45 protein-coding genes and 6 pseudogenes (2 of these 51 cut by a window edge) are annotated in these 57,671 nt (G+C 36.7%); 12 read left to right on the forward strand and 39 right to left on the reverse strand.

The features are described 5' to 3' along the window. From addA to H280_RS22990, 6 genes and pseudogenes are all read right to left on the reverse strand, one after another. Positions 1-2,804, reverse strand: the 5' portion of a protein-coding gene (gene addA, locus H280_RS0104175; protein WP_020059859.1) for a helicase-exonuclease AddAB subunit AddA. Its footprint begins 919 nt before the window's first position; the window shows 2,804 of its 3,723 coding nt (coding positions 1-2,804); the start codon lies at positions 2,802-2,804; its stop codon lies off the left edge, out of view. Beyond that, positions 2,801-6,310: a helicase-exonuclease AddAB subunit AddB gene (addB, locus tag H280_RS0104180; RefSeq protein ID WP_020059860.1), complete on the reverse strand. Its 3,510-nt coding sequence runs from the start codon at positions 6,308-6,310 to the stop codon at positions 2,801-2,803. Before addB ends, addA begins: the two co-directional genes overlap by 4 nt. Positions 6,311-6,541: 231 nt before the next feature. Beyond that, complete coding sequence (gene lepB / locus H280_RS0104185; protein WP_028411095.1) at positions 6,542-7,105, reverse strand: signal peptidase I; 564 nt, start codon at positions 7,103-7,105, stop codon at positions 6,542-6,544. A gap of 53 nt (positions 7,106-7,158) precedes the next feature. After that, positions 7,159-7,758, reverse strand: coding sequence for a TVP38/TMEM64 family protein (locus H280_RS0104190; protein WP_020059862.1), 600 nt, complete (start codon positions 7,756-7,758; stop codon positions 7,159-7,161). A 288-nt stretch (positions 7,759-8,046) separates the two neighbouring features. Next, complete coding sequence (locus H280_RS0104195; RefSeq protein ID WP_020059863.1) at positions 8,047-8,247, reverse strand: cold-shock protein; 201 nt, start codon at positions 8,245-8,247, stop codon at positions 8,047-8,049. 318 nt (positions 8,248-8,565) lie between these two features. After that, positions 8,566-9,369, reverse strand: a pseudogene (locus H280_RS22990) (N-acetylmuramoyl-L-alanine amidase); the annotation flags it as partial. Positions 9,370-9,988: 619 nt separating this feature from the next. Here H280_RS22990 and H280_RS0104205 point away from each other — a divergent pair. Beyond that, positions 9,989-10,390 (forward strand): hypothetical protein, encoded by a 402-nt coding sequence (locus tag H280_RS0104205; RefSeq protein WP_020059865.1) that lies wholly within the window; start codon positions 9,989-9,991, stop codon positions 10,388-10,390. A 198-nt stretch (positions 10,391-10,588) separates the two neighbouring features. Here the strand turns inward: H280_RS0104205 and H280_RS0104215 are convergent, their stop codons facing one another. From H280_RS0104215 to aceB, 3 genes are all read right to left on the reverse strand, one after another. After that, complete coding sequence (locus H280_RS0104215; RefSeq protein WP_020059867.1) at positions 10,589-11,167, reverse strand: competence protein ComK; 579 nt, start codon at positions 11,165-11,167, stop codon at positions 10,589-10,591. A gap of 278 nt (positions 11,168-11,445) precedes the next feature. Continuing rightward, on the reverse strand, positions 11,446-12,723 hold the full coding sequence (gene aceA, locus H280_RS0104220; RefSeq protein ID WP_020059868.1) for an isocitrate lyase: 1,278 nt from the start codon (positions 12,721-12,723) through the stop codon (positions 11,446-11,448). Between the two features lie 21 nt (positions 12,724-12,744). Continuing rightward, complete coding sequence (aceB, locus tag H280_RS0104225; RefSeq protein WP_020059869.1) at positions 12,745-14,334, reverse strand: malate synthase A; 1,590 nt, start codon at positions 14,332-14,334, stop codon at positions 12,745-12,747. A 267-nt stretch (positions 14,335-14,601) separates the two neighbouring features. On the opposite strand from aceB, the pseudogene H280_RS24660 reads away from it, so the two are divergent. Further along, positions 14,602-14,890 (forward strand): annotated as a pseudogene (locus tag H280_RS24660) (hypothetical protein); the annotation flags it as partial. Positions 14,891-15,206: 316 nt separating this feature from the next. Here H280_RS24660 and H280_RS22995 read toward each other — a convergent pair. From H280_RS22995 to H280_RS0104245, 4 genes are all read right to left on the reverse strand, one after another. Beyond that, positions 15,207-16,265, reverse strand: a complete 1,059-nt coding sequence (locus H280_RS22995) for an anti-sigma factor domain-containing protein (protein ID WP_020059870.1) — start codon at positions 16,263-16,265, stop codon at positions 15,207-15,209. Next, on the reverse strand, positions 16,258-16,980 hold the full coding sequence (gene sigI / locus H280_RS0104235) for an RNA polymerase sigma-I factor (RefSeq protein ID WP_020059871.1): 723 nt from the start codon (positions 16,978-16,980) through the stop codon (positions 16,258-16,260). The genes H280_RS22995 and sigI overlap by 8 nt, the downstream gene beginning before the upstream one ends. Before the next feature lie 87 nt (positions 16,981-17,067). Next, on the reverse strand, positions 17,068-18,249 hold the full coding sequence (locus H280_RS26700; protein WP_020059872.1) for a DUF5667 domain-containing protein: 1,182 nt from the start codon (positions 18,247-18,249) through the stop codon (positions 17,068-17,070). A 141-nt stretch (positions 18,250-18,390) separates the two neighbouring features. Beyond that, complete coding sequence (locus H280_RS0104245) at positions 18,391-18,882, reverse strand: DUF1648 domain-containing protein (protein ID WP_020059873.1); 492 nt, start codon at positions 18,880-18,882, stop codon at positions 18,391-18,393. Positions 18,883-19,133: 251 nt separating this feature from the next. Here H280_RS0104245 and H280_RS0104250 point away from each other — a divergent pair, with 251 nt between their 5' ends. Next, positions 19,134-19,349, forward strand: coding sequence for a spore germination protein (locus H280_RS0104250; protein WP_020059874.1), 216 nt, complete (start codon positions 19,134-19,136; stop codon positions 19,347-19,349). A gap of 368 nt (positions 19,350-19,717) precedes the next feature. Here the strand turns inward: H280_RS0104250 and H280_RS0104255 are convergent, their stop codons facing one another. Further along, positions 19,718-20,974, reverse strand: coding sequence for a M48 family metallopeptidase (locus H280_RS0104255; RefSeq protein WP_020059875.1), 1,257 nt, complete (start codon positions 20,972-20,974; stop codon positions 19,718-19,720). A 153-nt stretch (positions 20,975-21,127) separates the two neighbouring features. Here H280_RS0104255 and H280_RS0104260 point away from each other — a divergent pair, with 153 nt between their 5' ends. Continuing rightward, a complete protein-coding gene (locus H280_RS0104260) occupies positions 21,128-21,712 on the forward strand; it encodes an SCO family protein (protein ID WP_020059876.1) in 585 nt (194 codons plus the stop codon). A gap of 418 nt (positions 21,713-22,130) precedes the next feature. Here H280_RS0104260 and H280_RS0104265 read toward each other — a convergent pair whose 3' ends face one another. The 8 genes from H280_RS0104265 to H280_RS0104300 all read right to left on the reverse strand — a co-directional run bounded on the left by H280_RS0104265 (position 22,131) and on the right by H280_RS0104300 (position 30,329). Beyond that, positions 22,131-23,150 carry a C45 family autoproteolytic acyltransferase/hydolase gene (locus H280_RS0104265; protein WP_020059877.1) on the reverse strand — a complete coding sequence of 340 codons (1,020 nt, stop codon included), beginning with the start codon at positions 23,148-23,150 and terminating at the stop codon, positions 22,131-22,133. Between the two features lie 137 nt (positions 23,151-23,287). Beyond that, complete coding sequence (locus H280_RS0104270; protein ID WP_020059878.1) at positions 23,288-23,647, reverse strand: VOC family protein; 360 nt, start codon at positions 23,645-23,647, stop codon at positions 23,288-23,290. A gap of 248 nt (positions 23,648-23,895) precedes the next feature. Then, a complete protein-coding gene (locus H280_RS0104275) occupies positions 23,896-24,801 on the reverse strand; it encodes an AraC family transcriptional regulator (protein ID WP_020059879.1) in 906 nt (301 codons plus the stop codon). A 141-nt stretch (positions 24,802-24,942) separates the two neighbouring features. After that, positions 24,943-25,878, reverse strand: a complete 936-nt coding sequence (locus tag H280_RS0104280) for an ATP-grasp domain-containing protein (RefSeq protein ID WP_020059880.1) — start codon at positions 25,876-25,878, stop codon at positions 24,943-24,945. A 372-nt stretch (positions 25,879-26,250) separates the two neighbouring features. Beyond that, positions 26,251-26,805: a GNAT family N-acetyltransferase gene (locus H280_RS0104285; RefSeq protein ID WP_020059881.1), complete on the reverse strand. Its 555-nt coding sequence runs from the start codon at positions 26,803-26,805 to the stop codon at positions 26,251-26,253. Between the two features lie 121 nt (positions 26,806-26,926). Further along, positions 26,927-28,459, reverse strand: a complete 1,533-nt coding sequence (locus H280_RS0104290; RefSeq protein ID WP_020059882.1) for a fatty acid--CoA ligase family protein — start codon at positions 28,457-28,459, stop codon at positions 26,927-26,929. Between the two features lie 136 nt (positions 28,460-28,595). Continuing rightward, positions 28,596-29,585: a lipoate--protein ligase gene (locus H280_RS0104295; protein WP_020059883.1), complete on the reverse strand. Its 990-nt coding sequence runs from the start codon at positions 29,583-29,585 to the stop codon at positions 28,596-28,598. Between the two features lie 9 nt (positions 29,586-29,594). Beyond that, positions 29,595-30,329 (reverse strand): MBL fold metallo-hydrolase, encoded by a 735-nt coding sequence (locus H280_RS0104300; RefSeq protein ID WP_020059884.1) that lies wholly within the window; start codon positions 30,327-30,329, stop codon positions 29,595-29,597. Between the two features lie 160 nt (positions 30,330-30,489). On the opposite strand from H280_RS0104300, the gene yhfH reads away from it, so the two are divergent. Next, on the forward strand, positions 30,490-30,618 hold the full coding sequence (gene yhfH, locus H280_RS24670) for a protein YhfH (protein WP_020059885.1): 129 nt from the start codon (positions 30,490-30,492) through the stop codon (positions 30,616-30,618). A gap of 39 nt (positions 30,619-30,657) precedes the next feature. Here yhfH and H280_RS0104310 read toward each other — a convergent pair whose 3' ends face one another. From H280_RS0104310 to H280_RS25590, 3 genes and pseudogenes are all read right to left on the reverse strand, one after another. Further along, positions 30,658-31,671, reverse strand: a complete 1,014-nt coding sequence (locus tag H280_RS0104310) for a LacI family DNA-binding transcriptional regulator (protein ID WP_020059886.1) — start codon at positions 31,669-31,671, stop codon at positions 30,658-30,660. 485 nt (positions 31,672-32,156) lie between these two features. Continuing rightward, positions 32,157-33,875, reverse strand: a complete 1,719-nt coding sequence (locus tag H280_RS0104315; protein ID WP_020059887.1) for a methyl-accepting chemotaxis protein — start codon at positions 33,873-33,875, stop codon at positions 32,157-32,159. Positions 33,876-34,586: 711 nt separating this feature from the next. Continuing rightward, positions 34,587-34,691: pseudogene (locus tag H280_RS25590) on the reverse strand (carbohydrate kinase); the annotation flags it as partial. Positions 34,692-34,900: 209 nt separating this feature from the next. Between H280_RS25590 and H280_RS0104325 the strand changes: the two are divergent. Further along, positions 34,901-35,605 (forward strand): hypothetical protein, encoded by a 705-nt coding sequence (locus H280_RS0104325; protein ID WP_020059889.1) that lies wholly within the window; start codon positions 34,901-34,903, stop codon positions 35,603-35,605. A gap of 174 nt (positions 35,606-35,779) precedes the next feature. Here H280_RS0104325 and H280_RS0104330 read toward each other — a convergent pair whose 3' ends face one another. Both H280_RS0104330 and H280_RS0104335 read right to left on the reverse strand, forming a co-directional pair. Next, entirely contained in the window at positions 35,780-36,256 is a 477-nt protein-coding gene (locus tag H280_RS0104330; RefSeq protein ID WP_020059890.1) for a hypothetical protein, read from the reverse strand. Positions 36,257-36,622: 366 nt separating this feature from the next. Beyond that, positions 36,623-36,997 (reverse strand): MerR family transcriptional regulator, encoded by a 375-nt coding sequence (locus H280_RS0104335; RefSeq protein WP_028411097.1) that lies wholly within the window; start codon positions 36,995-36,997, stop codon positions 36,623-36,625. Positions 36,998-37,137: 140 nt separating this feature from the next. Here H280_RS0104335 and H280_RS0104340 point away from each other — a divergent pair, with 140 nt between their 5' ends. Beyond that, positions 37,138-37,542 (forward strand): carboxymuconolactone decarboxylase family protein, encoded by a 405-nt coding sequence (locus H280_RS0104340; RefSeq protein ID WP_020059892.1) that lies wholly within the window; start codon positions 37,138-37,140, stop codon positions 37,540-37,542. Between the two features lie 55 nt (positions 37,543-37,597). Here the strand turns inward: H280_RS0104340 and H280_RS0104345 are convergent, their stop codons facing one another. From H280_RS0104345 to H280_RS0104385, 8 genes and pseudogenes are all read right to left on the reverse strand, one after another. After that, the gene (locus H280_RS0104345; protein ID WP_020059893.1) at positions 37,598-39,874 is read right to left on the reverse strand and encodes a YhgE/Pip domain-containing protein; all 2,277 of its coding nucleotides are present in this window, start codon (positions 39,872-39,874) and stop codon (positions 37,598-37,600) included. 184 nt (positions 39,875-40,058) lie between these two features. Further along, on the reverse strand, positions 40,059-40,631 hold the full coding sequence (locus H280_RS0104350) for a TetR/AcrR family transcriptional regulator (protein ID WP_020059894.1): 573 nt from the start codon (positions 40,629-40,631) through the stop codon (positions 40,059-40,061). 499 nt (positions 40,632-41,130) lie between these two features. After that, positions 41,131-41,373 (reverse strand): DUF3937 family protein, encoded by a 243-nt coding sequence (locus tag H280_RS0104355; RefSeq protein ID WP_020059895.1) that lies wholly within the window; start codon positions 41,371-41,373, stop codon positions 41,131-41,133. 165 nt (positions 41,374-41,538) lie between these two features. Beyond that, positions 41,539-43,806: pseudogene (locus H280_RS0104360) on the reverse strand (DUF6359 domain-containing protein); the annotation flags it as partial. 294 nt (positions 43,807-44,100) lie between these two features. Further along, complete coding sequence (gene hemY / locus H280_RS0104370) at positions 44,101-45,525, reverse strand: protoporphyrinogen oxidase (RefSeq protein WP_020059898.1); 1,425 nt, start codon at positions 45,523-45,525, stop codon at positions 44,101-44,103. A 22-nt stretch (positions 45,526-45,547) separates the two neighbouring features. Continuing rightward, positions 45,548-46,483: a ferrochelatase gene (hemH, locus tag H280_RS0104375; RefSeq protein ID WP_020059899.1), complete on the reverse strand. Its 936-nt coding sequence runs from the start codon at positions 46,481-46,483 to the stop codon at positions 45,548-45,550. A 13-nt stretch (positions 46,484-46,496) separates the two neighbouring features. Beyond that, positions 46,497-47,543, reverse strand: a complete 1,047-nt coding sequence (gene hemE, locus H280_RS0104380; RefSeq protein ID WP_020059900.1) for a uroporphyrinogen decarboxylase — start codon at positions 47,541-47,543, stop codon at positions 46,497-46,499. A gap of 270 nt (positions 47,544-47,813) precedes the next feature. Then, entirely contained in the window at positions 47,814-49,931 is a 2,118-nt protein-coding gene (locus tag H280_RS0104385) for a transglycosylase domain-containing protein (protein WP_020059901.1), read from the reverse strand. A gap of 156 nt (positions 49,932-50,087) precedes the next feature. On the opposite strand from H280_RS0104385, the gene H280_RS0104390 reads away from it, so the two are divergent. The 5 genes and pseudogenes from H280_RS0104390 to H280_RS26305 all read left to right on the forward strand — a co-directional run bounded on the left by H280_RS0104390 (position 50,088) and on the right by H280_RS26305 (position 54,321). Then, a complete protein-coding gene (locus tag H280_RS0104390; RefSeq protein ID WP_020059902.1) occupies positions 50,088-50,666 on the forward strand; it encodes a DUF2199 domain-containing protein in 579 nt (192 codons plus the stop codon). A 17-nt stretch (positions 50,667-50,683) separates the two neighbouring features. After that, a complete protein-coding gene (locus H280_RS0104395) occupies positions 50,684-51,196 on the forward strand; it encodes a HEAT repeat domain-containing protein (protein ID WP_020059903.1) in 513 nt (170 codons plus the stop codon). Positions 51,197-51,516: 320 nt separating this feature from the next. Continuing rightward, the gene (locus H280_RS0104400; RefSeq protein ID WP_020059904.1) at positions 51,517-53,187 is read left to right on the forward strand and encodes a M4 family metallopeptidase; all 1,671 of its coding nucleotides are present in this window, start codon (positions 51,517-51,519) and stop codon (positions 53,185-53,187) included. 653 nt (positions 53,188-53,840) lie between these two features. Next, positions 53,841-54,116, forward strand: a pseudogene (locus tag H280_RS0104405) (helix-turn-helix domain-containing protein); the annotation flags it as partial. A 10-nt stretch (positions 54,117-54,126) separates the two neighbouring features. Continuing rightward, entirely contained in the window at positions 54,127-54,321 is a 195-nt protein-coding gene (locus H280_RS26305; RefSeq protein ID WP_081625589.1) for a hypothetical protein, read from the forward strand. Positions 54,322-54,437: 116 nt separating this feature from the next. Here the strand turns inward: H280_RS26305 and H280_RS0104410 are convergent, their stop codons facing one another. The 4 genes and pseudogenes from H280_RS0104410 to H280_RS0104430 all read right to left on the reverse strand — a co-directional run. Then, complete coding sequence (locus H280_RS0104410; RefSeq protein ID WP_020059906.1) at positions 54,438-55,142, reverse strand: hypothetical protein; 705 nt, start codon at positions 55,140-55,142, stop codon at positions 54,438-54,440. Between the two features lie 1,058 nt (positions 55,143-56,200). Beyond that, a pseudogene (locus tag H280_RS26915) lies at positions 56,201-56,449 on the reverse strand (RHS repeat domain-containing protein); the annotation flags it as partial. A gap of 194 nt (positions 56,450-56,643) precedes the next feature. Further along, the gene (locus H280_RS0104425; protein ID WP_020059909.1) at positions 56,644-57,366 is read right to left on the reverse strand and encodes a DUF4261 domain-containing protein; all 723 of its coding nucleotides are present in this window, start codon (positions 57,364-57,366) and stop codon (positions 56,644-56,646) included. A 150-nt stretch (positions 57,367-57,516) separates the two neighbouring features. After that, positions 57,517-57,671: the end of an SMI1/KNR4 family protein gene (locus H280_RS0104430; protein WP_196810699.1), read on the reverse strand. The gene runs 472 nt beyond the window's last position; the window shows 155 of its 627 coding nt (coding positions 473-627); its start codon lies off the right edge, out of view — the gene reads right to left on this strand; the stop codon is at positions 57,517-57,519.

The raw sequence follows: 57,671 nt of genomic DNA on the forward strand, positions 1-57,671 counted from the left end.
TTATGTCTGCATAATGATGGTACAATCCAATCTAAATAACAAGTTGCCCCGGCACGTACATAATCAGGCAATAACCAGTCTGTATGTTCGCGGGCATCAAGCCATTTCTGTATTTCTTTTTCTTTATCTTTTACAGTTCCAATTAAAATGAGCTTTTCTTTCGCACGTGTTAATGCGACATATAAGACGCGCATTTCTTCGGCAATCAGTTCCATTTTCATTTTGCGCTTAATCGCGAGCTGCGATAATGTCGTATATTTAATGCGTTTTTTCGGATCAATAAACTGCGAACCAAATCCGAAATCTTTATGCAGTAAGAAACGCTTCATTAAATCTTGTGTGTTAAAACGTCTGCCAAGCCCTGCTACAAATACAACCGGAAACTCCAGTCCCTTACTTTTATGAATGGTCATAATGCGCACAACATCTTCTTGTTCGCCGAGCGCACGTGCTGTTCCCATATCATCCCCGCGTTCTAATATTCGCTCGATAAAACGTAAGAAGCGGAATAAACCACGAAATGAAGTTGCTTCATATTGACGGGCACGGTCATATAACACACGAAGGTTTGCCTGACGCTGCTTACCAGCAGGGAGACCCCCCACAAAGTCATAATAACCTGTTTCACGATACACTTTCCAAATTAAATCCGAAAGCGACTGCTGACGCGCAAATTCACGCCACTCTTGTAAATGCTCGAAAAACCATGATAGTTTCTCATGTAATTCTTTCTCTTCCTGAAGCGGTGCGCCTTGCAAGAAAGAGCGCAGTACTTCATAAAAGGAACCCTTTTTCCCGTGAGTACGCAACATCGCCAGCTCTTCATCTGTTAATCCAACAATTGGCGAACGAAGCACAGCTGCTAATGGGATATCTTGCGCTGGGTTATCAATAACGCGAAACAGGTTCATCATTACATTCACTTCAGTCGCTTCAAAATAACCAGTCGCAAGCTCTGCATAAACAGGGATACCTTGTTGTTTTAACTCTTCCATAATTTGCGGCGCCCATGGCATAGAGCGCAGTAAAATAACAAAATCACGATACGTAACAGGACGCATACCATTTGTTTTTCGGTCATAGACTTCATGACCAGAATCGACCATTGCTTTTATTCTTTGCGCGATGAGGCGTGCTTCTAATTGCGCTTTTTCTAACCCCACACCTTCCTCTTCATCCACCGCCGCACTTTCGGATTGATGAATAAATAACAATTCTGCCGATGTATCCGCCCCTTCTGGATAACTCGCTCCAAGCTTCAACTCAGCGTCTTCATCATAATCAATTTCTCCGACAGCTTCGCCCATAATTTGTTTAAAAATAAAGTTTGTTCCTGCTAATACTTCATGACGACTACGGAAGTTTTTCGCCAAATCAATTTTCATGCCGCCATCGATACCTTCAGATGTAAAACGTTTATATTTCCCTAAAAATAGTCCTGGCTCTGCTAAACGGAAGCGATAGATGGACTGTTTTACATCGCCCACCATAAATAAATTACCGTCTTGCTCCGAATCTTTCGTGACAAGCTTAATAATTGATTCTTGCACAAAGTTTGTATCCTGATATTCATCCACAAGCACTTCTGTAAATTTTTGACGATATTGCCACGCAACTGGTGAGGGACGCATTTCTCCCTTATCTGTACGCTCACTTAAAATTTGTAAGCAAAAATGCTCTAAATCTGTAAAATCAACCATTCCTTTATCGCGCTTAATCGCTTGGAACTGTTCTGTAAATACTTTTACAAGAGTAACAAGCTTTTGCAATACAGGGTGCATATCTTGAAAATCGCGTAAAAAGCTTTCTGGACTGCGACTAAATAATTCTTCATGCAATTTCTTTACTTCATCCTTCGCTTTATTCCGCAGAGCATCAACTTGTTTCACAATCTCTTCATTATAATCACTCTTTTTAATACGCTTTAACGTTTGCCAAGAAACAGTTTGCATGGCTTCGTATGTGCTCGTCCAAGACCCGCAAGCTGCTTCAGACAAGTTTTGAAGTAACAAAAGATCTGCTTGCAGCGTTTCAACGCGCGGCGCTGGTCCATCTGGTAACATCGCAAGTTCGAGCGCTTTTTCGGCATATTGCTTTGCCGTTTGCAGCTGCACCTTTACATCCTCTAATAAATACGAAGCATACATTAATTCTTCAATTGTTTTTCCTTCTACGTCATATGCTTTAACTAATTTATCAAGCCAACCGTTTGGATCTGGATGCGCTCTTGATTCAGTATGAAGCGCAAAAATCATCCGCTGCAGGTCATCATCAGTACGGTCGCTCGTATAACGATCGACAAGTTCAAAAAACAATTCATTGTTCTCCATGCCGTACTCTGCTTCTAATATGTCATCGAGAACTTCTTCTTTTAATAATTCATTCTCCGTCTCATTCGCAATACGAAAACGCGGATCAACATCAAGCATATAATAATACGTTCGAATCACTTGTAAACAGAAAGAATGGATTGTTGAAATCGATGCCCGGTTAAGTAAACTCAGCTGTTTTCGAATATGCGGCGAAGCTGGATCATCGATTAATACCTTTTCTAACGCGGATCCAATTCGGTTTTTCATCTCTTGCGCCGCTGCATTTGTAAACGTCACAACAAGCAAGCGATCGACATCAACTGGATTGTCCTCTCGAATCATTTTACGAATAATACGTTCAACAAGTACCGCTGTTTTCCCCGACCCAGCTGCAGCTGCAACTAAAATATCACGGCTATCGGTGGCGATTGCTTTCCACTGATCATCGGTCCACTGACTTCCTTCTGGTTTTGCTGGCCAAGTTTGAATCATGACTGGGTCTCCTCTCTCATTTTCTCTAACGCTTCACTATCTTTCATATCTTGCAGTGCCCTGTATTTGTTATCTTCTAACGACTCATCAAATTGACAAACAGAGCGGAAATTACAAAACGTACATGCTGTTTTGTTGCCCATTTTATACGGGGCAATATCGATGACACCTTCTGTTATATCTGTACCAATGTTTTCAAATGTACGATGTACATATTCCTGCAATACATGAAACTCTTGCTCACTCGCAATATCAGAACGTGCACTAAAGCTTCCATCTTTTTTAAGGCCCGCTGAAATAATATTTGAGCTTCCTGTCGTTAACGTGTTATCCATTAAGCGAACGACATCAGCATCTCCAAGAACGAGTCCTTTCATTTTAAATTTCTTTAAAATTTCTTGTTCAATCTCTGGCTCCGACACGTCACCTTTCATCTCAACAATTGGATTATGGATATGGAAATACAGTACTCCAGCAGGATTTACATTTCCGCCGCGCTCCATCCATTTGCTTGCGTTTGTTGTAACGACATCTAAATACGTCAGCATCTGCAGCGCTAAACCGTAATACACTTCCGTTAAATCTAATTTTTTCGCGCTCGATTTATAATCGATAATGCGTAAAAATGTGCCCGTTTCATCTTCCGCTTTATCCACGCGATCAATTCGTCCAACCACTTCCATTGCTACACCATTTGCTAATTCAAATTTCATAGCTGGCAATGAATTTGTTCCGCCCATACCAAATCCAACTTCTAAATCAACAGGTACAAATCCACTCGACTTTGCATGCTCTCGTAACACAAGTGAAGTACGGAAAATAATTTGCTGCAATTTATGTTTTAAATAATGATGTCTGTTAGAACTTAATAAAATTTGGCGCTGCAAAAGCGGTGCTAATTCTTCAATCACTGTAACAGAAAGATATTCACACTCTTTTATTGTTAAATCGGCCCAAGTACGCTTTTCTTTCAATAATTTATCAGCAATCTTTTTCAAAGCAGCATGGAACAGTTCCCCAATATCCGGTGCATCTAATTTGAAAATATCACGTTCTTTCAAAGATAATCCATGCTGCGCAAAATGAGCATACGAGCAGCGATTAAAGAGTTCCATACGTGATACGCTGCCTCTAATTTTGTCACCATATAACTCTTTGCTTACAGCATTACTTAATTTACGCGCCCTGTTTCGATAAAACAAACTGGATAACACACGAGTGCTCTTCTGTTTCCACTCTGGCGTTGTAACATAAAAGTTGTATACATCCCACCAAAAAGAAAGATTCCCTTCAAAACCGTAGCGTTTCCAATTTTGCAGTTGCTGCGTTAAATACGAAAGCGTCACTTCTGGCGTTGCCACATATGAAATTTGCTCGATATGTGACAAATCATTCACATCATTCGTTAAAAAGATTTCGACAGCAGACGGGAATAGCCTTTTCACTTTCTTTATGAAGCTAGATGCTAATAGCGTCTTTCCTTCTTCATCTGCAAGCGGACAAGAAATGTATAGCTTCTCCGCTGCCCTTGTCACCGTTTGATAGATGACAAATTGTTCATCGAGTAACTTTTGCCGCGCTGTTGGTGCCAGTTCGATTCCTGCTGAAACAAGTACTTCTCGTTCTTCGTCAGATAATACCCCATCATCTGATGGTGCCGCCGGAATAATCCCTTCATTTGCTCCAACTACAAATGCTGCTCGAATATTCGAAAGACGAGAACGGTCAATGTTTGCAATTAACACTTGATCTAAAGACGGTGGAATATTTGCGAACTGGAGTGACTCTAACCCTGTCGTCATCACATTTATAAACAAAGGCAGAGACATTTTCTCTTCTCCAAGCATTTCAACGCACGTATCTAGCATCGCAATGACTTGTTCCCATACTTGATCATGATCACTTGCAAATAAGAAATTCCCTTCTTCCTCTGCTTGCAGGCGTAACTCTTCTAATTTTTTCGGAACGTCTAACTCTTCTAAAAACAAATAAACCGCTTCGCACATACCCATTGTTGTTCCCGCACGTTTTAATCGCTTTTGTAAACGAATAATCGGTGTGCGAACAATCTCACGAAGACGATTAATCCTTTCTTCCATTTCTCGTTCGCTATCTGTTTGACCACCATGTACACCATCTAATGAACGGTAGCGACGATACGTCCACGGCTCTTCCGAAGTCCATCTTTTTCCTTGCACGCCATACGCTAAACAGTAATTTTCAAATTCGTCCATTTCATCACGTATTCTCGCTTTATTTTCATCTAACGGGTACAACAGTTCGGTTTTTATACAGCGAAATACCGCATCATAACGCCAATTCCCGCTAATGACTTCTAACGCTGAGCGAATGAACTCAATTAATGGATGATGAAGCATTGGGCGCTTTTCATCAATAAAGAATGGAATATTATAATCAACAAACAACGTCCTCATCATATCGTAATAGCTTTCACCATTGCGAAGAAGCACCGCGATATCACGATAACGATACCCTTCTTCCGCTACTAATCTGCGAATTTCGCGCGCAACGCCTTCCACTTCTGCCCGTAAATTCGCCGCAGCATATAGTGTAATGTGCGATTCACCTTGAAACTCTGCATAGGGACGAGAATCATAATGCGCCTCTAAATGCGCAAGTGCCGGTGACGTAAAACGCGGCCCTTCTCGCATGACAATCGTATTTTCAATAACAATTTTCTCTTCACTTGCTACCTGTTTTAGTTTTTCATACGTGATCAGCGTTTGATAAAATAAATCCAGTTCGCCTACTTGCTGTGATAACGTCTGCTCATCAATCGTGAGTGTAATGGTCATTTTTGCTCCGCATCGCAGTAGTTGCCTTACAATCTCTAACTCTTGCGGTGAAAACGTGTGGAATCCATCAATATAAATCATGCTGCCTTTCACATACTCTGAATACGGCAGCTTTTCAAATAAAAGCTTCATATAATCTTCAGAATCCAAATATTTCCCAATTAATGCCCGTTCAAAATCATCATATAGAAGCTGCAAATCATACATTTTGTTTGCTAACAGTTTCTGTTCATTTCCATTGCTATGAGCCTCTAATTCTTGCCACATCGCATATACATTTGACGGCGTTAAATTGTACCGTTTAAATTCCGTAATCATACTGCCAAGTTGTTCAAAAAAACCGTTTTGCTCTGCTGCTTTCCGAAAAACATATAATTCTTCTTTACGCGCCTCGACAATTTTACGAAGCAGCATATGCACACCAGATTCATCAATATGAAGGCGGCTTGCTCCGCCTACTTCTTGAAGCACCTTCCACGCTAACCGCGAAAAACTAAACACTTGTGCACGAATAGAACCGCTTACGTCTCCATTAATTAATGCTTGCTGCGTTTGGAATGTCATTTGCTCTGGCACAAGATATAAAATCGTTTCACCTTTTGGACGATGCTGCAGCTCTTGTTGTACTTCTTGCAAACACATCGTACTTTTTCCACTTCCAGCTCGTCCTATTATAAATCGAAGTGACATGTAAACCCGCCTTTCTATAAGTAAACTTCGATCAATCAAGATCTATCCCGCTATTAACGGGCAGTAAGACCCCCACCTCAAGATTGAGAAAGAATTGAAGAGGATAGGTGGGGGATAACTGCCCGTAAAAGCCCGATTGGTGAGGGCTAATAATCAGAGGGGGGATGAAGAAAATCCCCTCTGATTAAAGTTTCACTTTATCCGAAAAAGAAGGTAATTCGAAATTTCGAATTACCCTTTAGAGAAATTTGTTTGTACTTCATTGATTGGCCAATAGCGTAAATCAACTTTTCCAACAACTTGTTCTATTTTTACAAATCCGAAGTTACGACTATCCCAGCTTCCTAAACGATTATCTCCAATTACAAAGAGAAACCCTTGCGGAACAACCTGTTCATCTGTTAACTCTTCGAGGGTAAAGTCTCCTGTTAACTGTCTTCCATGAATTTGTTTTTTGTATTCATCTAAATACGGCTCTTTAATAAATTGTCCGTTAATATATAGTTTATCACGTTTGTATACAATTTTGTCACCTGGAAGTCCGATAATTCGTTTCACATAATCTTCTTGTTTATTCGCGTGAAAAACAACAACATCAAAACGGTTCAACTCACCAAACTGATAACCTACTTTATTCACAATCAGCATATTACCATCTTGAAGCGTAGGCATCATCGATTTTCCTTCTACCACATACGTCGCAAAGAAAAAAGTGCGAAAAAATACAGCTAATAAAACACCTATAAAAATTGTTCTCATCCACTCTATGCTTTCTTTTTTCCACTTTCGCTTCATCATGCCACATCCCTTTCTCTTTTCTATAACAGGGGTGCGCTCACTTACGAAGTTTAGTCTCTGCTCAGTTCAAGCTTTACTTCAATTTTCTTTCCAACGTACCATAAAATAAAAATGACACCTAATACGATCGTTGTTTTTACCGGCTTATGCATAAAAGAAGCAAGATCATGGCCAACGTAACTTAACACGAAAATCATCACAAGCTTACCAAGTGAAAGTGCTAAAATAAACTGCCGCTTACTAATACGAGACAAACCCGCTACTACATTAATAAGCGCTGACGGAGTAAACGGAAAACAAAATAACAAGAAAATGGGTGCAAATCCTTTTCTCTCTATCCATGTCATTGCACTGCGAACTCGTGGATGTCTATTTACAAAAGCAAAAAAGCGACTTCTTCCAAAACGACGAATGATAAAAAACACAAGCATCGCCCCTATACATGAACCGAGCCATGAATAGAAAAAGCCAAGCCATAATCCAAAGGCAACTGCATTTGCCATCACAAATAAAAAGAGAGGCAGAGCTGGAATAAACGCTTCAATCATCGGAAGTCCAACACCAATTAATGGACCAAATTCCTGATAATTCTTTAACAAATGTTCCATATTTTCTATTGTAAAAAACTCTTTAATTGTTTGAAAATCCATTCTATTATGTACCCCTTTACCTTGCTCTAATGAATTGTAACTTTTTTCTGAATGAAGAGAAGATTACCTTTCCTATAAAAACCCAATTCGTGCAACTCCATAAGAAGAACTGACATTTCTGTTTACCTTTTCTTGTTATTACTTTACCATTACTCTGCAATAAGGGGAACTGACCTATCTGACAAATAAATATATATTTAATTTCCATATTTCCTAGAAAAAATCCTTTTATAAATAACAAAAAAAGGATGGCAAATGCCACCCTTTTTCAAACTATGCTCTATAAGATTATAGTTTTACAACGTTTTTAGCTTGAGGTCCACGGTTACCATCTTCTACTTCAAAGCTAACTTTTTCGCCTTCTTCTAAAGATTTGAAACCTTCAGTTGTAATAGCAGAGAAATGTACGAATACATCGTTTTCGCCTGGAACTTCGATGAAACCGAAACCTTTTTCATTGTTAAACCATTTTACTTGACCTGTTTTCATAATAACTTCCTCCTGAAAATAAACATATTTTTTAGTTTTCACAACATAAAAAAAGAATCCACACATTATCAAATGCGAAACAGAACACATACATAATTTTTCTCGCTAGTTTCACGGCACTTGATAACATATGGATTGCTTGATTTAAGGTATTCAACTATACATTGACTATACCATATTGCAAAGGGAATGTACAACATAATTTGTAAAAACAAAAGAACCGTTGCTTATTGAGCGCCGATTCTTTTGTTTTTACAAATTATATAATGAAAAAAGAGTTCAAATACGTTTACTTGTTTACAAGCGAAAGAATAATTATTTTTTCGTGTAACGAATGTACGATGCATCATTGTAAATCCACTGATTTCCACCTACATTTAACCAGTTTCCTGATTGCTCCCACACTTTGTACACTTCTCCCTTTTGCACTTTACGAATAATACGATTACTCGTTGATGGGCCAGAACGTAGATTTACATTATTTCTATTAATATATACCGTAGCTTGTTCCTTATTCGATTGCTGCACTTTTTCCCCGCTTGAAATAGCATTTCCATTATATGCTTTTAGCACATCCGCACGAAATTGTGCTTCCGATATGCCATGACTAGCTAAGTAAGCTAATGGATCTTCGTGATCAGTACCACCGAACTTATACGTAACGTCTTTATGAGTCCATAACCCTTTAGATGGATGAATATTACGGTTACGTAAAATCTCCGCTAGCAGTTTTACATACCGTTCATACGACTTTTTAAACTTTACTGGATTTTTCGTCTCACTTAATTCAACTTGAACAAATCTCTCATTCGCAGTTGGTCCTGCCCCCCATGCACGATATTTCGTATTCGCAATCTGAATCGTTTCATCCCAATCGACAACATAATGAACAAAAGCAGATGACCATGTACGAGACTGAAAACGTTGAATGTTAATTGCCGGTACCTCAGGAGTAGCAGTTGAATGCGCTACAACCCCTTCATACTTGCCTATACCATTGCGATATGGTTCCTTAGGTAAATTGGGAATCATAAGTGTACTATCAGCAAATGCACTATTAACCGAGGTTAATAACGTAATAGACGCTACCGTTACAGAGAATAGTAGTTTAATAGGTTTCATTTTTCATCACCTTCAAAAAAATCTTGTTTGATTTATGTAGAAAAAACAACTATATAAATCCGAATTAAAAAAACGACATAAAACCATTCTTTTTCGGTGGGCGAGAACATCTGGCCATGCCACATGCAAGGTAAAACAAAGGGAGAAAGCAAGTGCAGGCCCCTTTTGTTCTGCATAACCGCAATCTATATGTCGAAAATTTCAAACGAATTCATATAAAAAGCCCCGGTTAAACTTAAACTTTATTAAGAGAATTGAGAAATAGTAGAAAAGTGTTCTATATAATAATAGACATATTTTGGGGACTCAACTATATAAATACAAATTAAAAAATGACATAAAAAAACAGTCTTTCAGATAGACGAGACATCCAGCTACCCATAATATTTCCTAGCGGATAAAGACTGAAAACAAAGAAAAAAATGAAAGCAAGTCTAATAGCGATTGATATGTCGAAAATTTAAAATGGATTTATATGTATTTAAATTATCTCACATAATTACTGTTTAAAACAGAGAAAAAGTTCTACTAATAAATAAAAAAAGACGAATTAGTATTCTTTATAAATATGATATACTAAAATCAGTAAAACATAATATATAAAATAAGAGGTGTTATTATGAAGAAATTCATTACATCAACAGTTTTATCATTAAGCTTAGCAATCGGTATAGGCTCAACGATTACGCTTGCCGCTGAAACAGAAAATTATGTTCACAAAACTCCAACAGTTTATCAAAATGTGAATATAAATTCTATTTCTCTAAAACTTCCTGTTAATGCAAGTTTTAGCTCTGGTAAAGTAGTTTGGCAAGTGCAACAACCTGACGGAACATGGGAAAATGTTGTTTATCCACGTACAAGAAATCCACAATATTTTGTAGGCTGTTCTATGTCATTAGGAATTTCAAAACCATCATTATCAATGCCGCAAAATTACAGAGTGAAAATGATTAACCGGACGACTGGTACAGTATCTATTTCTGATCCTATAAATATTACTCCATATGCTAAATATTAATGGAGTTTTTCACTACTATATTAACATCGTCTCTTTTTAAAGTAGGCGAGAGCGCTGGCCATGCGTAGAAGCGACCAGGGCCTTTTTCTACCACATATGCAAGGTTTAAAACAAAAAGAGTAGGCGGGTACAATGCTAGATTATGTTTCCTATGTATGAATAAGAAGAAGGATAGTTCCTTCTTCTTATTCCATATTATCAATCTTCCTTTTTAAAAAGATACATTTTTTCATATGCTGGCTTTAGCTCTAACACCTCATTTTGATTCACTAGTAAAAATTTTGTCGCCGCTTGTTTTCTTTTTCTATCTTCAAATTCGGCCCGAAGCTGAGCAGTTCGGTTTCTCTGATTTTCAAAACTGTTTTTAGATACTTCTAGCTTAATTGTCTGACCATTTATGAATTCAATAAAAATATTTCCATGTGGAAGTTTTGTTACATTATCAATATGAAAGTGCGATAACCAAGCACACTCTTTGCGAGAGTAAGAAAATGTGGGGAAAAAGTAAATATAATCTGTAGGACTAATTGCAATCGGTGCTTTATGAGTAAAGCCTGTGTATTCCTTCGTACCATCTTTCCGACCACCAAAGCTAGCGCCATATTGACGACAACTTTGTTCCACGATCTCAAGTGGCTTTTGATACACAAAAAATTCATCATTTTCTTCAATCACACGCGTTACAATTCGTTTGTCATTTAAAACAATTGGAAGCAATGCAATCGTGTTTGAATTCACAATGTACTGCGGTGAGTACTTTTCGACTTTAATAGTCATATTTTTCCTCTCCTTTGGCAATTTTGGATAATTTTATGCAATTATCTACATGGATAATTGTAGCATTTTATATGAAAAATAGCCGACATTTTCAATATTTTTACAATTCCTTATTAATAAATTAAAAATTCCTTTTATACGTCTGTATAACTAACAGACTTAAACTACATACTCTTCCTATAGAAAATAAAATAATCTAATAGTTAATTTCATATTTTTCATTTTGAAATATTTGTAATAAAAGAGGGAGCCAGCTCGAAAGCTGACTCCCCCTCTTATTATCGCGTAAACTGCTCTGCCTCTGTTGATCCTTTCAATGCTGTCGTTGACGAAGTTCCACCGGTAATAACTTGTGCTACTTCATCAAAATATCCTGTACCAACTTCTCGCTGATGACGCGTTGCTGAGTAACCGTACTGTTCTGCGGCAAATTCTGCTTGCTGCAACTCTGAATATGCTGCCATACCTCGTTCTTTATAACCGCGCGCTAGCTCAAACATGCCATAATTTAAAGCATGGAAGCCAGCAAGCGTTACGAATTGAAATTTATAACCGTAAGATGCAATTTCCTTTTGGAAGTTTGCAATTGTTTTATCGTCTAATTTTTTCTTCCAGTTAAAGGACGGTGAACAGTTATAAGCTAATAGTTTTCCAGGGAATTTTTTATGAATTGCTTCTGCAAAACGTTTTGCATCTTCTAAATTCGGTTCTGATGTTTCACACCAGACAAGATCGGCATACGGCGCGTATGCTAAGCCACGCGCGATTGCTTGATCCAGTCCAGCTTTCGTCCGAAAGAACCCTTCTGGTGTTCTTTCTCCTGTAATAAATGATTGATCAACAGGGTCGATATCACTCGTAATTAAATCCGCTGCGTCAGCATCTGTTCTAGCAATAATGAGCGTTGGCACTCCCATTACATCTGCCGCAAGACGCGCTGATATTAAATTACGCACTGCCGTTTGTGTTGGGAGTAATACTTTTCCTCCTAAATGACCACATTTCTTTTCAGAAGAAAGTTGATCTTCAAAGTGAACACCAGACGCTCCTGCCTCGATCATTCCTTTCATCAGTTCAAATACATTTAGTTGTCCGCCAAATCCTGCCTCTGCATCAGCAACAATCGGTACGAAGTAATCAATATCACCGCTTCCTTCCATATGCTGAATTTGATCCGCACGCTGCAGCGTTTGATTAATGCGTTTTACAACCGCCGGCACACTATTTGCCGGGTACAAACTTTGGTCTGGATACATATGACCTGATAAATTTGCATCTGCCGCTACTTGCCAGCCGCTTAAATAAATTGCCTTTAACCCCGCCTTTACTTGCTGCATTGCTTGATTCCCAGTTAATGCCCCTAACGCATGAATGTAATCTTCACTATGAAGAGAATTCCAAAGTTTTTCTGCACCGCGGCGTGCTAACGTATATTCAATATCAATCGATCCGCGAAGACGAATGACCTCCTCTGCAGAATACGGACGTATAACTCCTTGCCAACGTTTATCAAGCTCCCAGCTCTCTTGTAATTTCCCGGCTCTTTCATTTCCCATTGTTTCCATCCCCTTTTCCCTTTATAAAATCTCATACCCCGGTAACGTTAAAAATGATACAAATTCATCATTTCGAACAAGATTCGTAAATAGTTTCGTAGCTTCGACAAATCGTCCTTTTTTAAATCGATCACTACCAATCTCTTGCTCTATTTTTTCTAACTCTTCTGTTTTAAACTGTTCTACTAATGCAAATGTAATCTTTCTTCCATCCTCGAGCTTTCCTTCCTTGTGACGAATCCATTGCCACACTTGCGCCCTTGAAATTTCTGCAGTTGCCGCATCTTCCATTAAATGATAAATAGGTGCAGCTCCCTTGCCACTTAACCACGATGCAATATATTGAATACCAACACTAATGTTTGTACGAAGACCTGTTTCTGTAATCGTTCCCACTGGAACTTCTAATAAATTTTGCTCTACTATTTGAATCTCTTCCCGTTTTCGATAGATTTGATTTGGCGTTTTCATAATGCGATCAAATACTTCCATCGCTACAGAGACAAGTCCCGGATGGGCAACCCAAGTCCCATCATGCCCCTCACAAGCCTCCCGCTCTTTATCAGCGCGTACTTTCTCAAATGCTGCTTCATTTGCTTCCGGGTTGTTCTTAATTGGAATTTGCGCTGCCATCCCCCCAATTGCTGGTGCACCCCGGCGATGACACGTTTGAATGACGCGTAAACAATACGCGCGCATAAACGGTACACTCATCGTCACCTGCGCTCTGTCCGGAAGTAAAAACTGTTCATGATTGCGAAACGTTTTTAAGAAACTAAAAATATAATCCCAACGTCCACAGTTTAACCCTGCTGAATGATCACGAAGCTCATATAACATCTCATCCATCTCGAATGAAGCATGAATCGTTTCGAGCAGTGCCGTTGCTTTAATTGTTCCATGCGGAATGCCCATGTATTTTTGCGCAAATACGAACACATCATTCCATAATCTTGCCTCTAAGTAACTTTCCATTTTCGGTAAGTAAAAGTATGGGCCGCTCCCTTTTTTCATTAACGCCTTTGCATTATGAAAAAAGAACAATCCAAAATCTAATAAACTACCTGATACTTCTTCACCATCTACTAACACATGCTTTTCTTGTAAATGCCATCCGCGAGGCCGCACCATTAATACAGCTGTTTGTTCATTGAGACGATATTTTTTACCATTTTCATTTGTATATGAAATCGTTCCCTTAACTGCATCTCGTAAATTTATTTGTCCTTCCATTGCATTTTGCCATGTTGGCGCATTCGAATCTTCAAAGTCCGCCATAAAAACACGCGCTCCTGAATTGAGGGCATTAATAACCATCTTACGATCAACCGGTCCTGTAATTTCTACGCGCCGATCTTGTAAATCATTCGGAAGCGGTGCAATCGTCCAATCATCCGCCCGAACATTTGCAGTTTCCTCTAAAAAGTGTAATAACTCTCCTGCATCAATTCTTTTTTGCTTTTCTACTCGTCTCTGTAGTAATTCCTTGCGGCGTCCGTTAAAATTCTCATGCAACTCTTTTATAAATGTGAGTGCTTCTGGTGTCAAAATCTCCAAATACGCCGGTAATACTTCTCCAACGAGTGTAACCCGCGAAGTTTGCGTCGACATATTAGCCTCTCCTTTTCACAAACTGTTTTATAACAGTTTCAGTTTATATGTTTATATTATATAACATAAAAATTAAAAGGGAAGGATTTTTTAGAATTTTTTAACAATATCTCAAAATTGGTTTATATGTACTTTTCACATCCCTTGTAAAGGACGTATCGAATAACAGCGTGACAATAATCATTATTACTGTAAATTTATGTTAATATATAAACAGGATTCGTTGAATAGGGATAAGTTACGTTATTCAGCAACGCTAAAAGGGGAGAGAAAGGAGATTTAGTTAAAAAAATTATAGATAAATATAATATAAAAAAAGCGGCGGTAGTCGGAGACCGTCTAGCCGATATAAACGCAGCTAAAGATAATGGTTTAATTGCAATTGGATGTAATTTTGATTTTGCACAAGAAGAGGAACTTGCTCAGGCTTATTTAGTGATAAATGACTTTATGGAGGTCAACTACCCACCACTTGCCCGTCACGCGCTTGAAGATGGGGACTTCTTTCGGAAATACGTTAAAAACAATATTACCTAAAATGAAAATAGTTTACTAAACTAACTAGTGCTTTAACTGAATAAGCGAAGGAATAAATAAACGCTCAGAATGATAGATTTCTGAGCGTTTATTTATGAATCCATTTTGAGTTTCCGACATATATAAATACAAGTTGACTTTTTAACATATAAGTCGCTGCTATGCAGAACAAAACATGGCCGCTACTTGCTTTCTCCCTTTGTTTTACCTTGCATGTGGCAGGAAAAGGCACTAACCGCTTCTATGCATGGCCAGATACTCTCGCCCACCGAAAAAGAATGGTTTTTAGTTTTTCTCCGAAATAACGAAACTACTTCGTATATAACCATACCTTTTTACCGATTATGTTTTCCATTTTCTTTTTCTTCATGCTTTGAAGAATTTCCGTGCTTATTTTCTTTTCGTTGCTCTTTTTCATACTCTTTCTGTTCTTTTTTTTGTTCGTGATATTCTTTTTTTTGTTCTTTTCGTTGCTCTTGTTCTTCTTTTTTCTGTTCGTGATATTCTTTTTTCTGTTCTTTATCGTTGCTTTCTTCTCTATGGCCGTTATTTCTTTTCTCTGACGGCTGCTGTACATGAGCTGGTTGCTGTTGTTCGTTTTCTTCTTTCTGCTCAGTTCTTTCTTGTTGCTCAGAAGACGAGGAATTCAATGGTGAATCTGAAGGAGACGATGAATCCGGCTGCAAATCTACTTCAGGAGGTTGTTCCTCTTGTACTTGCGGCGGTGCAGGGGAAACAGATGATTTCTTCTTCTGATTTTCTTGTTTCAGATAAATCCCTGTGCTGATTCCTGCTTTTTGGGCATCCTCCCTCATCTGCATCGTACTTTCCTGAAATATGACTGTAACATGTTTTTCATCATACTCGCTTTTTAATTCTTGAATAGTCTTTTGCAGCTCTGGTTCCAATGATTTTTCTTTTGCAACAGATGTTAGCATAACTTGCTTGTCACTCGTTAAGTATCCATCCTCTTTACTTTGTTTTACAATTCCACGCACTACGTCTTGCAAATGCTCATTTTTCCACCGTTTTAATTCTTTTAAAATCCGCTTACCATCCTCATTACAAGCTCGTAATTCTGTAACCCGAAGATCCTTTGTCACACTCGCTTCTATGCTTGGGTTAATATCGATAGACACATAGGCAAGTGCTTTTTCTTCAGGCTGATTGAATAAAAACAAAAAGACACATAGAAAACAAGTAAAAATTAATGATGCCGGTTTTAATATAGAAGGAACTGAAAAAGACACTTGTCTCTTTTCTTGTTCATGAAATACGATTTCCTGTCCAATCACGTAAGAGTTCGACTTTTTCTTACAATTAATAAATTCTCCGTCCGGTGTCAACACAACTATGCTTCGTTTTTTTATCTCCATCACAATCCCTTTATTCATTCCCCTGCCCACCTCTTATATATTCTTGAATGTATACGTAGTTGTTTACAAAAATAATGCACATTGCAATGATATATTTCCTATGCCGCTCCAGCGTTTTACGGCTTGTTCTAACATGTGGTTCAATTTGTTTGAGAGGTAACTTTTTCTTTCGGAACAGCTCTTCTATCATTTTCTCTTCTTTTGTAATAATCATTGCAATTCCTATTAAATGCTCCCGCGTATCACGATGCTTCGGAGACTCTTTAGCAAGCTCAGCAAACGATATTTTAAATTCAGATAGCACGCCTTGAAAATGAAGAATTTCTTCCTTCCGGTTACTACTTTCCATCTCTTTCATATATTCAGTAAGGGCCGCTTGCATTTCTATTGTGTCCTCTTGCTGGTCTTCTTTTAAAAAGACGAGGTTATGCCTAGACTCCTTACGTATGTAGTCAATTACATCTCTTTTTATAAGAAGTTCAGCAAATGAAAGAAAAGATTTCCCTTTTTTATATGAATATTGTTCAATGGCTTGATGAAACGCAAACAGTCCAATGCTATATTCATCGTCCTGCTCCGTAATATAACGACGACAGACAGCCGAAATCGATTTTCGAATAAAAGGTCGATATTGGGCAATAAAAGCTTCCTTATCTTCTTCATTTTTTTGTATCTTAAATACTACGTCTTCTATTGTCGATTTTTTTACAACTTTCATCAATAAACTTAACACAGGTAGTCCCTCTCCTCCCCTCTGCTAAAAATAGTAAAACGGTCACTAAAGAAGTGACCATTTCACTACAGTATTTCCAGACTTTTCTTAGTGCTTTTCTTCATGTTTCTCTCTATTTTTTCCCTCATGTTTTTCTTCACGCTTTTCTTGACCGACTTTTTTACCGTTCTCTTCATGATTTTCCTTTTGTTTGGACTTCTCATGAGAAACAGCAGCTTTATGTACTGGCCCTGCTGGTTGCGCTGGCTCTGCTGGGTGTGCTGGCCCTACTGGTTGCGCCGGCTCTGCTGGGTGTGCTGGCCCTGCTGGTTGTGCTGGCTCTGCTGGTTGTGCTGGCTCTGCTGGGTGTGCCGGTTCTGCTGGGTGTTCAGATTGCTCTACTTGTGATGGTTGTACGACTTTATTTGTGTCTTCCATTTTTTCAGAAGTTTCTTCTATATTTTGATCTACTGGCTTATTTTCCTGTGCAACAACATGCTTTTGCTTTTCTTGTACTTTTTCTATTTTAACAGCAATTCTTGCAAAACTCTTCTCTATATTTTTGGAAATTGCAGCTTTCGCCTTCGGATTTTTCACTTTATCAAGAGCTTTTGCTAATGCTTCAATATTGTGTCCAATATGTACTTTTACTTTTTCCGCTTCTGTTTTTTCTTTGTCAGCTGGCTTTTTTGTTTCTTTCTTTTTTGCGTCAGTAGTCTTTTCTACTTCTGTTTTCGTGTCTTCAGCTTGTTTTTCTGTTTCTTCTTTCTTTACCTCAGCAGTTTTTTCTACTTCTGTTTTCGTGTCTTCAGCTTGTTTTTCTGTTTCTTCTTTCTTTACCTCAGCAGTTTTTTCTACTTCTGTTTTCGTGTCTTCAGCTTGTTTTTCTGTTTCTTCTTTCTTTACCTCAACAGTTTTTTCTACTTCTGTTTTCGTTTCCCCTGAAAGCTCATCAGCTTTTTCTAAGTTTTCGGCTGCTTTTTCTAATGTATTTTGTGTGAAATCATCTTTCCCCTTTTTCATTAACACATCCGCCTCAGCAATGCGTTCTGCCGCTTGTTCAGATAGTAGCTTTGCCTTGTCTAAATCATTGTTTGCAATCGCCATTTTAATATCTTCCACCATCGTTTTTACAAAGTAAAAGAAATCTCCTTGCACTAAAGTCGGCTTTTCTGTCTCTGTTGTTTTTGCTGCATCTGTGTTGCTGCTAGCATACGCCGCCGTTCCCATTAAAAATGGACTGCATGCCATCAGCGTTATCATAGTTCCTTTTAATAATATCTTCTTCATCTCATCTTTCCTCCATTTGCTTTCTTTGCTATACATATTCGGAGAGAAAATAAGTTTTAAGGGGGTTGAAACAATTTTTTCATAAAAAAATAAAAAGCTGACTTTCTGTCACCTTTTTCAATACATATGAAAATTGCTTTTCTATTTTTCTACCATCCGTAAACTTCTAACTATATAAAATATCATTGTACTAAATACGATAACGAGAAATACGATGAGTGAAATTGTAGAAAATCCGACTTCTTTTTGCATTGCAATTTGTGCATTTTCCCACGTACTATATACACCAAATGTAATAATCTCAAATTGTAACCACCCTAATAATGTGCGGGAATGTATATATAATTGTTGTTTTTGCGCTTCTGTAACATGTGGAGGATAGTTAAACAAGTGAGGAAAACGACTTAAGACGTGAAATAATATATAGAGTCCTAACCCAACAATCGGATGAATAAAAATATTCCCTTTCCCGCCAAATCCATCCGCTTCTCCACTCCATCCAAAATGAGTTGGAATCCTAGACGGTAAAGACGACCATATGAAACCAATATATATAAGCATCACAACAAGCCCTATAAGCGACAAACCGTCCAACCACCTTTCAAGAATTGTTCTTGGCGCAACCTTTTTCATCTCCATCCCCCTGCTTTCATATTATTTTTCATAGCTAAAAAAACAGTTTAGTAGATCAGGTATTGAGAAGAAAATGTGTCATAGCAGTATACAAATCAATACCGACAGCGACTAAATTTACCAGCCAATTCACACGTACACCTTAACATAATTTTACAATCCATTCCGAAGATGTAACAACATAATTTTTAGAAACAATCTTTTTTTCCAAAATAAGCAACATACACTAAAAATAAAAAGAGGTGAAGAGCATGCCTGCAATTGTTGACAGTATTGTCATTTCAAAATGTAATGGAAATGTAAATTTGGGAGACAAATACAATGTAAATCCTCAATTCCATAATAAAGAATATCATGGTTCTGGATCATCAAATGCAGCAAGAGCACTGAAAATCTTTAATGGGGTTAGTACTGCTAATGTATTTGATAATGATCAATCTGATCAAGATATAAAATTCACACTATAAAAACCTTATTTTTAGATGGATGAGGACGTCTGGCCGTGTATATATAGATACAAATTGAAAAACTAACATAAAAATCCTTTTCTTTTTCGGTGGGCGAGAGCAACTGGCCATGCATAGAGGCGGTCAGTTCCTTTTCCTGCCACGTGCAAAGTTTAAAACAAAGATAGACAGCAAGTAGCGGCCATGTTTTGCTTTGCATAGCAGCGACTTAGATGTTAACAAGTCAACTTGGATTTATATAGAAACGGTTAGGTCCTTTTCCTACCACATGTTTGGTTGAAACTATAACAAAAAAGAACAAGTAGCTTCCTAGTCTTTATACTAGAAAATCACTTGTTCTTTTCCATTTTCAGCCTTGATCGTAACGACTATTTCTTCTTATATTCCTCAAACGTGAGAATTCTTTCAAAAATTGGCGGATGCGTATACATAAACAATTTCACCAAAGCCGGCGGGTTCACTTGACTCAAGCTCGTCTTCGATAAATATTGAAATGTTTTAACTCCCGACTGATTATCCTTCGTCATATCTAATGCGTATTGATCGGCCGCTCTTTCTTCAATGCGGGATACGTAATTTGTGGCAGGACTGACCGCAAAGGAAAGCACCGAAGATACAAGGAAAAATAATGGTAAAACTGAGAAACTAGCTATTTTAGAAATATGCAGCGTATCGCCCCACTTACGAATACACGCTTGCATAATGCGACTAATGAGGTACATGCCAACGAAAGTTAAAACAATATAACTCCCAACGCCCCAATATATATGTTTCATCACGTAATGACCCATTTCATGCGCCATAATAAATAATATCTCTTTATCTTTTAATTGCTCTAGCGTCGTATTCCATAAAACGATGCGAGAGTTTGAACCAATTCCCGTTACATATGCATTTAACGCATTTGTTTTCTTTGACATATCCACTTCATACACATGCTCTGCCGGAATCTTCGCTTTATCCGCTAATGTTAAAATCTTTTTCTCCAGCTCCTTATTATGCAGCGTCGAAAAATCATTATAGAGCGGATCAATGACTACGGGCTGAATGAATGTTAAAAAGATTGTGAACGGAACGGAAAGAGCCCAGCCATACAGCCACCAGCGTTTCGGATATTTTTTAATAAGCCACAGCAGCACAGTCACGATCAGAAACATAAGCAAAAAATTAACCCAAAAATCAAGTACATGCTCCTTGATCCAATTTGCCGTTGATTGTGTAGAAATGCCGTAATCAACAGATACTTGATGACTAATCCATTGTAGCGGCAACGCGAGCACCGTCGTCACAAGCGACAAATAAAATAGATAAATCGCAATTTGTAATACTCGGAATTTCGTTGTATCTTTCGCCCATTTTTCAAATCGCTTTGATACACCAAAAATGAGGACAAATAATAACACAATCCATTGCAGCGGCGTTGCTAAAAAAAACAATAAATTCTTTACCCGCGAGTAATCTTGACTTAGTGTCAACTCCCTTGCATTCATAAATGTTGCTGGATCTGCACTCGTTCCTTTATACGTTTCCGGTATAATCTCATGATTCCATCCAAATAAGTACCAATATATAAATAATGCAAATAGAGCGTACAAAAAAAGTGTCCAACTCATCACTTTTCGCATGGTTTCTCCTCCTCATCGCTGCCTGTCTATTAATATTGTAGTTCGTTCCTCAAAAAATAGAACAAGCTAATACATGAAATGTCATGTAAAATTCACTCATTCTTCCTTATTTTTCAGATTTTTCTTATAAAATAAAAATTGGGAGGGATTGGAATGAAGAAGTTGTACATTACTTTTACGCTCGGACTTATTATCACAACCTTGGTTGGAATTTTTTATTTTACCGGTTACCGAAAAGCATCAGCGGAAATACCAAAAGGGATTGTTATGGAAGATATAGACGGAACATCTGTATCATTTGATCAATTACCAAAAAAATTAAAATTAGTCGAATTTATGTATACAAAATGTCCGGATATTTGTCCGATTACAACATATAAAATGAAACATTTACGAGATGAACTTGAGAAACAAAAAGTGTTCGGAACAAAAATCGAATTTATTACAATTACGATTGATCCGAAATACGATACGAAAGAAATTCTAGAACATTACTCCAAAACGTTTGATATGAAGGAAACAACAGGTTGGCATTTGCTGCGCGGCGATGTAGAAGAAACGAAACAACTAGCCGAATCTTTTAACTTCCGCTACCGCGCCCCTGGAAGCGGCCTTTACATTCATACTTCTAACTCTTACTTACTAGATGAACATAATCGTTTAATTGAAGTATTTGGTATGGGAGAGCGCGGGTTTGATAGTAAAGAAGTACTAGAGAAAATTAAGAATGCGATGTAAACCCCCTTTCTTTTAGGGGGGTGAGAGCATCTGGCCATGCATAGACGCGGTCAGGGCCTTTTCCTGCCACGTGCGAAGTTTAAGGGCAAGTGCAGATCATGTTTTATTCTGCATAGCAAGGACTTGTATGTTTAAAAGACAAAATAAATTTATACCAATAATACGATATCAGCGATTCAACAGAGAATAAAGGCACTTCGACTGCGTTGGACATGTGTACATAGTAAAAGGCTGAACCTAAAGACAAGTACATGCCCTTTCGTTTCGAAAATGTGGGGAAAGCTAAATAATCGTTTAAATAACATATTAAATATCAGTGCAATTAGCAAACAAAAAAACGCTTGGAAAACTAAGCGTTTTTTGACTCTATTTATAAGTCAAAGCCCTTGTTAGTTAAATAAGAATGAGAGTATATTTATTATTTATCGTCTATTACTCCAGTTAAAATATGATAATTAATATTATTTCCATTAACCCATTCTTCAAAATTTATATCTAAAATTTGATTACTTTGTGCTATAGAAGTTAGAATTCTCGAGTCTTTAAAAGAATAGGAAAAAGTATGAAGAGTACCGAATAAATTATCGTAATCAGTAAAAAAAACTGGGGATTCTTTATTTGCAAAGTTATGAAATATTTCTCTATGTGTTAATTGACTATCTTTAAATTTCTGCAAATATTCATTCCGTTTAATAGAACCTTCAATAAAGTGTCTATTTTTCTCTGCTAAATCATGATCTTGAAAATGATTTACACACGACAATAATAATGGTCCTCTTCTTACCCTCACTTTTTCGGGACTTGCTTCAACTACTGCTATATTTCCATTCCTATCTCCTAGTGAAAAATTATAACAAGCTGAATGAGGAATTTCTTTAAGCATTTGTATGGCGTCTTCAAGCGTTGAACAAGTGTCCAGTATCATTCGAATTGATGTCCAAGCTGATAAACCTTTTGAATAATCGCTATTACTTACAAAATGTAAGCCTATAACTAGTCCTTGGCTATTCACACCTTCATGCCTACCTATCGCTTGCAGATTATAGCCTGCTGAGGCATTAGCATTTTCGGGTTGAAGTAAGCTAAAACAACTATCATACAAAGCAGGAGAAAAATCATAATTTCTTACGTAGTATTCGTTTGTAATAATTGCTGAACATCCCATCGCTTCGGTTTTTGGTACGTCATATCCACTAAATAATGCCGCTACTTTGTTTAGTGGTATTTCCATCCCTTCAGCTAAACCATGTAGTTCATCGAGTAAATGGGGAGCAAAAGTTGAATAAATTGATTTCATATTTTTATAATCTATTTCTGGTTTTGTTAACATTTCTAAATTTTTTAGGATTGGTTGATTCTGAATATGTTTTCCTATCCTAAACCCAATATTAAATGAGTTATCTCTGATTTGAAGGACAGATACGGTGAAATCTGACATTCTCATTCCCCTTTCCCTCACAATACAAAAATAGGTGTTTTTCCAAAAAACCTCCACATGTAGTATGTAAGAAGATTATCTCACGGGTTATTTACAAATGGAGGTGGGTAATATTTGACGCTTACTTTTCTACTACTTTATTTTCCTACTAAAACAAAAACATTTCCGTCTGGAGCTTGCATTACAGCCACATGACCACCTAAAGAATTAAGGAATGGCGTACGAATCCATCGAACCTCAGGATTATATTTTAACGTTTCGTAAGTCTCACAAACATCTTCAACAACAATCTCAGTTTCAGCAAAATTCAAATTAGGGTTATTCTTTAATACTAACTCTGAATTGCCATTAGGAAATTTCATACCAATAAGTTTCCATTGTTTTTCTTCATCTTGAAATACTTCCCAAGCTTTTGTTAAACCTAATAATTGATAAAATTCCACTGACTTTTCAATATCTTCTGTATAAATCGCGACACATTCTATTTGTTTCCACATCAACCGTCCCTCCTCATCAACAAGAATTTATGTTCTCTAATAATTTTGTAAAAAAATTATCCAAATAGAGTGCAAAGTTTAACAATATTTATATCCATTAAAAATGTTGTTTTATCGTAACTACTCAGCCATACATTTCATTTAGAAGTTTGGTAAGGAGTATAATTCCAGCGAAAATACGCTTACCTATAATTGCTGCCATGAAGATAAAGTGAAACTACTTACTTTGAAGTCCGTCTCTTTTAACTTTATTGTTTCTTCTGCACCGGCAGCCAAATCTCAAGTTGTACAAGATCGTGCTTATCAGCATGAGAGCGCTCATCGTATAATTCAAACTCGACAACACCAGAGTGCTCATAGCCGGAATGCGGGAACCATTCTGTAAAGATTGCATTCCATGTTTGCTGAATAGATGGTACCATTTCTTCCTCAGGAACTTTTGGCGTTGTAAATACAGCATATGTTGCTTCAGGGAATGTGCGGCACGTCATATCACTTGATACACCATCAAAGCTTGTTGCTTCCATCCCGATAATATACGTAATATCGCCTGTTTCTAAATTAAAATCTGTACACATCCCTAACTCGACGAGCTCATTCGTATGCTTACGGTTTGGAATGTTTTCTGACAAATTATTTTGTAAATAATTTTGCCACATTGCTGGAATATCTTTTAGATTTTGTCCGTCTTTACCCGTTGTCTTCATTTCATACCCGATCACTTGAAAAGCTTGCTTTGTTTCTATGCGAAATTCCATTTTGATTCCCCCTAAATACGGATTAAATTTGCGCTGCATCACATTTACCTTGGAATATAACGGCGTTCGAATCTCTTGCTTTCGATATGCACTCGGCGTCATATGAAACAACTTTTTAAAGGCACGTGTGAACGTTTCATGAGATTGAAAGCCGTGCTCTAGTGCGATATCAAGAATTTTTTCCTCTGTGTGAGAAAGCTGATAAGCTGCCCGGGCAAGCCTTCTCTTTCGCACATACTCCATCACAGAGTCTCCTACGAGTGTTTGAAAGACGCGGTGGAAATGATATTCAGAAAACCCTGCAATACGCGCAAGACTTGCTAACGTTTGCTTTTCCATCACATCTTCTTCAATAGAATCGATTACTTTTTGAATTTGTATTTCATAACATCCCATCTCTGTTCACCTGCCTTATATGTATTATGATAAAGGGAACGTGCGTTTTCTTCTTGACGTTTTTTGCTTTTATTTTATGACATCTTACCAATTCAAGTATATGAAAGAAAGCTGCCTCATCAGCAGCTTTCTCCCTATCTATTATATTTCCTTTAATTCACTACCAAGAAACTTCGCAATTTCTAACATACCGTATGTTCCAACAACCGCTTCGGCATCAGCATTGTAGTTTGTATTTGTATTAATGTCATACGTGAAAATTTCTCCATCTGCATTTCGAATGAACTCAATGCCGGCGATTGCGATATCATTCGCAGCTAAAACTTCCTCATATTTTTGAATAATCGGGTCATCAAAGCCCTCAATAATTTGAAACTTCGGTTTTTCCGGCGCTTTCTCTCCAACCGGGCAGAACAGATCGCCAATTTGACAAGCGTCAGCTGGGCATAATTCGAAGCCTTTCGATGTATCAACTTGAACTGCATACACAAATTTCCCGCCAACAAACTCACAGCGCGTAATGTAAGGCTCAGGAGATTGAATGTATTCTTGAATTAATGTAATACCATCTACTGGCTCTTCAAATGCTGCACTTTCTACGTATTCTTTTAGGGAAGCAACAGATTGAAACAGTTGAACGCCTAGTCCTTTTCCAGCGCGGTTATGTTTCGTAATGAACGGACGCCCTTCAAATTGCGCTGCAGCTTCGATAATATGTTCCTTACCAACAGCGGCAATTGTCTTCGGTGTTTGGATTCCTTGTGCATGCAGTGCCATATACTGTGCAACTTTACTTACTTCCATCTGAAGTGCTCTGCTTCCGTTGAACACTTTTCGGTTATGTCTCTCTAACCAAGCGAGGACAGCACCTGTAAACTCTGGTGCAAAGCGGTGATTTCTTGTATGAGAAGAAGCGCTCATCCGGTTATAAAATACGCCGCTTGGCGGTACAGACGAAAGATCAACATTCCCTTTGTCCAAATGCCATTCTTCATAAGGAAGACCGAGTTCTTCCAATCTTTTCGTTAGATGTCTTGTCCATTCTGTGTTTTCATGAATAATGTGAATCTTCTTCAAGGGAATACCTTCTTTCTAAAATGTGATTATATTCATTATACTCTTTTTATTAATCTGTAAAATAATAATTTTACAATAACTTAATAAAAAAGACGATATGTATGCAATACCCCTTCACTTGAAAGAATTTGCTCCATCCTAACTAGGAAGTTTGGATAAACATGATAGATAATGGGATTAAGACAAATAAACTTACATATATAAATCCAAATTAAAAACCTGACATAAACCCCTTTTCTTTTTAGATGGTCAAGAGCGTTTGGCCATGCTTAGAAGTCAGGGCCTTTTTCTGCCACGTGCGAAGTTCAAACAAGAGAGAAAGAGAGTATCCAGTTATTTTTTGTTCAGCATGGGGGCAACAGTACACCTGCCCTAATTGATAATTTCCCACTCTCTTCGTAACATCCCCATTTTAATTGCATCAAAATATTCACCATCTACCATTCTTGCTTGTCTTATTCTTGCTTCTTCTTTCATCCCCAATCTTTCTGCAACTTTCATCATTCTTATATTTCCTGACCAAGTTGACATCCCTAATCGATGCAAATCAGTAGATTTGAATAGAAAATCAATCCAAAGTTTATAAGCTTCCGTACCATATCCACCGTTCCAGTAATTTTTATCATAAATAACGATACCGGTTTCTAACCAATTCGTATTTTTATCTATCCAATAAGCACCTACCGTTCCAATTAATTGATCTCCAGCGAAGATAACTAGTGTACTAGGCACATTAGGAATAATTTGCAAGTCTTTCTCCCAACTCTTTAGAAATTCTTCTTTTGTTAATTTAGATTCAGGTATATAAGGACCATTCCATTTCTTCGCTTCTTGTTCCTTTTCTTCATACTTCCAATAATATAATTCATCAAGATCCTGGTGAGTTGCTTCTTTCAATACAACTTTTTGTCCAACGATTTTAGTCATAATAAATAACTTTCCTCCTAGGCATCTATCGCATTTATATATTAATTCTATTATAAAAAGAAATACATACAAATAATAAACAGCAGCTTCAATAAAACAAGCTGCTGTTTTTTCATTCCCCTTATACTTGCATCGCTTTCTCTTTCAACGCTCTTCTTAAAATCTTACCTGTCGTATTTTTCGGAAGTTCTTCTAAAAACTCAATGCTGCTTGGTATTTTATATCTTGCCAGGTGAAGCGCACAATACGCCATCAGTTCTTCCACTGTCACAGTTGGCATTTTCGGTACGACGTATGCTTTCACGGCTTCGCCTAAATTTTCATCTGGAACACCGATTACAACAACTTCCGCGATTGCCTCGTGCATGTATAACACTTCTTCTACTTCGCGCGGGTAGACGTTATAACCACCAACAAGAACGATATCTTTTTTCCGGTCTACAATATAAAAATAACCCTCTTCGTCCATTTTTGCTAAGTCGCCTGTGTAAAGCCAGCCATCCTTAAGTGTTGCAGCTGTATCTTCTGGTGCTTTGTAATAGCCCTTCATAACATTCGGACCGCGAACAATTAGTTCTCCTACTTCACCAACCGGTACTTCCTCACCCATTTCATTTACAACTTTGTTTTCCACATTTTGAACGCTCGTTCCGATTGAACCTGCTTTACGTGGACGATCAATTGGATTAAAACATGTTACAGGTGATGCCTCTGATAAGCCATACCCTTCTGAGACAATAACGCCAAATCGTTTTTCAAAGTTTTTAAGAAGGGCAACGGGCATTGACGCACCGCCAGAAATGCAAAAACGAAGCGTATGAACATCCTCTGCACTTGCTTCTTCATATAAATATAAATAATTATACATCGTTGGTACACCGGCAAATATTGTAGCTTCATATGTACTGCAAATGCGAAATACTTCTTTCGGACTAAACTTCGGCAACAGTAAAATCGTGGCGCCGTTTACAATTGGCGCATTGACAGCAACCGTTAAACAAAACACATGAAACATTGGTAGCGCCGCAACGACACGGTCATGCTCTGAATACTGTAAATACGAAGCAACATCGCTCGCATTGCTATATAAATTTTTGTGCGTTAACATCGCGCCCTTTGGCTTTCCTGTCGTGCCTGATGTGTATAAAATTACAGCCACGTCTTCTTCTTGTATATCTGGACCTTGGAAAGTAAGGTCTCCGCCCACTATTACACTCGTAAACGTTTTCATTTTTTCGGTTTCTTCATGAGTTAAATCTGCTGTTGTTTCACAAATAATGATGTTTTCAATAGAAGGAAGTCTAGATGTAAGAGATTGCATAACTGGTAGAAGGATGTCTAGTGTGATGATTGCTTTAACGTCTCCGTTTTGTAAAATGTAATATAGTTCATCCGGTGTATAAATCGGATTGACTGGAACAACCGTTGCCCCGGCACGCATTGCTCCGTATAAACCGATCAAAAAGTGCGGCGAATTTCCAACAATTAATGCGACATTGTCCCCTTTTCCAATGCCCATTTTTGCTAAACTACTCGAAAACTTTATGACCATTTCGTTAAATTGGTCATAAGATACCGACTGATCCTGAAAAATATAAGCCGGCTTGTCCCCCTTCTTTTTCACCGTTTCGGCTAATCTGTGAACGAGATTCACAATACCCCCACCTTTTATAAAAATTTAAAAAATTCTAAATACATTATATTAAAAGAAAATTACAGGTGCAAGGTACATTTCATAAAACATATATAAAAAAACAACCATACGTAAGATATGGTTGTTTTTCATACAGTTAAAAGAATAAAGATAAGAAATCTTCTTTTGTTATATTGCCAAAATAATGTGGCACTTCCACATCAGCTAGCGCCGCCGAAAATGCTTCTTTATCAAACACCTTACCACTTAAGCGCTCTTCGATGTCACGTACATCGAGGGCGCCGAAAAAGTCCCCGTAAATCTTGCATTCTGAGACTACGCCTTTTTGTACTTCTAACCGAACATCTACTTGTCCAACTGGGAAACGATGTGAATGCTGCAAGTTAAATTTTGGAGATTTCCCGTAGTTCCAATCCCAATTTCGATAACGTTCTTCTGAGATTTTATGGATTTCTTGCCAATCTTCTTCTGTTAATTCGTATGTTGGAATTTCACTTTCTCCTTCAAAAATATTTTCTAAAAGGAGCTGTTTAAATTCTTCAATTGTAACTTTTTCATTCAAAAATTCCGCAATATTTGCAACGCGGCTACGAATCGATTTAATTCCTTTTGATTGAATTTTATCCAATTTTACATTTAACGCCGACACAACATGGTCAATTTCGGAATCAAACAATAACGTACCGTGACTAAACATACGTCCTTTTGTAGAAAACTGAGCGTTACCAGAAATTTTTCTTCCTTCTGCTAAAATATCATTGCGGCCGCTTAGTTCAGCGTTAATTCCCAATTTCCCAAGTGCTACTGTCACCGGCTCTGTAAACTTCTTAAAGTTATGAAAACTATCTCCGTCATCTTTCGTGATAAAGCTAAAATTTAAGTTCCCTAAATCATGATACACAGCGCCGCCGCCAGAAAGACGTCTTACAACATGGATTCCCTTTTCACGTACGTAATCAGCATTAATTTCTTCCACTGTGTTTTGATTCTTCCCGATAATGATAGATGGCTCATTAATGTAAAACAGTAAATACGTTTCATTAATATCTAAATTTTTTACACAATATTCTTCAATTGCTAAGTTAATCGTTGGGTCTGTAATTCCTTTATTATCGATAAATAACATCGTTCCACCTCAAGATTCCCAAACGTAACCGCTATGTGCAAGTACGATACGGCCGTTAAAAATTTGTTTTGCTTCCGTTACTAAATCTGATAATTCCCCTGTATGTGGCAAATGAGTTAAAAGTAGTTCCCCTACATTAGCTTGTTTTGCAATTTCTCCTGCTTCTGTACTATTCATATGCCCAGCTTTTGAGCCATCTTGATGCGCATACATATTACATTCACAAATAAATACATCTGCATTTTGTGCAAAGGAAACAAACTTTGGCATGTAACTAGAATCTGCTGTATATACAACAGTTTTCCCACCTGCTGTAATACGCATTGCAAAACATATAGCAGGATGCACTGTTTGTAAGAAGGAAATGGTAAATGGACCAATTTGTAATGTATCCGCCGGATTATAAGGAACCCCTTTTGTATACGGTATATGTGTTAACGATGCAAAACCTTTTGCATCGAAGGTATGTCCATAAATCGGCAGTTCTGGTAATGCACCATTTGTCATGCTTGTAATTAAACGTGCATACTGAAGTACCCCAATATCAGCAACATGATCGTGATGATAATGAGACAATAGAACAGCATCTATGTCAGAAGGCTTTATGTATGTTTGCAACTGTGCTAGTACACCGCTGCCACAGTCAACAAGTAAACGAAAGTCATCGTGTTCAAATAAATATCCAGACGTTGCTTCTCCCGCCTCCGGAAAACCGCCCCAAAAGCCGACAACCGTCATTTTCATATGTGTTCATCCTTTCTGTTTCATTTTCTCTCTTACATTCTTAACTATAATGGATTTTCTACACATTTTCATTATTTTGAAATTTGTTATAAAACAGTTGTTGACTTTAATTATTTGTACTAATACAATGTTAGTAAGAAATGGAAATGGAGGGATTTACATGATAGATCAACCGATGGAGTTTTTTAGAAATTTACCGGCAAAAACTTGTTCCAATTGCGGGAGAGAGATTGATGAGCAGCACGAAGCATACCACAATAAATGCGAAGATTGTACGCACGAAGAATAATAGATTGTAAACATAGAAAAACCTAGCAGATATCATCTACTAGGCTAGCATCATTGTACTTTTCACCGTTGAACCTTTCACCAAGAGCTCCAGTTCAAACTCGTACACTTCTTTATTTCGATAATTTTTCGTATGAATTTTATCCATCATCAGTTCCACAACTTTATGTGCCATATCATCAATTGGCTGATCAATTGTTGTAATACCTGAATCTGTAATTTGTGATAAGAACTGATTATTAAAACCAACTACAGCTAAATCATCAGGAATGCTCCAGCCCTTTTTGCTTGCTTCTGCGATGATTCCTGCTGCGACCTCATCTCCCCCTGCCAAAATAGCGGTAGGATTTTTTTTGTCTTCCAAAAACTCATAAAATATATTTTTCCCATCTTCAATAGAGTAAGCGCTTTCAACGAAGTCAATTGACTCCACTTGTTTACTCGCTTCTGTTACAGCACGCAAAAAGCCCATTTTTCTCTGTTGATTAATTACCTTTGTCTCTCTGCCACGACAGAATACAAGATGATGGTACCCTTGATCTAATACATGTTTCGCAGCTATGTATGCTCCTTGTGCATGATCAAAGTTTACAGTTGGGATGTTTGCTTCTTCAATATATTCATTGCATAAAACAATCGGTCCATGCTGTAAATAAGGCTCAACATCCTCCCAAGCATTTTCAAGTGAACATAAAATAATCCCATCTACTTGTTTCGTAGATAATAGCTGTAAATACTCCATCTCTTTCTCTGGTAAATATCTTGTTTGACAAATAATCAGTTTATATTTATGATCTGAAGCTACCATTTCAATTGCCTCAATAAATTTACTGAAAAAAGGATTTGTCACACGTGGAACCAACACTGCAATTGTTTCCGTCTTTTGCTTACGTAGTCTTCTCGCCGCAGAATTCGGAACAAATCCAAGATGTTTCATTGCTAATTGTACTCTCTTTTTCTTTTCGTCCGATACATACGGATGGTTATTAATCACCCGAGAAACCGTTGTTCTTGATAACCCCGCTAATTTCGCTACGTCCTCGATAGTCGACACGAAATTTCCCCCTTTAAATGAAAACGTTTTCTTAATTAGAATTATATAGTATATAATTGGAAACTGCAACATACCTTGTAAAGAAAATACTATATTAATATTGTAAATGTTAAAAACGAGGAAAGAATAGTTGTAAACAGTAGAAAAAATAGCGTTATAGAGGGACATCAAGTTAATCTTTCAATAGACATAAAATGGATCATCTTCCCCGTAATATCCATAGAAATATGATCTATATATATTAAACACACAAGTCATCGTTATGCAAAATACCATATGACCGCTACTTGCTTTCTTCTTTTGTTTCAAATCTGGCATGTGGCAGACCGTTTCCATGCGAGGCCAGACAATCTCATCCATCTAAAAAGGGACTGTCCCAAAAGGGTAAGTTCCTCCAAAATGTAAAAATAAAAAGGAGTGTCACATAGTCAAAAATTCGACTTATGGGGCAGCTCCTTCTTTTTTATTATATTTACAAATAAATTTTATTCTTCAATTTTAAATTGCGAAATTAACCTTTCTAATTCTTTGATTTTCCCCTTTACTTGCATAGACTGATTTGTTATTTCTGTAATGGATGATGCTTGTGTTTGAATTGCTTGTACAGTCTCATTCGTATCTTTCGCTACTCCTGTAGAAGTTTCTGATACTACTGATAATGAAGCGTTAACTTCTTCCGTCCCAGCAGACATTTCTTCAGTTGTAGCTGATACTTCTTGAATTTGACTTGTTATCTTATGAATATCTGTCATAATTGTTGAAAATGCTCGGTCTGCTTCATTAGCGGTATTTTTTCCTTGCGCCGCTTCTTCTTGTCCTTTTTTCATAATTTGAACGGTATCTTTTGTATCTTGTTGGATAGATTTAATTAGGTCATTAATTTCATTTGCAGATTGCTTTGATTGTTCGGCTAAGTCTCTTACTTCTGCTGCAACAACTGCAAACCCTTTCCCATTGTCCCCTGCACGTGCGGCTTCAATTGCAGCATTTAAAGCAAGAAGGTTTGTTTGTTCCGCAATATTCGTAATGGCATTTAAAGCTTTATCTATGTCTTGCGTGCGCGTAACAAGACGCTCTATCACTTTAGACGTTTCTTCAACAACTTTGTGGACGCTATTCATTTGTGTAATAGATTGCTGGATTACTTTACTTCCATTGTTTATACGCTCTGTCGTAACAATAGATATTTCCGCAACAGTAGAAGCCGATTCGGCTACAGTTTGAACTCCACTAGCTACGTCATTCATTGCTATTGAACTTTCTTGCATACTCGTAACTTGCCCTTCTATTTGTTTGTTCACTTCATAAATCGTTTGAACTGCTTCGTTAGAGATTTGAGATGCCTGTTTCGTATTTTGCAGCATACTATCAGTAGAGGAAGTAACTTCTTGTGTTGTTACCTTTATTTTCCCAATTAGTTGTTGTAGATTGTCTAACATATGATTAAAAGAGGTAACTATTTTTCCTAATTCATCATTCGCTTGATAAGAAGTACGTACTACTAAATTTCCGTCTGCTACTTCTTGCATATCATGCTGTAATAAAGCAATTGGGCGTTGAATAGCTATTTTAATGATATATCCAATAAATATAATAACTGCAACCGATACCACCGAAATAATGATAAACATCAGTATTGTAGTTTGTGCACTACTAGCATTACTTTTCTGTAATTGCTCTGCATTTTCACCATTATACTTAATAAGTTTTTTAATACCGTTAATTGAGTTTTGCATAATAGGCTCAACTTCTTTTAAATAATAAGCATAAGCCTCTTCATTTTTATTTTGCATTGCTAAATTTTGCCCTTCACGGAATCGTTTCCTTAACTCTTGATAATCTTTTTGAAAATCCTCATATAATTGTTTTTCTTCTTTGGCGCTAATTTTAGACTCGAATTTTTTAAATAATTCATCATTTTGTTTACGTACTTTATCTATATGATCTACTAGTTCTTTATCCTTTTTTTCATCAGTTGTGTTCATCAGTTCCATAAAATTGTAATTCATATAGTAAAAGTTAGATTCTACAGATTCTATCCAGTAAATCGGAAGTAACCTGTCGTCATACATACTTGTAGAAGCCTCACCTGTCTTTTTTAATGCGACAACTCCTATAATTGATAAGAGAATGCATGCAATACTAGCTGTAATCATTAATAGATTTAATTTCGTGCTAATTTTACCGTTTTTTATAAATAACATTTACACCCCGACCTTCCTTTTATCCTAATATTTAATTATATGGTTATATTTTGAAAACAAAAAAGTAAAAAATAATAATTTTCCCCTTTTTTGCAATAAAACCCCATCTTAATTACTGCGTATAGAATGGATTCCTCTTCTTATTATAGCAATGTAATATCTTGGGATTTTATGAAATATTGCATATGAAAATACGTTGTAAAATTTACCATTTTATATTAAAATAGTGTTATAAATGCATCATTAAATGTTCAGAAAATAAAGATAGATTATCTACAGAAATCGAAATGGCAGTTTTAAAATTTCTAGGTGCACTAATTCCATTAGTAAAGGATCTTTTAAAAGCAGTAATGTAAGTGGTATTTGTTGCCATTATATTTTACAATTACTATACAAATGACCTGTGTATTGAACACAGGTCATTTGTATGTATTCCGCTTTCTTTTACTTGTTGTTCCGAAATAGAAGCTCTAACTGTGAAAGATAATATATAAATCTAAATTAAAAACCTGACATAAAACCATTCTTTTTCGCTGGGCGAGAGCATCTGGCCATGCATAGAAGCGACTTAGATGTTAAAAAGTCAATTTGTATTTATATATATGTACCATTTTTATAAGTTTTGTAGCTACTCAGTCACTCTATGAAAAACCGATAGAAAAGCATTTTTTCAAGTGATCGAGTGGGACGTATTTTCGCTGTAATTATAGCTCACCCTTGAAGTAGCTTGTAAATATCTTCTTTTACAGGAATGGAAGATATTGCTCCTTTTCCTGTTGTAGTAAGAGCCCCGCTTGCATTTGCAAATGTTAATATTTCCTGCCAATGCATATGAAGCACCTCTTCTCCATCATTATGGATTTATATACTTTGAAAATCAAAAGTATTTGTATTCTCATACATCGAAAACCCAACCTTACAATTTCGTAAGATTAATGTAATAATTATAAATTGTCCCTAATTTATGTTTTTTTGTAAAATAATAGATATAAAAGTTATTCAAATTATTTTCAGGGGGAACAATCGTGAAAAAGGGCATCATCGTACTAGTAATCTTATACATCGTCCTAACTGTTCAAACAATTTCTTCGCTTTTTGGAAAGGAACATTATAACGACGCTGTAAACAAGCTAAAAGAAACAAAAGAAGTATCCTCTTTTCAAACAGCGAAAGATGGTGTGATCCTATTAAAGGGAAACATAACGGCTGAACAACCAGTAAAAGATGAAACAATGGTAAAGAAAGAATTTGCTTTACTCGAAAAAAAATCATATAGAAGAAAAAAATTAAGTTGGAAAAGCATGGATACCGAAAAACATATTCCAGCGCACCTTTCTATAAATGGGGAGGCACTTCCTGCTTTAAACGAAAAAGAAGTTCGCTTGGCAATCGAACCTATCCCACTTTCTTCAAAAGATGTTACTACAACTGAGGAATACACATTAAAAAAAGACGATACACAATTAACAATACGTAGTAAAGGGTATCGCTATCACGGGATTGAAAATAACACGGAAGCTCTCATTTTTGGAGTGAAAAAAGAAAACACACTTGAAGGCTATAATGGTTCTGAAATTATAGTAGGAAAAACGAAAGAAGAAATTATAAAAAATATGAAAATGAAAACACTCTTTGAAAAATATGCACCATTTGCTTGGGGCGTTTTTACACTTATCCTTGTTAGTTACGGCGTACACCGTTCTCGTAAAAAGAAAAAGCTTTTCCGATAGATTGTTGTTTTTGCGATAAAAATAAGACCTCAGATTAAATCGAGGTCTTATTTATTTATGAACGATAGTGATATTAATCTTCATCACAATTTCCAACTTGAAACAATAATCCAAATACATGCACAAGATCGAATTCGGAAATCAGCTTCACGAATGTAAATATTTACTAAAAGTTTATCTTTTGCGCACATTCGCATTTAGAATATTTTTGCATTTTCTGATAGTTCGTTTGATTTGCTGATTTTCAAAAAAATAAACCTCTGTACCTGACCAAATAAAAACCCAACACACAATACTTAATACTCCTGCAATATAGGCATGACTGCTTGAAAGCTTCAAGTATATTATCCCAACAATAATACCAATCACAAACAAAATAATTGCCTTTTTGACATTTCTAGCATGTGTATCTTCCTCTTCATCCAAAAGATTAGAAAAAGTATTAAACGTGGCAGCCTTCAATGACTTTTCGTCAAAATCATTCTGACCAACAAAAGATATTTCTATGTCTTTTCTTTTGCCACTGTGCAGCTTTGACAAAAGAAAATCTTCAAGGTCAGAGCTTAGGTGAACATCATCCGGGCTATAATATCTTGAAAACGGAGTATCTGTTTCATCTAAATAGATATTTATACTTAATTCATCTTTCATGTTAACCTCCTTTGAATTCTATTTACTGTATATACAAGTTAAAAAACCCTTTTATTTTAGGCGAGGACGAGACATCTGCCTATGCATAGAAGCGGTCAGGGCCTTTTCCTGCCACATGCGAGGTTTAAAACAAAAATGCAGGTCATGTTGTATTCTGCCTAGCAGCGACTTACAAAGAAAATCGGAGCCGACTGTTTAGGCCCATTGGCTAAGGAGGCAGAGCTAGACAAAGATGCCACAAAATGAACATGGATGTATATAGTTGAAAGTCCACCTTTTATCAGTATGGTCAAGATCACAACAATTCTTACGAAAACAGCGAAAGAAAAAAATAGTATCATATAACAAAAAACTAAAGGGATAGTATTATCCCCTATATCCCTCCATCCTCTTATAGTAATCAATCTTTCCATCAATTTCTGCCAGGTTATCATTCAATTTTTTGATTTCTTTAAGAACTTTATTTTGATGCATTTCTAACAATTCTCGTCTTGCACTTATTGTAGATTCACCTTGGCTTCTTAGATCAGAAAAGTGCTTCATATCTGTAATGGACATTCCCGTTACTCTTAAACGAATTAAGAAATTAATCCAGGAAATATCAGATTCAGAATACTGACGATAACCGTTTATATCTCGTTTCACTTCATTAAGTAAGCCAATTTTTTCATAGTAACGCAAAGTGTGCACACTAAGTTCCGTCATCTTTGAAATTTGTTTAATAGTAAATACTTTTTCCATAAAATTCATTATAACACAAGAAAAGGGATTGCTTTAGAGTGCACTCTAAGGTGTAGCATGTATTCGAGGGTTATCGTTTCATCAATTAGAAGTACGCAACATATACGTACTAAATAATAAATTCCTAGGAGGTAAATGAGATGAATACTGAACGTTATGAACGCGGCTGGCAAAAGCTTGTAGAAGTAGATGGAGAAGGTGGACAACGGGTCCTAGATTCACTAAAAGATATTGCTCCTGATCTCGGCAAATATGTTGTTGAATTCGCTTTTGGCGATATCTATTCTCGAAAAGAACTTGACCTAAAACAACGTCAATTAGTTACAATCGCATCACTAACTACACAGGGTGGCTGTGAACCACAACTCACTGTCCACATTAACGCTGCACTTCATGTTGGTCTTTCACCAGATGAAATCGTAGAAGCAATCATGCACTGCACTCCTTACACTGGCTTTCCACGAGTCCTTAACGCTATCTTTGTGGCAAAGCGAATTTTTGAAGAACAGAAACTGAATTTAGAATCAGAAACTGTTCCAAAATAAAACCACTCTCTATAACAAAAAATCCTAAAGGCTACAAGCCTTTAGGATTTATCAATTATTCTGCTTCTGTAAATTTCCCATATTGACGCTTATGCATCCAAGTTAATGTGCCAATTGTTCCAAGTGATAACAGAACAATAAAGAGCATTAAAATACCTGCGTTTTGCCACATAAAGCTGAAATCTCCGCTTGAAACAACCGCTTTAAATCCTGATACAGAATATGTCATTGGGAACCATGCGTTAAAGATTTGCAGCGGTTTCGGAATTAACTCAAGTGGGAATGTCCCCGCACTTGTTGTTAATTGTAAAATCAATGTCAAGATCGCAACAAAACGTCCTGCATCGCCGAAAGCTGTTACTAAAAATTGAACTAACGCAATAAACGATAAACTTGTAATAATACTAAACAATATGAAATATGGAACACTTTGCACTTCAACACCTAACCAAAGCAGTAAAACTGCGTCTGCCACAAGTGCCTGAATCACACCAACAGCAAGTAGCACACCAAACTTACTAATAAACCAGCTAAATCCTGATTTCGGCACTCCTACTGTTTCACGTAATGGGAACACGATAGATAATAACAATGCCCCAACGAATAAACCAAGAGATAAGAAGTACGGTGTAAAGCCTGTTCCGTAGTTTGGAACTTCTGCCACTTTCTCAGTTTTCACTTTCACTGGACTCGCGAACATATCATACTTGTTCTCGTCGCCTTTTGTTTCACTTGTTTTCTCAGCACCCTCGCCAAGTTTTGTTGCTAGTTCTTTTGAACCGTTATTTGCTTCGCCAAGGCCAGTTGTTACTTGACTAGAGCCATCTTTTAAACCAGTTAAGCCGTTTTGGAACTCCCCTTTTGGATCTACGAATTGACCTAAGCCACCTGTGATTTGTTGTGAACCAGCATATAAAGCATTCACTCCATTTGCTAGTGGGCCTGCACTGCTTGCTAGTTCGTTTAGACCGCCTGTGATTTTTCCAGAGCCATTTGCTAATTTATTTAAGCCAGTTTGGAATTCCCCTTTTGAATCTACTAACTGGCCTAGACCGCCTGTAATTTTTCTTGATCCCTCTGCTAATGGACTTATTCCTTCTTTGTCTAATCTATCTGCTCCATTTGCAAGTTTTGTTGCACCGGCTTCAATTTTTTTAGCACCTTTTTCTCCAGCTAAATCTTGTACGCCTCGCGCAACTCCTGCTGTACCTTTAGAAACTTGTTCACTACCGGCCTTTATTGCTTTAACAGTCGGCTGTAATTGTTTTCTATATTCTTCTGGTAAATTTTCAATTTGTTTATTTAAATCCGATAAGCTTTTTGAAACTTGTTGAGCCCCTTCGGCTGTCTGTTGCGCAACACCACTTAGTGTATCTGTTTGTTTCTTCCATTCAGATACCCCTTGCGAAAGTCCAGAAGCTCCTAACCTTATATCTTGTACACCTTTTTGAGCATCCGTTAATCCATTTGTAATTCGTTGCGAACCGCCTAATAACTGACCTAAATTTGATTGCAATTTCCCTTCAGGATTAATTAGTTCATTTAGGCCACCTGTAATTTGTTGCGAACCACTTAATAACTGATTCACCCCATCTGGCATACCACTGACTTTACTGTTCAACTCACCTAAACCATTCGTAATTTGATTAGAACCTGTTGCTAACTTATTCAATCCATCATTAGCTTTCCCAGATAACTCACCTAAGCCATCTGTGATTCGTTGTGAGCCGTCTTTTAATCTCCCTGTTCCATCATGAAGCTGACCAGCCCCATCACTCGCATCAGCAAAGCCCTTCGAAACATCCTTTAATGAATCAAACATTGTCTCTGCATATGTTTTTGTTACGGAAGCTGAGACTTCACCTTTAATTTTTTCAATGGCTGAGCCACCGATTTGTGAAGATAAGAAGTTTAAGCTTTCATTTGGAATGTAATCTAGTTTTGATTTTTTAGGGTTTGCATCCAACAATGTTGTTGTATTTTTCGAGAAGTCACTTGGAATGCGAATCGTCATGTAGTATTTACGATCATCCATTCCTTTTTTAGCTGTTTTCTCGCTAACAAACTCCCATTTGAAGCCGTCCTTTTCTTTCAAGTTCTTAACAAGTTCTTTACCGGCTTCAATCGGTTTTCCATTATACACTACACCTTCATCAAGGTTTACAACTGCAACTGGTAAATCATCTAATTGTTTATATGGATCCCAAAACGCCCATAAAAACATACCAGCGTACAATACTGGAATAAATAAGACCGCAATAATTGGAATTAAGATTTTTTTGCTTTTGATAATGGTAGCAAACTCTTTTCCAAGCAGTTTCCATCCTCGCATTGTTTACTCCTCCTTTTTAAACAATTGACTGTTTTGTTCATTTAGTCAGTTTTTGTAAAAAAAAGAAGAAAATAACGACTCATCATCTTCTCATACATGTTGCTATTTTCTTGCAATTCTCCCTCCACTAACTAATGACCGAATCATTCAATTGGTCATATTTTATAATAATAAGAGGATTATCTCATTTTGACAATCCTTTTAATAAATATAATTCAAAAAGTTCAGCGATATGCTCTTTTTCTAACGGTTTATGATGTTTTTCCCAATCAAAAATAAGAGATACATACAAACGAACCATGATAAATGCTGTAATTTCTGGATCACATTTCATAATTTCGCCTTTTGCAATTGCAGTTTCAAGATGAGATTTAATATACGTAATAATTGTAGAATCCAGTTGCTGCATCACATCTTGTACTTCTTTTGTTCCCATATCTCGCTCTTCTTGAATGAGCTTAATCATAAGTTGATGATCTTTTCGAAACTCTAAAATACTATATAAAGCACGATGTACGTTTTCAAAAAATGGTACATTTGAATCGATAGCCATATCGGCTACTTGCTTCATTTCTGTAGTTAAATTAGAAATAATTTCACCAAATAACTCTTCCTTATTTTTGAAAAACGTATAAATTGTCCCTTTTCCAACATTGGCTAGCTTTGCAACTTGATCCATCGTTGTTGCTTTATAACCAAATGCAGAAAAAGATTTTGTTGCCGCTTCAATAATTGCCCGTTTTCGATCGACTGCCACATTTCCACCTCCGGAATGACCATTTGAACAATTTGGTCATATAGTACGTTTATGATATTACCATAGCTTACCAATGTTTTCAAGTTTTATTTTCGGTTACATTATAACAAAATGTGATAATGAAGGAAAAAACTATTATATCGTCCAAAGTGAATCCCCTTATCAAGGTTTAACATTTGAATGGTACATGGCAAATCGTTTGGTTATTTTTCTTTCCCATATTCGGTTCTTGTTTTCAGACCTTGCACGTGGCAGAAAAAAGCCCTAACCACTACTATGCATTGCCAGTCCCCCTCGACCATTTAAAAAAATGCTTTTCTGCCTTTTTTTCATAAAGTAACTGGGTCGTTACTATTCAAATTCAGTTTCAAAACTCATTACCAAAAATAAAAGCTCCTAACATATTAGTCATATACAATGTTAGGAGCTTAATATTTTAAGTATTTTTTTGATTTAGGTCTTGATTACGTACGATATCCGCGTTTTGACGCCAAGACCCCTACACTGAGGCCTTTTTTTCTGGTGTTTTTTTTACAAATTGATATAAAGCAATTGCCCCTAAAATAACAAGCGTGTTTTCAGGAACATCTAATAATACGGTTGTCCATGTTTCTGAAATTAATAATTCATTACCTGTAGAAAATTTATAATATGCTTTTAGATAACCAATAGTAAACTGAATTACAGATAAAGAAACAAATAACCATAAACCCAATCGAATTATTTTTTTATTTTTAAACATATAACACCTCTTTAAATTAAATAAATGTAATATCAAAATTATTATATTTAATTTTCCTTTTTATGTCAATGAGTTGATAATTCGTTGCAAAATAAAAAGAAACACACTCGCTCTCCATATAAACGAGTGTGTTTTTCTCTTGCTACTAGTCGTAGTTTTTCTTTCTTACGAAGCTTTCTTCAAATCAATTTGTGCAAGCACTGGGTCATGGTCACTCATGCGTCCATTCTCTTCCATAATGTTTGCATTTAAATGAACTGGATCAACAATTGTGTGCGGTGCGATGTTATTCGTTACGAAAATATGGTCTAATACTTGAGCGTTCCCATCATGAATATATGTGTAACGATTTTCTTGTGGAACTGTTTCAAGCATTTCTTTCATAATGTCACCTTTTAATGCTTGCATTGGTTTTGAGAATTCAAAGTCGTTCATATCACCGAGGGCAACAACTGGAGCGTTTGCATGTCGCCCTTGAATGCCTTTTACAAAACCATTTACTTCCTCAGCAAGCTGCACGCGTTTTGCTTCACTTTTTAATACAAGCGGCTGAATTTTTCCAAACGGAGATGCGTCTCCTAATTTAGAGTTTAAGTGATTGGAAATCACAACGATATTTTGTCCTTGGAATGTAAACTCAGCAGCTAACGGTTTACGTGTATCATCAAATAATGTATTATTTTCTCCAATTCGAACAACGTTTTTCTCAAGTAAAATTGGTTTTTGTGCTAATTTCACGCGAGATGGATTATAGAAGAAACCGACGCGAATATTCGCTCCTGGTGCACCGCCATCTTTATTATTTTCTGGTGCAATTTCTACATACTCATACTTTGGTCCGCGAATTTCTTGAATGGCATCAATTAAACGCTGTGCACTAAGTTTTGCGTCTGTTGTGCCATCATTAACTGTTCCATTGTTATCTTGCATTTCTTGCACACCAATAATATCTGGCATTTTTAAATTGTATTTAATGGCGTAAGCAAGACGTCTTACTTTCTCATCGGACGTTTCTTTTTTATTCGCTGAGAAGTTCTCAATGTTATATGTTGCAACTGTTAGTTTATCAAGGCGCGGTTGAATATTGGCACCAAGTTGTTTAAATCCACCGTCTTGCAGCGCTGGAAGATCCCCAATTGGTGAAATGCGATAGTTTCCGTAATCATAACCGACGATACCTGTTATATCTCCAAGAAGTTGATCTCCTGCTTTTGCGACATAATTACGCGCTACTTTAATAGAAAGGCGTTCTGGATTTGCATTGTCAGCTCGCAAAAGCGGCGTTCCGAATTTTGTTGTTACTTTTTGGCTGCCATTTGCAGTTGTTACATATAAGTTCCCATTCTTTTGCGGTCCAATAACTTTTGGCTGCGGCACTGTTACAAGCATGCCTTCTAAACTTTCATAAAAATCAATTGCATCTTCTGCTGGATCGAAAATGCCAAATCCATCATTATCAATAGTTGCGTCCGGTATTTTCACACCGTTTTCTCCTAATACAACGGTTTTAGGCAATGTTTGATTACTCTCATTTACGATAACGCGCTTTGCTTTAATTTCTGTAATTGATAAGTCTGTATCAAAACGGTCTGCGTATCCTGCTCCGATAAACTCCTCTACTTGTCCATCAACAGAAACGGAATCGCCGACTTTCACGCCGCCGTCTTTTTTATAAACATAAATCCCTTCTGATGTAGCTGGATCCTCATCAGGCTGCGGATCTTGTATATAAAATCCAGATTTATCTACTTGCGTCACAATACCAGTAACAGCTTTCACGTCTTTCCCCTTGTAAGGAGAAATATGAGATTTCCCTTGAATATCGTGAATACGAACCGGTTCATTTTTTATCATTGTAAATGAGAATGTCGCGATAGCGGAATTTTCAATCCCATCTTTCACAGCAACCGCTTTAATCACACTATTTTCATTTAGGATAATTTGTTCACTATAGTGAATACTTTGAGATGTTGGATTTGATCCATCTAACGTGTAATAGATCGTCGCACCTTCTGTTACAGTTGATAATGTTACTGCTGTTCCTTTTTCTACTTCGCCCCCATTGGGATTAGCAATGACATCACTTACTTTATGTGTTTCTTTATCTTGAAACGCATAATTTGTAACAGATTTTAACCCTGGACTGTTAAAATAACTATCTAGCGTACCTGTTAGACGAACCTTTTTCCCCATATTTTCCGGGTGATCCTTTACATTCACTGCTTTGCGAATTTCACCTATCGGTAGCTGAACAGGCATAATTTTATCAGCGTTCACTTCATCTGGCGAAGCGGCAATTGCAACGTTTGTATCACCAAACTTTGCTGGGTCTTTTGTATATTTACCTGGATTTTGCGTGTACCCAACAATATACCCCTCTACTACTGCTGGGTTTTTTCCTTGCTGCTGAAACAACTGAATTGCTTCATCAACAGTTAGCACTTTCTCTTGTTCAGCCTTCGCTACAACATCCGATACTAATACAACGAATACAAGTGAAAAAAAGATAATTGCTAGCTTTTTCAAAAAAATCCTCCCCTTAAATGTTTTTCCTAATCCCTAGCATGTCTATCATAGCAAAGTTCTTTATAAAGAACATTATATTTATATAAATTTACAAAAAATTTAATTTCCTCACGTTGAACATTGTCGTAAGGTCTTTATATTTTATTGAAATATCGATATAAAAAGGCTGACCAGAAATCATTTTGGTCAGCCCTCCTCTTATTACGCCATTAACTCTTTTTGATTCGTTTGTTCTAAATAAGACAATACGTATTTTACGGCTGCTTCGCCTTGATCGATACAATCTGGTAATCCAGCGCCGGCGTAAGAGCTTCCTGCTAAGTAAATGCCAGGTAATTCTTCGTTCATGAACCCTTTTAACGTTTTCATGCGCTCTTTATGACCGACCGTATATTGCGGCATCGCTTCTTTCCAGCGGCTCACAACCACAAATTCTGGATCAGCTGTTATATCCATTGTCTTTTTCAAATCTTCTAATACGAAGCGAATCATTTCTTCATCTGTTTGTTCCACAATTGCTTCATCGCCGGGACGCCCAACATAACAGCGCAGGAGTACTTTTCCTTCCGGCGTTGTATGCGGCCATTTTTTATGTGTCCACGTACATGCTGTAATCGTAAAATCACTATTACGTGACACAACAAATCCCGTTCCTTCAATATCGCGCTGAATCGCTTCTTTCGGGAATGCTAATGCAACATTCGCCACTGATGTAGATGGGATACTACGGAAGAAGTGGAACTGTTTATATTGAGAGAGCATCGATGGCAACCATTTATGTGATGCGGCCATTACAACCGCATCTGCTTCTATTTCTTTTCCATTGCTAAGCGTAATGCTATAGCGGTCATCGATCTTTATAATCTTTTCAACACGCGTTCCTTTCAAAACCGTTCCATCTTCTAGTCGTTCTTCAATTCCATCAACAATAGATTGTAAACCTGTTTTTAATGTTAAAAAGATTCCTTTTGTTTTTGCCTTTGTATCCTTTGGCTGTTTCGGAGCTAATGTCCGCATACCAAGGGAAATGCTGCGATACTTTTGTTCGACTTGATAGAACTGCGGGAACGTAGCCATCAAACTCATTTTATCAATATCACCGGCATAAATACCTGATAACAATGGCTCAATCAAATTTTCAACCACTTCATTTCCTAAACGGCGACGGAAAAATTGACCGAGCGATTGATCTGATACTGGTTTTGAACGAGGCAGCACAAAATCAAGTCCTGCACGAATCTTTCCAATAGGAGAAAACAACCCTGAAAATACAAATGGTGTAATTTGTGTTGGAATTCCCATCATTGAACCGCTTGGAATGCTGTGCAATCGATTATTCACAAGTACAAACGATTTCCCTGTCGCATTGTTAACAAGTTGATCACCGAGCTGTAATTCACGTGCTAACCTTGCCGCGCTCTCTTTTCGTTCGAGGAACGAATCCGGGCCACGTTCAATTGTAAATCCATCTTTTCTAATGGTTTTAATTTTCCCGCCAAGCCTTCCTGATGCTTCAATTAGCATCGTATCAATCGGCAAATTTTGTTCACGAATTTCTTTTTGCAAGTAATATGCTGTTGTTAAGCCGGAAATCCCGCCGCCTATAATGACTACCTTCTTTTTCACGACTGCTTCCTTCTTTCTCACTTTATGAAACTGCACTCCATTTTTTTATAACAACATCTGCTAAACAAGAAATAAATGGAGTTTTTGCATTTGGCATTTCTGGACGATAATAGTTTGCCCCTATTTCTTCTGTAACAATTTTGCACTCAATATCATTGTCATATAATACTTCTAAATGATCAGCAACAAAGCCAACCGGTGCGTATACAAAAGACGTGTAACCATATTTCTCATGCAATTCACGTGTTAAATCCTGTACATCCGGTCCAAGCCATGGATCTGGTGTATTACCAGCACTTTGCCAGCCGACTGCATAGTTTTTCACTTCAGCCTTGCTGGCAATATCATCAGCTGTTTCACTTAATTGCTCTGGATACGGATCGCCCATTGCAATGATTTTTTCTGGTAAACTATGTGCAGATACGATAAGCACCGCTGTTTCACGCTCTTCAGCTGTCATCTTTTCATATATTGCTTTTACTTCGTTTACCCAATAATCAATAAACTGTGGTTCTTTATACCAGCTGTCAATACCGTGAATTTGCAAGCTGCCAAGTTTCTCCGCTTCTTCTTGCGCTCGTCCGATATAAGACTTCACGCTGAAAGTAGAGTAATGCGGCGCCAGAACGATAGCAATTGCATCTTCAATTCCATCTTCGTGCATCTTCTTCACTGCATCTTCAATAAATGGCTCAATATGTTTTAAACCGAGATACATTTTAAATTCCACTTCATCTTGCATTTCATTTAAATACACTTCTAATTTTGTTGCTTGTTCTAGTGTAATTTTCGCAAGAGGCGAAATTCCGCCAATTGCTTTGTATCGTTCTGTTAAGTCTTCTAACATTTCCGCACTTGGCTTTCTGCCGCGGCGAATGTGTGTATAATAACGTTCAATATCTTCTTCTTTATTCGGCGTTCCATATGCCATCACAAGTAAACCGATTTTCTTTTTCATGCAGCCTTCTCCTTTACTTCGCCAGCTGTTCTCTTGAATAGTCATGTATAAACGCAGTCATACGTTTTAACGTGTCTGGATTTACCTCTGGGAAAACACCATGCCCTAAGTTAAATACATATCCTGGCTGCTTCATTCCTTGATCTAAGATCGCTTTGACATGTGTTTCAATCACATCCCACGGCGCAAGTAAAATGGATGGATCTAAATTTCCTTGGACAGCCTTTTGAATGCCGCGTGCACGCGCTTCTTCGATTGGCAAACGCCAATCTAAACCGACAACATCAAGCGGCAGATCATGCCACTCATTTGCTAAATGGCTTGCTCCAACACCGTGCATAATAAGCGGTACATTCATCTGCCTGAGCTCTGTGAAAATTCGCTCCATTGTTGGTTTAATAAATACGCGATAATCGAGTACATTTACTGTCCCAACCCATGAATCAAAAATTTGAATTGCTTTTGCGCCGGCATTAATTTGCGCTTTTAAATACGTAATAGTCATATCTGCAAGCTTATCCATTAGCGCAAACCACGCTTTTGGCTCTGCATACATAAACGCTTTCGTTTTATGATAATTACGAGATGGACCGCCTTCAATCATATAGCTCGCTAACGTAAATGGTGCTCCTGCAAATCCGATTAACGGAACATCAAGCATCTCTGTTGTTAATAAGCGAATCGTATCAAGCACATATGAGACATCTTCTTCTGGGTGAATTTCCCCTAATTTTTCGACATCTTGCAGTGAACGAATCGGATTATCAATTACAGGACCGATTCCAGATTTAATTTCTACATCTACACCAATCGCTGGAAGCGGTGACATAATATCTTTATATAAAATAGCAGCATCCACATTATATTGATCAACTGGCAGCTTTGTTACATAAGCACAAAGTTCTGGCTGATGTGTAATTTCAAACAGAGAATACTTCTCTTTAATCTTTCTGTATTCCGGCTGGGAACGACCTGCTTGGCGCATATACCATGCTGGTACATAATCTGTGCGTTCTCCTTTGCATGCTTGTAAAAATGTTTCATTGATTTGTCGTACCAAATCCTTGTCCCCCTTTTTCTAATACAGCTCGATTCCTATCTATTTTATTCCATATTAACGAGCAGATAACTACCCGTAAAAGCCTGATTAGTAAGAACTTCCCGCAACATAGAATCCCCCTACTGATGGAAGTTACACTTTATCTTTTTTTACTATACAATTAGTAAAAACAAAATGTACAACATTATGTTTGATGTTCATGAAATTGACACAAACATATGGTAATACTCCGCTTTTTTCGGAACATTCCCATTATATCACAAGCCGAAATTACGGTTTAACCTCTTTTGTTTTTTCTCCTTCTCGATTTGTTTGCGGATTGTACGGTACAACATAAAAACGCGGCGCTTTAAAAACGTTCATAAAATTCACTTCATACTCCCCTTTTCCAGTTACTGTATCAATATGAATCGCTTTCCCTTTGTCTATTTTATAAATTCGATATTGTACTCTCTTATCAGGAAGTTGATTCCATGCTAATTTTGCGGTAAACAAACCAAACGGAGTAAACGTTAACTTCGCTTCTAAACCGTCTACTTTACTTAAGCGAATCGGCTCTCCAATCGTTTCAACACCGCGCGGCTGTGCAAATGTATGATCCGCTTTTACATTTGCCTTCGCTAAAATGGTTTTAAATAATTTTGTCGGATACGAACTGCTCCCACGCACATAATGCTTATCATCCGTGCGGTCATATCCCATCCAAACCGCTCCAACAATATGAGGTGTATACCCAACAAACCAAATATCTCTTGCCCCGTCGTCTTGATTTGGAAGCGACGTTGTTCCTGTTTTCCCAGCAAGCGCTCCTTTATACACACCATCTTTTGCAGTCCCCTCTTTCACCACACCTTCAAGCATTCTTGTCATATACCAAGCAGTTTGCTTCGAAAAAACTTTCGTCTCTTTATTGATTGCTTGCCCAATTACTTCTCCGTGCCGATTTAACACTTTCTCAATTACATGCGGTTCAACGATTTTTCCATCCGCTGCAAACGCACGGTACATTTTCACAAGTTCAAACGGCGAAACTCCCTCCTGTAACCCACCAAGTGCAGTACTAAGACCGCGCTCAGGAATGTAAATATTCCCTTTTTCTAAATACTGCTTTCCTTCTTCTAGCCCAATTTCATGCAGCAACGATACAGCTGGAACATTAGCCGATTGCAACAGGGCATCATACATCGTTACTTCCTTCGAATACTGATCGTTGTAATTGCGCGGTTCATAACCATCAAATGAAACTCGCTCATTTGTTAATAAAGAATACGGCGTATACTTTTTCGTTTCAAGTGCTGGCGCATACACAAGAAGCGGCTTTAATACAGAACCTGGCTGCCGCTTTGCGTAAACTCGATTTAATCCACGCGCAATATAATGCCTTCCTCCAACTGCCGCTCTTATTCCGCCCGTTTTACTATCCATGAAAAGAACGGCCCCTTGCATCTGATCGTCTTGCATCGGAAAATTACGGATATTTTGCAATTGTTCATATGCTGTCTTTTGCATCTTATCGTCCATCGCCACAACAAACGTATATCCGCCGCGCAGCACTTCTTGATGGGATAACCCATACGTGCGAGCCGCTTCATCAATTACCATATCGATGTATGGCATATAAGCAAGCTCTTGTTCATTTTGATTCATATAAAGAGCAATTGTTTTCCCTTGGTAGCTCACCGTTTCTTCTGCTGATAAATATCCTTGCTTATGCATTAACGATAAAATTAAATCGCGGCGTTCCTTACCTTTTTCAGGATGCAAAAATGGTGAGTAGTTGCTCGGTGCTTTTGGAAGAGCTGCCAGCATCGCCCCTTCCTCAACCGTTAACTGCTGTGCTTCCTTATTAAAATAAAATTTCGCTGCTGCTTGAATGCCATAAGCTCCGTGTCCAAAATAAATATGATTTAAATACATTTCCAAAAGCTGCTGCTTCGCATACTTCTGTTCCAAATGAAATCCAATCGTAACTTCCTTCACTTTGCGAAATAACGTTTTTTCATGCGATAAAAAGACATTTTTCACAAGCTGCTGTGTAATCGTACTCCCGCCTTCTACTTTCTCTCCAGCAAGAACGTCTTTATACAGCGCTCTTACAATAGAAGGAAAATCAATGCCATGATGTTCATAAAAGCGTGAATCTTCAACAGCTAAAAAAGCTTGTTGTACATATGAGGGAATATCTTCAATATGTACCAATTCTCGATTTTCCAAATAAAGCTTTGTAATTTCTTTGCCGCGCTGATCCACAATTTTTGATGAAGAATGGAATACAAGTCTCTTTTCATCCATCATATAACCGCCGGTAAACACAATACATTTGTATAGAACAATCGCAAATATAAAAATGGAAACAAAGCCAATGAGAACTCTTTTTGTATTCTTCATACCTCATCCTTCCTTCCAAATGATGGTACGTTTATTATTTGAAAAAACATATCCTTTATGTATAAACTTCGAATTTTTTACAACTCTTGCTATAATGATGAAAAGCGGAAGGACCCCTTTTTTTATATAACAATGAAATAAGGAGTATATAGTCAAATGCGGAGAAGAAGATCCTATGGAAGAACAAATAAAAAAGAAATTAGTCATAAAAAATTTCGTTGCACCCATTCCGAACATGAACTACCAATGAGCTATGGAAGTGATGCTCCTATTTATTATTACGATGTTCCTGAAAATGAAAGACAACAACGTTTTGAAATAAACTCTGATATTTGCATCATGGATAAAGAATATTACTTCATTCAAGGCTGTATAGAAATTCCTATCATTAATAGTAGCGAATTATTCATTTGGAATGTGTGGGTGTCTTTAAGCAAAGAAAGCTTCAACAAAACAATGGAATTATGGGAAACAGAAGAAAGAAAAACAGAAGATCCTTACTTCGGCTGGCTTTCTACATCCATCCCAGGTTATCCTGATACAGTAAACTTAAAAACACATGTTCATACAAGAGACATCGGAATCAGACCTTTTATTGAATTAGAACCGAATGATCATCCTTTAGCAGTTGAACAGAGAGAAGGAATTACTTTAGAACGAGTTGCAGAAATGAAAGAAATTGTGGCTCAAAATAATCATGAATCTGATATAAACTCTAATGATGAGATGTATTAAATATCGAGGTGAATTTCATGAATCGAGAACAAGCTATTCAAATACTTAAGAAATACTCCCCTATGCCTGATGATAAAGATTTAACCGAAGAAATGATAGATGAGTATGCGAGTGCAATTACATATTTTGAGGACAAGCCCCATCCTAGTTGCATAGAACCTATTATGATGACCTTCAATGTCGATGATTGTTATGGTGTATACGAACATGCAACATGTATATTGCGTGAGTTTAGTAATGATGAGGTAGTTCCACATTTAATTAAAGCTATACAAGATAATCATGAAGGTAGAAGATACTGGGGAACAGATTTAGCTAAATTTTTTCCGGATGTAAGATTAATAGATTCTTTACTAACCTGTGTTGACGATTCAAACTGTGAAATTCGCGGATATGCAGTTTATGCCTTAAGTAAAATTGGTGATAAATCCGTCTTACCTCTATTACATAACAAACTATTAAGTGAACACGATGAAGAAGTTTGTGAGGAATTAAAGCAAGCCATCACCAAATTAGAAAGACTTAAATAACCTATCGTAACAAGGATTACAAGAATGAAAAGCACCTCAAATTTTTGAAGGGACTTTTCATTTTTTCGATAGTATACATTTGTAATCGATTATATCGTGTAGATAGGATTACCCCCCACCTACTCATTGGGCTGCGCCCTTCACATTCCTTGAGATGGGAGTGTTCTTACCTATTTCAGATAAAAAATAGAGAGTTCTCAAAAATACGAATAATAACTAATTTAAATATATGTAATTTTGCATATATAAATACATAGAAGTAAAATGTTTGTATACTACTTAATAAGATCTTTATTACACTGTTAAAAGGAGAAATAGAAATGAAGAAATCAGTCGTTACATTACTAGCAACTGGCATGGTTTTAGGTGCCCCGTTCTCAAATGCCTTTGCAGAAGAACAAGTATCACAGCAAGAAGCTTTGGACAAAATGGAAGTCGTTCAAAAAACGTGGAATGATGAACAAGGAAATCCATCTTTCCTTTCAGGGGAATTATCTGATAAAAAAGTAGAATCAGAAAAAGCAGTGAAGACGTTCCTTGAAGAAAATAAAGAATTATTTAAAATCAACCCACAAACTGACTTAACATTGAAAGAAGTAAAGTCAGATGATTTAGGCATGAAACATTATGTGTACAATCAATCTATTAATAAAATACCAGTTGATGGTGCAAAATTCATTGTTCATACAAATCGTGATGGCAAAGTAACAACAGTCAACGGAGACGTACATCCAGCTGCGGCAGAGCAATTAAAAGAAAAGACAAAAGCAAAGATTTCAAAAGAAACAGCTCTTTCAAATGCATGGAAGCATATTAATCTAGCGAAAAAAGATACATTTGTAGAAACAGCGGACGCTCCGTTAGAACAAATGAAAGAAAATGCAAAATCTACAAATGAAACTTCAGATTTAGTTGTTTATGAAAAAGACGGAAATTATTACTTAACTTATAAAGTACAATTACAGTTCATTAAACCTTATGGAGCGAACTGGCAAATCTATGTAAACGCAGAAGATGGAACTATTGTAGATTCATATAATGCAGTTACAGATGCAGATACTCCGCAAAAAGGCTATGGCCACGGAGTATTAGGCGATCGAAAAAATCTTAATACAACTTACAGCAGCCAATACGGAAAATACTATTTAAAAGATACAACAAAACCGATGAATGGCGGCGTCATTGAGACATTTACAGTGAACCACAGCGAAGCAGATAATCCAAAGAATTACTTTCTATTCGATAACGATAATGCTTGGATAGATAAGGACCAAGCTCCTGCGGTTGATGCTCATGCTTATGCAGGAAAAGTATATGACTATTATAAAAATGTTCATAACCGCAACAGTTTTGATGGAAAAGGTGCAACAATTCGCTCTGCAATCAATTATGGAACAGACTACAATAATGCATTTTGGAATGGTCAACAAATGATTTATGGAGATGGCGATGGTGTTGAATTTGCACCGCTATCAGGCGCGCTTGATGTCGTTGCACATGAATTAACACATGCTGTGACTGAATATTCAGCTGATCTTCGATACGTAAATCAATCTGGGGCACTAAATGAATCTTTTTCTGATGTATTTGGATATTTTGTTGATCCAACTAATTGGGATATAGGAGAAGCAGTATATACACCAGGCGTTAAAGGAGATGCACTCCGCAGCTTATCAAACCCTGAAAAATATGATCAACCCGCTCACATGAGAGACTATCAATATTTACCGGCAACAGAAGAGGGCGATAATGGCGGCGTACATACTAATAGCGGTATTCCCAATAAAGCTGCTTATTTAACAATCAATGCTATCGGTAAAGAGAAAGCAGAAAAAATCTACTACCGTGCCTTAACAACTTATATGACACCAACAAGTGATTTCAGTAAAGCACGTGCTGCTTTATTGCAATCTGCTGCTGATTACTACGGTGTTAACAGTGCAACATATAAAGCTGTAGAAAAAGCTTGGAATGACGTAGGCGTAAAATAATAGTTTCATTGAGTAAAAATGTAAAAGGACACACTTGCTAGGGGTATTTGGCTAAGGGTGTCCTTTTTTCGCTATCATGAAAGAGAATTCGTGTATCCTTAGGACTCTCTCTCCTTTTCAACACACTAACAACAAATCCTCTTAATTATTTTCGCTTTCCACCTCAAAAGCATGAAAGTGTGAGACACCCATTTTATATAGATGCAAATTGAAAAACTAACATAAAAACCCTTTTCTTTTTCGGTTGGCGAGAGCAACTGGCCATGCATAGAGGCGGTCAAGGCCTTTTCCTGCCACGTGCAAAGTTTAAAACAAAGATAGACAGCAAGCAGCGGCCATGTTTTGTTCTGCATAGCAGCGACTTAGATGTTAAAAAGTCAATTTGTATTTATATAGATGGAAGATGAATTTTATTAAGCGTGAACCTAAGTTAATTGGTATAATATAGTAATATTAACGGAAGAAGGAGACCACTGAGATAAATAGGGCTTACAAAATTCATATTTATTCAAATAAGTATTACGAGTAAAAGTTATTTGTTGCAGCTACGTTGCGCCCAATTGTTTCCTTCATATTTTGAATGATATATATAAGGGAATAGATTCGCTATTCTTATTATACAAACCGTTCCATTCAAAGAAAGGGATGAAGATATGAACACTGGTGAACGTATTCGACAAATACGTATACATAAAAAATTCACACAAGGAGAACTAGTATCCGGTATCTGTTCGATAACTTATTTAAGTAGGATTGAAAATGGACAAATTAAACCTTCAGCTTCTTTTTTGGAAAAGGTCGCTAAAAAACTAGATGTTGATTACAATTTTCTTGTCGATGCAGATTATGAGGATATAGAGCCTAAGCTTCTTGAAATATGTAATAAGTATAAAAATGATGTGCTTATAAGCAACAAAGACTTAGCTTCTTTCTAGTTTTATGCCTAAAAGAAAAAAAGAGCGCAACGTAGTAAGATATACGGCTGGAGCCGCTATACTTTTAATATTGCTATCCTTTATATATCAATGGAAAAACGGTTTAGAGGTTGATACTACTGAAAACTTCAGTCTAGCAATAATTGTTGCCATTTTCCTTTCTAGTTTTATTCCTGAAAGAACAAGAGATAGTAAATAATACAATAAGCACTTGAGATCTATTTCTCAAGTGCTTATTGCTGTAAATATAAATCTACTACTCTACAAACGTCCCCAAATTACACAGACTTAAATAACTCCAGATTCTCTAACTTATTATGTGTACTTAATAATTAGCCACGGATACCACAAAACTTCCTCTGCTTCAATTTCCCCCTGATCAATTAAATGTATAATTTCCTGAGCATCCTTATAATTGTCTATAAGAGAAAGAGAATTTAATTGTTTACCAAACCTATTAAAATCGACCTGCAATCCATTACAAATAAAAGAATAAAAAGAATTATTAGAGTAGCCACATATATCAACGCCTAATACCACCTTTTCCTTAATTTGAAAAGGAATCGAATCTTTCAATAAATCATATATAGACACATCAAAATCATTTTCTTGTGCCTCATTTAATAGAAAATCTTTTTGATACTCTTCCGGAAGACTTAAACCAACAATGTCTAGATTTCCCATACCTTTTAAATAACATTCTTTAAAGTACCTTGCATCTTCTAAACATTTAAAAACATTTGGCCAGGAAAACTTTTTTTCTTGTATTAAAGTCTCCAAAAATAATTCCGCTTTTAAGTGTTCCTCTCTACTTATCTTCAACCTTGAATTTAGCAAAATTGAGATGGCATTATTTCCATCTTTATTACACCATGAGAAAAACCAATAATCTGGAAATGTAGGGCGTACGAAATTACTTATTGATACAATGGTATTAGGTAGTCCTTGAAGCGTAAGACCTTTATAAATAAGCTCACTTTCACGTGAAATGATTATATACCCGGCATTATAGTAATTCATTTAAGTACTTCTCCTTTCGAAATAGAAGAGCGAACTAAAGAATGAGCTAAATTAAACTTTTTGTATCTAAAATATTAATTCAAACCCAGTTACACAAAAATAGCTTTCATGAATCCTATCTTCCTTTATTTACTCAAGAGACGACTCATAGTCATATACAATACAAAATAATATTGTATATATTATTACAGCAACATATTGCAACATAATCGGAATGTCTTTCAAAAAAAATGTCAGCAAGTTAGTAAACGTTCCAATAACGAGAAATACAAGTAATATTAAAATTAAACCAGCAGACATTAAAAACCTTTGTTTTAAACAAGAAAAAACAACTCCTAGAGCTACACATAATAAAATTACTCGTATTGGATACCTTACACTTATAGAAATCATTTCCTCAAAAAAATTTAAATTTATCACTGATACATATTTTAACATTTTATTCACCGATTTCGTTTTCTCGAATTTTTAGTACTTTTACCGTAGTTTTTATAGGCTTTTTTACACCCTTTATTTTAATAATTTTTCTATATACTTAACGTGTTTCAAACCAATATACTACAATGTAAACTAAGATAAAGGATCCTCCAAATATCAACAAACGAAATAAGATGGGGATAAAAGATAATGATGTGAAGTACAGTAAATATAGAATTATAAAAGGAATAAAAAATAAAAATAATATATATGTTTTATTTTTAACTATTGTTAGTATGAAACCGCCACTACAGATAACTCCTATTATAATCCCATATATCCAAATTATTGTTTCATCGCTATCTATCATTTAATCACCTTTTCCCATAAGATTTCCATCCTTTCCGAAAACCTTTGTAAAATACATAAGCATCCGGTGCCCAACCAATCGGTCCTAATAAAGTTTTCCTTTTTTATATTTTAAATTTGCACTTTGCTGAACTAGCCATTACGTATCCTACATCACTTTTATATGAATTAATTACCCCTTTGACACCAGATTTCACTGCATATCTAAATCTTTTATTTTGACTCCATTTCATTTTGTACTCACTCACCTGATACCATTTTTCCCAATGCCCATCTAGCTCCACAGACAAGAACACGCCATGAGTTGGATTGTAATATCTAGCAATTAAATAATACATCCCAATCTCTTTATCATACATGTATCCCGCATATCCAAATGGATTCTCTGCTGCGATGCCTTTTGCTTCACTCTTTAGGACATTGCCCCATGCATCGTATTCATAGTTCGCTATCACTTGCCCGTTTTCGTCTGTCATCGCGATGACGTCACCGCGTGGGGTGTAGTGGTAGTATACTGTTTCTTATGATGTTTTTATTTTATCTTGCTAATACGTTCATTCGGGACACTTTCTTTAAATTAAAGAGGAAGGACCTTTATTCTAAACTCCTCCCTCTTTGCCAGTTTCAATATTAATACATCTTTTACTTGTTCATAATAAAAATCTCATTATTCCCTAAACAAACACTATATTCACACACTAATTCAACTATAATTTCAAACTTTTTTTAATTCCCACAACCCACACGGATTATAAAAAACGTCATCTCGTTCATAACGATAATCCTTACAATGAGCCAACTTATATACAGGAGATGTTTGCGTAAAGCTAATTGTCTCTCCATCTTTTAATTTAGGATTTTCAACTAAATTATATAAATTAAAGTCATTTAATAAATCAGCTGCTTCTTCTACATCTATATGAGCGGATGTCACAACATCCGGAAGACCAAATGATTGCATACCACATGAATAATAGCCATTCTCATCTCCAACTAACGTCACAAAATGCGAATAAATAGGGAAATATTCTTTGTTATCTGCAACTTCTTTCCATTCTTCTTTAGAATAAGCTACGCCAGTGGTTTCAATTTTCACAGCTATTCCCCCTGCATTAAGGAGCCCCATTCCAACATCAATAACTTCTTTCACAGTATGAATATCCCTTACTTTAGCAATAACATATACTGTATATGTGTGGTTGCTTATCTTACCAAGGATATCCTCACCAAAACGTTCACCACCTGCATATAAAAATGCTTCTGCAAGAGACGGATCATGTTCGTAAATATCTACCTCGAAGCCAATATCTCTCTTGGCATTATGTATAATGTTACCTGCTAGAAGATACCCTCTACTTTTTCTTACTACTTCTTGCACGAATTGAGTTCGATTCTCCCATAAACCCGGTATTCCAATTATAATTTGAGATTCTAGCATTTTTTCAACTCCTTCAAGGCTTTCTTACAAGCTAAATTAAGATTTCACGTATCTGCTGTATAAAACGTGTACAAAAATACTTTTTATAAAATAAACACCTTTAATTTGTTATTCAAAAATTAAAGGTGTTTATTGTTCAGACTGATTTCCTTATATTTCTATCCCCAAAATCCCGCGCCATTCTTGTGCATTTTTTCCTTCTGGATTAATAGTACCATTTTGAGATTCTATAAAAGGTAACAGACTCCATCCGTCACCACCTACAAAACCTATTTTAGACCATTTATTCATAAAATCTATAAAGT

The sequence above is a fragment of the Bacillus sp. 123MFChir2 genome, assembly GCF_000383235.1.
Lineage (GTDB): Bacteria > Bacillota > Bacilli > Bacillales > Bacillaceae_G > Bacillus_A.

Coding starts and splice junctions, on each gene's coding strand:
- addB (WP_020059860.1), bottom strand. CDS start 6,310: ATGTCACTTCGATTTATAATAGGACGAGCTGGAAGTGGAAAAAGTACG.
- lepB (WP_028411095.1), bottom strand. CDS start 7,105: ATGAAGCGAAAGTGGAAAAAAGAAAGCATAGAGTGGATGAGAACAATT.
- H280_RS0104190 (WP_020059862.1), bottom strand. CDS start 7,758: ATGGATTTTCAAACAATTAAAGAGTTTTTTACAATAGAAAATATGGAA.
- H280_RS0104195 (WP_020059863.1), bottom strand. CDS start 8,247: ATGAAAACAGGTCAAGTAAAATGGTTTAACAATGAAAAAGGTTTCGGT.
- H280_RS0104205 (WP_020059865.1), top strand. CDS start 9,989: ATGAAGAAATTCATTACATCAACAGTTTTATCATTAAGCTTAGCAATC.
- H280_RS0104215 (WP_020059867.1), bottom strand. CDS start 11,167: ATGACTATTAAAGTCGAAAAGTACTCACCGCAGTACATTGTGAATTCA.
- aceA (WP_020059868.1), bottom strand. CDS start 12,723: ATGGGAAATGAAAGAGCCGGGAAATTACAAGAGAGCTGGGAGCTTGAT.
- aceB (WP_020059869.1), bottom strand. CDS start 14,334: ATGTCGACGCAAACTTCGCGGGTTACACTCGTTGGAGAAGTATTACCG.
- H280_RS22995 (WP_020059870.1), bottom strand. CDS start 16,265: ATGAATAAAGGGATTGTGATGGAGATAAAAAAACGAAGCATAGTTGTG.
- H280_RS26700 (WP_020059872.1), bottom strand. CDS start 18,249: ATGAAGAAGATATTATTAAAAGGAACTATGATAACGCTGATGGCATGC.
- H280_RS0104245 (WP_020059873.1), bottom strand. CDS start 18,882: ATGAAAAAGGTTGCGCCAAGAACAATTCTTGAAAGGTGGTTGGACGGT.
- H280_RS0104250 (WP_020059874.1), top strand. CDS start 19,134: ATGCCTGCAATTGTTGACAGTATTGTCATTTCAAAATGTAATGGAAAT.
- H280_RS0104255 (WP_020059875.1), bottom strand. CDS start 20,974: ATGCGAAAAGTGATGAGTTGGACACTTTTTTTGTACGCTCTATTTGCA.
- H280_RS0104260 (WP_020059876.1), top strand. CDS start 21,128: ATGAAGAAGTTGTACATTACTTTTACGCTCGGACTTATTATCACAACC.
- H280_RS0104265 (WP_020059877.1), bottom strand. CDS start 23,150: ATGTCAGATTTCACCGTATCTGTCCTTCAAATCAGAGATAACTCATTT.
- H280_RS0104270 (WP_020059878.1), bottom strand. CDS start 23,647: ATGTGGAAACAAATAGAATGTGTCGCGATTTATACAGAAGATATTGAA.
- H280_RS0104275 (WP_020059879.1), bottom strand. CDS start 24,801: ATGGGATGTTATGAAATACAAATTCAAAAAGTAATCGATTCTATTGAA.
- H280_RS0104285 (WP_020059881.1), bottom strand. CDS start 26,805: ATGACTAAAATCGTTGGACAAAAAGTTGTATTGAAAGAAGCAACTCAC.
- H280_RS0104295 (WP_020059883.1), bottom strand. CDS start 29,585: ATGTTATTTATCGATAATAAAGGAATTACAGACCCAACGATTAACTTA.
- H280_RS0104300 (WP_020059884.1), bottom strand. CDS start 30,329: ATGAAAATGACGGTTGTCGGCTTTTGGGGCGGTTTTCCGGAGGCGGGA.
- yhfH (WP_020059885.1), top strand. CDS start 30,490: ATGATAGATCAACCGATGGAGTTTTTTAGAAATTTACCGGCAAAAACT.
- H280_RS0104315 (WP_020059887.1), bottom strand. CDS start 33,875: ATGTTATTTATAAAAAACGGTAAAATTAGCACGAAATTAAATCTATTA.
- H280_RS0104330 (WP_020059890.1), bottom strand. CDS start 36,256: ATGAAAGATGAATTAAGTATAAATATCTATTTAGATGAAACAGATACT.
- H280_RS0104335 (WP_028411097.1), bottom strand. CDS start 36,997: ATGGAAAAAGTATTTACTATTAAACAAATTTCAAAGATGACGGAACTT.
- H280_RS0104340 (WP_020059892.1), top strand. CDS start 37,138: ATGAATACTGAACGTTATGAACGCGGCTGGCAAAAGCTTGTAGAAGTA.
- H280_RS0104345 (WP_020059893.1), bottom strand. CDS start 39,874: ATGCGAGGATGGAAACTGCTTGGAAAAGAGTTTGCTACCATTATCAAA.
- H280_RS0104355 (WP_020059895.1), bottom strand. CDS start 41,373: ATGTTTAAAAATAAAAAAATAATTCGATTGGGTTTATGGTTATTTGTT.
- hemH (WP_020059899.1), bottom strand. CDS start 46,483: ATGAAAAAGAAAATCGGTTTACTTGTGATGGCATATGGAACGCCGAAT.
- H280_RS0104385 (WP_020059901.1), bottom strand. CDS start 49,931: ATGAAGAATACAAAAAGAGTTCTCATTGGCTTTGTTTCCATTTTTATA.
- H280_RS0104390 (WP_020059902.1), top strand. CDS start 50,088: ATGCGGAGAAGAAGATCCTATGGAAGAACAAATAAAAAAGAAATTAGT.
- H280_RS0104395 (WP_020059903.1), top strand. CDS start 50,684: ATGAATCGAGAACAAGCTATTCAAATACTTAAGAAATACTCCCCTATG.
- H280_RS0104400 (WP_020059904.1), top strand. CDS start 51,517: ATGAAGAAATCAGTCGTTACATTACTAGCAACTGGCATGGTTTTAGGT.
- H280_RS26305 (WP_081625589.1), top strand. CDS start 54,127: ATGCCTAAAAGAAAAAAAGAGCGCAACGTAGTAAGATATACGGCTGGA.
- H280_RS0104410 (WP_020059906.1), bottom strand. CDS start 55,142: ATGAATTACTATAATGCCGGGTATATAATCATTTCACGTGAAAGTGAG.
- H280_RS0104425 (WP_020059909.1), bottom strand. CDS start 57,366: ATGCTAGAATCTCAAATTATAATTGGAATACCGGGTTTATGGGAGAAT.